The organism is Streptomyces sp. NPDC005799 (assembly GCF_040630525.1).
Lineage (GTDB): Bacteria > Actinomycetota > Actinomycetes > Streptomycetales > Streptomycetaceae > Streptomyces > Streptomyces griseorubiginosus_B.
In genome coordinates this window covers 1-56336 of record NZ_JBEXXQ010000059.1, presented here as the reverse complement: position 1 = coordinate 56336, position 56336 = coordinate 1, and the positions used below count along the sequence as shown (strand labels likewise).

Genomic DNA, 56336 nt, shown 5'->3' with positions numbered 1-56336 from the left:
GATAGGCGCGCAGTGCCGGGAGCAGATCGCCGCTGTTGCGGTCGTCGTGCTCGATGAGGCGGGTCAGTTGCCGTTCGGCGTACCGCTGAAGACGGGTGTCTTCCCGAAGGATGCCCAGCAACTCCGGCAGCCGGACGTCGGCGGGGACGTAGAACCACCGCTCGGGGGAGGCCGGTGTGATGGCCTCGGCCGTCTGCTCCGCCTCCTGCCACGACCGGGCGATCCCGCCGAGGTCGGTCACCCCGGGGCCGACGGCGACGACTGCCCGTGGTCCGAGCTCTTCCCGGGTCAGGCGGCCGATCTGCTCGGCGACCGGCTGCCAGGCGCTCGCCTGTGCCAGGGCCATGAGTACACCGATACGGCCCGGGGCCGTATCGCCGACCAGGGCGCGGACACCGGTGTGCGTCAGCGCCTTCGCGATCCGCTCGTCGAGGTGTTCCCCCTCGGTGCCGGTGTACGGGTGGCGGATGACCACGGCGAAGAGGCGGTGTCCGAGGGTGGGCAGTCCCAGTGCCTCGGCGCGGGCACGGGCGTCCGCGGGGGAGCGGAAACGCCGTTCGTACAGGTCCCGCAGTACGGAGCGGTGGGCTCGGCGCTCCCACCAGGCCTGCCCCGCCAGACGCGCCATGGTCAGCGCGATCGCCGCACGCTCCAGCACCAGGACGTGTTCCGGGTCGGGCTCGGCGCTCAGCCGGTCCTCCAGCAGGACCAGCCGCCCCCACGGGCCGTGGTGATCCTGCACCGGCGCGATCAGCCACCCCTCCGGGCCGCTCGGCGTGATCCTCTCCGGTGTCGGGGCGGCCCGCGAACGCCGCGACCAGGCCGACACCACCGGCTCGTACGGCCGGCCGAGCAGCTCGCACATCAGAACCCGGTGGGTGAGATCCTCCAGTACCACGGGGGCTCCGGTGAGCTCCGCGGTGGTGTGCACCAGTTCCTCGGGGTCCGCGCCCCGCAGCGTCAGAGCGGTGAAGATGTCCTGGATGTCCCGTCCGCGGCGCAGCAGGGCCCCCTGGGCGTCCAGGATGAGCGCGTGCACGGTCTGCGTGACGTCGATGAACCGGACGCCCCGGGCCAGCTCGACCAGCGGCACGTCACGAGCGCGGCACGCCGCCACCAGCTCCTGGGGCACCTTCTGGTACCGGTAACCGAGCTCCACGATCAGGCCGGCCGCGCCGACATCCGCGAGCTGGTCGACATAGCCGCGCAGCTCGGAGGCGTCCTCTGGATGCGGCACACCGGTCGTCAGGATCAGCTCGCCGCCCTCCAGGAAGTCCGCGGGGTTGAGCAGCTCGGTGACATGCACCCAGCGCACCGGGCTGTCCAGTTGCGACTCGCCGGCCAGCACGCGCGGCATCCCCTCGGCGAGCACGGGCAGGCCCAGTACCTCCTTAAGGGTAGGGAAGTGCCCGGTTGCATGGTGTCTGGGCGGCATAGGGGGTCTTTCATCCGAGGGAATCGGGCTCACCTTCGCACCGGCCACTCATCGTGACAAGAGGAGAGCCCTCATTTGTGCAGTCCGGCCGTCCGCAGTGACAGACCGTCTCGAGAAGGCCCCGAGTCGGAACACTGTGTGGGTTGACCTGCAGGTTCTGCCGGGCGGAAAGTGAACGCCATCCCCAGCAGGATCCGGACTGGAAAGGTCCGCACGGTGTTCCGCACCGTGCTGGGGCCCGATTGCCACCCGGACCACACCATCGAGAGGAGCGACTTCATGCGCATCCCGAAGCGCGTCGCCGTGATCGGTGCCGGCAGCATGGGCAGCCAGGCCATGTGGCGACTGGCCGCCCGCGGAGCCGAGGTCATCGGCTACGACCGTTACGCACCGGGGCACGACCGAGGCGCGGCCGGGGGCGAGAGCCGGATCTACCGAGCCGCCCACCTCGGCGAGCCCGCGTACATTCCGCTGCTGCGGCTGGCGGACCGGATGTGGGAGCAGCTCCAGGCGGAGACGGGCCGGTCGCTGCGACGCCGCAGCGGCAGCCTCGTGATGGGAGAGACCGCCTCTCCGTCCATGCGCCTCCTCCTGTCCACCAGCGCCGCGCACGGGCTGGATCACGAGGTCTTGGACCGGGAGGAACTCGGCCGCCGCTACCCGCAGCACCGGCTCCCGGGCGGACACACCGCTGTCCTCGACCGGTTGGGCGCCGTCATCAGGCCGGAGGCGTCGATCCAGGCCGCCGCCGCCCGTGCCGAGCACCTGGGCGCCCGGCTGCACCGCTACACCACGGTGCGCGAGGTCGTCCCCGCGGCGGGCGGCGGGGTGCAGATCGTCACCGACCTGGGCACGGACCACGTGGACGCCGCCGTGGTGACCGTGGGCCCCTGGATCAACACCCTGCTCGCGGGCCTCCCCCGGACCGTTGACGTCCGCCGGGTGCTCTGCTCCTGGCACCTGCCCACCCGCCACGACTGGTTCGCGGGCGGTGCCCCTTCCTTCGTGCGCGCCGCACCCCACGACTGCTTCGGAATCCCGTCGCCCGACGGCATCTCCGTCAAGCTCGGCCTCTCCTTCAAATACCATGCGCCGGTGCCCGAGCCCGATCGGCTCGACCGTACCGTCCGCCCCGAAGAACTCGGTGTCTTCCGCGAGCTCATCGGTGAACTCATGCCCGACCTGAACCCCGATCCCATCAGGACGTCGGCCTACATGGAGGGCTACACGGAGTCCGGAAACCCGATCGTCGGTCATCTCCCCGGCGAGGACGACATCATCGTCATGGCCGGGTTCTCCGGCAGCGGTTTCAAGTTCTCGCCCGCGATGGGAGAGATCGCCGCCGACCTGGCGCTCTACGGCACCACGGAGCACCCTGTCGACTTCCTTGCTCCGGCAGGAGTCGGCGCCGCCTGATCCCCGGCGATGGTCGACGTCATCGCCCCCCACTCCCCACTCCCGACATCTCTGTCATGAGCATGCCTAAAGAGGGTCCGCGCTGGCCCTGACCGGTCCCCCGACGCAAGAAAGTGGAGCACCTCCATGCCCATTCCCTCGTTCCAGTTCCGCCCGAAGTACGTCTCGTTCGACTGCTACGGCACGTTGATCGAGTGGCCGATGACCCCCATCACGCGTGAGCTCGTCGGCGACCAGATCCAGGCCGAGCACTGGGACCAGTTCGTCAAGGAGTTCCGCGGCTACCGCTACGACTCGGTCCTCGACAAGTACTACCCCTACGAGCAGACGCTGCAGGCCGCCTTCGAGCGGGTCTGCCGCAAGTGGAGCGTCACGGCGGCCCCGGACGCGGGCAAGCGGCTGGCCGACGGTGTGCGCAGCTGGGGGCCGCACGCGGACGTGCCGGAGCCGCTGAAGAAGATGGGTGAGCACTACAAGCTGGTGATCCTGTCCAACGCCGACGACTCCTTCCTCGCGGAAAGCGTGCCGCGGCTGGGCGCCGACTTCCACGCCGTCTTCACCGCCGAGCAGGCCGGCTACTACAAGCCCCGCTACGCCGCGTTCGAGTACATGCTCGACCAGCTCGACGCGTCCCCCGAGGACTTCGTGCACGTCTCCTCGCACACCCGCTACGACCTGATGCCGATGCACGACATGGGCTTCCGCAACCTCGTCCTGCTGGACCGCGGCTGCGACCCGGTCACCCACGGCTACGACTACGTGACCGTCAAGTCCCTGGACGAGCTCAACCAGATGCTGGGCATCTGACGCGCGACGCGCACCCGCCCCCCGTCCGATCCGCACGTCGTCCCCGCATCACGGATTCCCCGTATCCCCGTATCCCCGTATCCCCGTATCCCCGTATCCCCAGGATTCTCCAGGAGGCACCGCCATGGAAACCAACCGGACAGGCCGCAGAAACGTATTCCGCACCGCAGGCGCCGTGGCCGCCGCGATGCAGGTCAACAGACACCTGAGCATCCCGATCGTCACCACCGCCCTGGCCCTCGCGCTCGCCGCGTGCGGGGCAACTGGCACCGCACAGAACGCGGCGGCGAAGAGCACGACGCAGGGCGGGGGATCCGGCGCGTCGGCCGAGCACACCGACGACATCTCGGTGGGCGTGACGCCGGACCAGAACGCGGTGAAGCTGCTGCCCGCGGTGGTGAAGGCCAAGGGCACGCTCTCGGTGGCCATGGACCTGGCCTATCCGCCCACCACGTTCATGGCATCGGACAACAAGACCCCGATCGGGTTCAACCCGGACATGTCCCGGCTGATCGCCGCCAAGCTCGGCCTGAAACTCCAGATCAACAACGTCAAGTTCGACACCATCATCACCGGACTGCAGGCCGATCGGTACGACTTCACCGCCTCCACCATGGGTGCCACCAGCGACCGGCTGAAGGTGCTCGACATGGTCGACTACGTCAACTCCGGGACCGGCGTGTCCGTCCCTTACGGCAACCCGCAGAAGCTGGGCACCCACACACTGTGCGGGCACCGCGTCGCCGTCCCCTCCGGCAGCACCGCGGAGCTGCAGTGGCTGCCCCAGCTGTCCAAGCAGGACTGTACGAACAAGGGCAAGCCGGCCATCAAGTCGGTGAGCCTGCCCAGCGTGAACGACGCTCTGACCCAGCTGGTCTCCAAGCGGATCGACGCGGTGATGTACGACTTCATCTCGCTCGAGTGGGCGGCCGCGCAGCAGCCCAAGACGTTCGACGTCCTCAAGCCCCTGGTGGCCACCAAGCCCGCGACCGTCGCGTTGAAGAAGGACTCGCCGCTGACCCCCGCGGTGAAGGCTGCCATCCAGTCGATCATCGACGACCCCAAGTACACCCAGGCGCTGGACCGCTGGGGTCTCAAGGACCTCGGGATCAAGACCGCGGCCATGGCAGTCCCGCAGGACTGACATGTCCACGGATCTGATCGGTACGAAGACCAGGAGCCGACCGGTGTCACAACTGCTGGCCGAAGAAAAGAAGCGGATCACGCCGAAACGTCCGCGTGACTACGTCGCCTGGGCCGTCGCGATCGCGATCGTCGCCGGTCTGGTGTGGACCGCGGTGACGAACGAGAACTATCGCTGGTCGGTGGTGTTCAGCTACTTCACCACCGAGACCATCCTCAACGGCCTGCTGATCACGCTCCTTCTGACCGCGGCGAGCATGGCCCTGGGCACGCTGCTCGGGCTGGTGCTGGCGGTGATGCGCATGTCGCACCAGCGGCCCGTCTCCGGGCTCGCCCAGCTCTACATCACCTTCTTCCGCGGCACCCCGGTGCTCGTGCAGCTGGTCTTCTGGTTCAACATCGCGGCGCTGTACCCGCACCTCTCGATCGGCATCCCGTTCACCGACATCTCCACGCCGGTGAACGTGAACGCGATCATGACGCCGATGACCGCGGCCATCGTCGGGTTGACGCTCAACCAGGCCGCCTACATGTCCGAGATCATCCGCGGCGGGTTCGCCTCGGTCAGTCGGGGACAGCACGAGGCGGCGGAGTCCTTGGGCATGTCGGGGTTCACCAAGCTCCGGCACGTGATCATCCCGCAGACCATGCCGGCGGTCATCCCGGCCACCGGCAACCAGGTGATCGGCATGCTCAAGGAGACCTCGCTGGTGAGCGTGCTCGGCGTCGCCGATCTGCTGAACAGCGCACAGTCGATCTACGCCCGCAACTACCAGACGATCCCGCTGCTGATCGTGGCCAGCCTCTGGTATCTGATCATGACGCTGGTGCTGAGCGTGCCGCAGTCCATGATCGAGCGCCGTTTCTCCCGCTCGACCCGGGCACGGCTGACCCCGGCCGCCACGTCGGCCGAGCCGGGGGCGGGCCAGCCAGTTCCCACCACGAGGGAGTCCCTGCTGTGAACGCCGACGGAACGATCGTCGCACGCAAGCTGTGCAAGAGCTTCGGACGTCACCAGGTCCTGCGTGACATCGACCTGACCGTCGCGGCCGGGGAGATCTCCTGCATCATCGGGCCGAGCGGATCGGGGAAATCGACATTGCTGCGGTGCGTCAACGGTCTGGAGACCGTCGACCGCGGAGTCCTGCGGGTCAATGGAGAGGACTTCGGCTACGTCGAGAAGGACGACGCCTACCACGCCGTCCGCCCGCAGCGGCTGGCCGAGCAGCGTGCCCGCATCGGCATGGTGTTCCAGCAGTTCAACCTGTTCCCGAACATGACCGCCGAAAGCAATGTCATGTCCGGACCGGTGCTGGTGCAGAAGAAGGACCGCGCCACCTGCCGGGAGCAGGCACAGGAGCTGCTGGCCAAGGTCGGCCTCAAGGGCTGTGGCCACAAGTACCCCGCTCAACTCTCCGGCGGCCAGCAGCAGCGCGTGGCCATCGCCCGCGCGCTGGCGATGGAACCCACCATCATGCTGTTCGACGAACCCACCAGCGCGCTGGACCCCGAGCGCGTGGGTGAAGTACTCGCCGTCATGCGCGACCTCGCCGGCAACGGAATGACCATGCTGCTCGTCACCCACGAGATGGGCTTCGCCCGCGAGGTCGCCGACGAAGTGCTCTTCATGGACGAAGGCATCGCAGTCGAGCGCGGTGACGCCCGTGAAGTGCTGGCCAACCCCCGTGAGAAACGAACCCAGGCCTTCCTCGAAAGGGTGCTGTAGGCAGCGGCTCCGGCAGGTGGCAGCGGCTCCGGCAGCGAGGCTGGAGGAGACGCTGACCGACCGCGGTGGGCGTGACACCCGCGCCCTGCCGATGGTCTCCAACGCCCGCCGTTTCGACGTCGCCCCGACCGTCACAGCCGGTCAGCGCGGTCCTCATCGCCCTGGCGTCCTCGCCCTCAGAACTGACATCGCCGTCGGCGGGGCCCCCGGTGCTGCCCGGCCGCGCCTCCTTCGAAACTCCCCGCTAAGGACCCGAAATGAAGACGATTCCCTACTGGATAGAAACCGCCGGGGCGTTTCCCGACCGATCCGGTAAGCCGCTGACCGAGGACGCCGACCTGGTGGTTGTCGGCGCCGGCCTGACGGGTCTGTCCACCGCCCTGCACTCCGCCCGCAAGGGCGCCCGCGTCACCCTCGTCGAAAAGGGCCAGATCGGCTCCGGTGCCTCCGCCCGCAACGGCGGTATGGCCAACCTGGGCTTCACCATCGGCGTGGGCCAGGCCATCCGCCGGTACGGAATCGAACGGGCCCGCGAGATCTACAACTCCTACGGCGAGGCCGTGGACACCGTCGAGCGGCTCGTGAACGAGGAGTCCATCGACTGCCAGTTCCGCCGCGTCGGACGCCTGGGTGTCGCGTCTCGCCCCGCCCACTTCGAGAGCAAGAAGGCCCAACAACGTGACCTGGCCAAGTACTTCGGACACGAGACCACTCTGATCGGCAAGGCCGAGCTGCGGTCCGAGATCGGGTCCGACGCCTACCACGGCGGCCTGCTCGACCCGTTCAGCGCGGCCCTGCACGTCGGCCGCTTCGTGCGCGGTATGGCCGAGGCGTGCGAGCGCACAGGTGTCGAGATCCACGAGCGCAACGCGGCCATCGGCGTCCGGCGTACCGCCGCCGGCCGGTTCGAGGTCAGCACCGAGCGCGGTGTCATTCGTACCGGGCAGGTCATGATGGCCACCGACGCCTACACCGACAAGAACTTCCCGTGGCTGCGCCGACAGCAGGTCTGCGTGGGCAGCTTCATCATCGTCACCGAGCCGCTCGGCGAGGAGTTCGCCCGGGACATCATCCCCAAGGCCCGCCTCATCGTCGACTCCAACAAGGTCTGCCACTACTTCCGGCTCACCCCGGACAACCGGCTGCTGTTCGGCGGCCGCGCCCGTTTCGCCCCGTCCGACCCCACCTCGGACAAGAAGAGCGGGGCCGTCCTGTTCCGTGAGATGTGCGAGATCTTCCCCCAGCTCTCCCGCACGAGGATCGAGTACGTGTGGGGCGGCTCCGTCGGCTTCGCCATGGACCGCATCGTGCACGCCGGGCAGACCGAGGACGGCGTCCACTACTCCATGGGATACGCCGGCCACGGCGTGCAGATGGCCACCCACATGGGGCACGTCATGGCCGAGGTGATGGACGGCCACCCCGAGGTCAGCCCCGTCCGCGACATCGCCCCGCCTCGCATCCCCCTCTACAACGGCACTGCCTGGTTCCTGCCCTTCGCGGGCGCCTACTACAAGACGCTCGACCGCATCCGCTGACCGGTCGGCAGCCTCTCTACACCTATAAGGAGACACCCACGATGACTGTCGTCCGTGATGTTCCCAAGCAGCTGTTCATCGGCGGCGATTGGCAGGACGCGGAGTCCGGCCGGACCCTGTCCGTCGACAACCCGGCCACCGGCGAGGAACTGTGCCAGGTCGCCGACGCCTCACCCGACGACGGTCGGCGTGCGGTCGAGGCGGCGGTCGCCGCGCAGGCCGCCTGGGCCGCCACCCCGCCGCGCGTGCGCAGCGAGATCCTGCGCCGCGCCTACGACATCATCATCGCGCGCACTGAGGACCTCGCGCTGCTGATGACCCTGGAGATGGGCAAGCCCCTGGCCGAGGCGCGTGCCGAGGTCGCCTACGGCGCGGAGTTCTTCCGCTGGTTCTCCGAGGAAGCCGTGCGCATCGACGGCGGCATGATGACCGCCCCCGACGGCAGGAACCGTCTGCTGGTCACCCGTCAGCCCGTCGGCCCCTGCCTGCTCATCACCCCCTGGAACTTCCCCCTGGCGATGGGCACCCGCAAGATCGGCCCCGCCGTCGCCGCAGGCTGCACCATCGTCCTCAAACCCGCCCCCCAGACCCCCCTGACCACCCTCGCACTGGCGGAGATCCTCACTGAAGCGGGCCTGCCGGCCGGGGTGCTGAACATCGTCACCACCTCCGACGCCGCCGGCGTCGTCGAACCCCTCCTTCGCGGTGGGAAGATCCGCAAGCTCTCCTTCACCGGCTCCACCCAGGTCGGGCGGATCCTGCTGGCCCAGTGCGCCGACACTGTCATCCGCACCTCCATGGAACTGGGCGGCAACGCACCCCTCATCGTCTTCGACGACGCCGACCTCGACGTGGCCGTCGAGGGCACCATGGTCGCCAAGATGCGCAACATGGGCGAGTCCTGCTGCGCGGCCAACCGCATCTTCGTCCAGACTTCCGTCGCCGAGGAGTTCGCCTCCCGCCTCGCAGCCCGCATGGCCGCCCTCACCGTCGGACCCGGCACCGAACCCGGCACCGACGTCGGCCCCCTCATTGACCTCGCCGGCCGCAGCAAGGCGCACGACCTGGTGCGGGACGCCGTCAAGCGCGGTGCCACCGCTCTGACCGGCGGTGAACTCCCCGAGGGACCGGGCTGCTTCTACCCGCCCACCGTCCTCACCGGTATCGCCCCCGACTCCGCGATCATCGACACCGAGATCTTCGGCCCCGTCGCCGCGATCCGCGCCTTCGAGACTGAGGACGAGGCCGTCGCCGCCGCCAACGACACCGAATTCGGTCTGGCCGCCTACCTGTTCACCCAGAACCTCGACCGTGCCCTGCGTGTCGCGGAACGCCTCGAAAGCGGCATGATCGGCATCAACACCGGACTGGTCTCCAACCCCGCCGCGCCTTTCGGCGGCGTCAAGCAGTCCGGCCTGGGCCGCGAAGGCGGACGTATCGGCATCGACGAGTTCCTGGAGTACAAGTACATGGCCGTCCCCGTCGGAGCCTGACATGCGCGAGCGACTCGTCGTCCTCTACCGCGGCAACCGGCCCCCCGCCACCGACCGCATCGAGCGCCTCGCGGAAACCGTCTACGCGACCGAGGAGGAACTGCCCTACCTCCTAGCCGGCGCCGACGTCCTGCTGGCCTGGGTGACCATCACCCCGGCCATCCGGGAGGCGTGGCCCGACGATCCGCAGAAGGCGCCCCGCTGGGTCCACGCGTCCTCCGCAGGCGTGGACTCCTTCATGTTCCCCGCCCTGGTGGACGATCCGCAGGTTGTCCTGACCAACGCCCGCGGGGTCTACGAGCAGCCGACCGCCGAGTACGTCCTGGGCCTGATCCTCGCCCTTGCCAAGGACTTCCCCGGCACGTGGGAGCACCAGCGGCGCCGCGAGTGGCGTCCGCGCCCCAGTGACGGCATTACCGGACGCACCGTGCTGGTCTGGGGGACGGGGCCGATCGGCCGGGCCATCGCCCGGCTGCTGCGCGCCGTCGGAATGCGGGTGAGCGGCGCGGGCCGCAAGTCCCGCACGGACGACCCCGACTTCGGCACGGTCCACGGTGCGAGGACCCTGCGCCATGCGCTGACGGAAGCGGACTACGTCGTCCTGGCCGCACCCCTCACCGAGGACACCCGGGCCATGGTCGACGCCTCCGTGCTCGCCGCCATGAAGCCGGGGGCGCGGCTGATCAATGTAGGCCGGGGCGGACTCGTCGACGAGGAGGCGCTGGTCGACCACCTCGCCGCCGGACGGCTCGCCGGCGCGGCCCTGGACGTGTTCGCCCGGGAGCCGCTGCCTGCCGAATCGCCTCTGTGGAACATGCCCGGCGTGATGATCTCCCCGCACACGGCGGGCGAGACCACCAGCGAGCGGGAGGCGCTCGTGGAGGTGTTCCTCGACAACTTCGCCCGGCACATCGAAAGCCGGCCGCTGCGCAACGTGGTGGACAAGCGGCGCGGATACGTGGTCGACGACACGCGCCCAGCCTGAAGGCGAGCAGCACGCGCCTCTGCCGGTGACTCCTACCGGTCGGGGCGCGTGCTACTCGCTTTTCTTTCTCCGACTTGCGGCACCTGGCTGGACCCGGACGCCGAGCAGCATGGAGGGACCGGCCGGCAGCCGCCCGGTCCCATCGCCCCGTACCGCTTCGCTGAGCCGGGCTTATGAAACGGTCAGGTAGATCTTGCGCACGGTTTCGATGGTCTTCCAGACACCGACGTAGCCCGGCTTCATGACAAAGCTGTCGCCTGCCTTGTAGATCACCGGTTCGCCGCCTTCCGGCGTGAGTTCGATGACTCCGGAAAGGATGTGGCAGAACTCGAAGAGCTCGCCCTTGATCGAGTGCGTCTCGCCGGGCGTGGCTTCCCAGACGCCCGTTTTGATCGTCTCCCCGCGGGCGGCGTCCTGGGCCCAGGTCTTGTAAGTCGGGTTGCCGGAAATCAGGCGTTCCGGCAGCGGGCCGGACTCCTGGGGCGCGAAGGAGGGGGTGGGATCGATGGTCTTCAGGAGCGACATGTTCTTCCTCCAGTGGATGTGACGACGACGAAAATCGGAAGCGGACATAACGGGCGGCACCGGGCCGAGTTCGACCAGACTCATCACGCATCTCGGAGTGGGGCCTGACGGCTGCCGCCACGGGTGTTGACTCCGACATGAAGTGCCGGACGATCGGCATCGAAGGCGTTGAGGTGGTGCTGTCCGTCCTCCGCCGCCATGGTGGTGGTGAGGCGTGCCGATCACCGAAGGCGACCTGATGGGCGGCCTCGGCAAGCACCGGATCGACCGTGCCGGGCATGATGCTGGAACCGGCCTGCGCCGGCGGTGTGGAGCGTGCGACTGCCCCGGCCCATCGAGTATTTCTGACGCCCCGCACGGAGCCCACGCGTGATCTGTCCGTCGCGGTCACGATGTTCGGACGTTGTGTCAGTCGGGAGGCCAGAGGGGCATTCATGGCCCCGATCGGTCCAAGGGGAGCTGAAAGCTCAGCTGTATGCTCCCGCAACGTGCCCTCGTGACCCGTTCGGCTGCCAAGGCTCGGACGTCCGACATCCACGAGCGGATCGGTCGCCACGGGCGCATCCAGCGGCACGGACGGGTCTGCGAGCATCCGCCAGGGCGGTGGGGACTTCCCACGATCACGTGGCGGAAGTCTGCGCAGTGTCACCGCCGTGGGTATCGGCTCAGAACGACTTCTCCTTCGCCTTGCAGTAGGCGCGGCCGAACGGCAGGAACCGGGCGGGCGGCAGGACCTCGGTCCCGCGGTCCCGATGCCGTCACCGGGGATGAGGGTGATGCGGTGGTTCTGGGTTCGTCATGGGGCCGATTCCAGCAGCGGGCCGGGCAGCCAAGACGCAATGCCGATGTTCCTTATAAGGTCGCCCTATAAAGCGGCTTTACCGCGGTTCCGTCAGCTCCGTCCAGGAAGTGCATCGCCGCCGGGACATTGGGCCGCGGCGGCTGATCTGCCGGCCTGCCCCGTCGCTTCCACGGACGTTGGAGAGAGAGCCGCAAACTCGCACAGGCCCAGCACACGGCCTTCCGCCGCGTAGCCTGCGGGCAGGGCACCGGTCGGGGGCCGCGCCCGTCTGGCGCATCGTCGTGGCGGTGACGCACGTATGACGCATGAGGGGCTCCGGAAGGCTGGATTTCGCCCTCGAAATCACCTCTGACCTGCATGTTTCCTGGAATGGCTCAAACCGCACGCCTTTCCGATGACGCACCACGTGGAGTGCGTGGCGATTCTGGAGCCGGCTGCACAGGGCTCCTGAGTCGCGGTTTTGGCAAAGTGCGCGGACTACGGCGGGGCGCACCCGCAGGTGCGGCCCGCCGTAGGGGTCGGTCAGCGTATGGAGTTGGCGGCGGCGACGATGGCTCGGTCGACCGCTGCGGGGCTGATCGACGGAACGTCGTGGCCCGAGCGGGTGTAGGTGATGTGGGCGCCCACGCGCTTGGCCTCGAACTTCTGGGCGGCCGTCGGAACGGCGTGGTCCTCGGTCGAGATGACCGCCCACTTCGGCGTCTTCGCCGGCGGATCGACCGTGGCCTTGTCGGTGAACGCCGAGAGGGCGATGGGTTCCTGGGTCACCGAGGCGGTGCGGATGGCGGACGCCGACAGCCCGTTGCCGTACACGGTCCCGAACTTCTCGGGCTTGAGGTACACGTCGGTGTCACCGCCGGGCAGGGGGACGGTGCGGAAGTTCTCCGCAGTGAGTTGCGACCCGGGGAACTGTCCGATCAGGGCGCCGGCGGATTCTCCCGCCTTGGGGATGAGAGCGGCCACGTACACGAGGGCTTTGACGTTCGGTGTCTTCGCGGCGACCTGGCTGATGACCTCTCCCGCGTAGGAGTGGCCGACCAGCACCACGGGACCCTTGACGGTCTTGAGCTGTGCCTCGACATAGGCGCTGTCGAAGGGCAGGCCGCGCAGCGGGGTGTCGATCGCGTAGACCGGGTAGCCGTGGCCCCGCAGGTAGCCGATCTCGCTGTTCCAGCTGGAGGAGTCGGCGAACGCCCCGTGGACCAGGACCACCGTCGGCTTCGCGCGGTGCGCCGGCTGCGCGGTGACGGTGTGATCGATCGTCCCGGGCGTGACGGCGCTCGCGTTCGTCACGGCCAGTGAAGCCACGACTGCAGCACTCACCAGTCCGGCAGCCGCAAGTGCTCTGGTGCGGGCGGTGGATTTCATGTGTTGTTCTTCCTCTCGAGCCGTTCAGTCGAATCTCGCGACAACGACTCTGGCGGACATTTCTTTCGGTCCGCCAATGCCGATCCTGCTTCCCTCCATGCCGATCCGGAATGAGAAGGCGGACCATCATGGTTCGTCATGCCCGATCGGCATGACGGGTGAGGGAATCGGCATTGGCGTGTCGAGTGCGGGGCCGTGATGATCTGCGGAGACGGAACTCAGGACGCGAATTGAAGAGGTCTCAGAACATGCCGAGCACTCAATGGCGTGAGGTACTCCTGCCGGACGAGAGCACCCAGCATGCGGAGCAGATACACGTTTTCAGTGAACTGCAACGCAAGCGACTGAAAGAGCATGGGCACGGGCGAGCGCTGCACCGCAGTCAAGTGGCCGCTCTCAAGGCCGCGTTGGCGGTGGAGGAGGATCTTCCCGACTATGCGAGGCAAGGGATTTTCGCCTCTCCCGCGGTCTTTGACGCACATGTACGGCTGTCCAACGGAAACTTCTCCGTCGACCGGGCTCCTGACATCCGCGGGTTCGCGATCAAGGTGCTCGGGGCCTCCACGCCGACGTCCGCCGATGTCGAGCAGAACTTCACCTTTGTCAGTCAGGAGACCCTGCGGGTCAGCGGCAGCGCGGATGTCGTCGGAATCGTCGATCTCTCCACGAGTGGGCCGGGAGCCGCGCTCCGTAAGGCCGCGACCAATCCACGGCTCACCCGCAGCGCTTTCGCGAACGTCCGGGACATGGTGAAGCCGTTCAGCGGATTCGCCACGCACGACTTCTTCAGCATCATGCCCATCGCGTTCGGTGACTACGCGGCCCGGTTGAAGCTGTGCGCCGCCTCGACGACGATCAACAAGGAAGCCCGTAAGGACCTGGCCGCCGACATCTACGGGCGACTCGCGGACGACGATCTGGAGTTCCTTCTCCAGGCCCAGTTCTTCGAGGACGAGAGCCGTACGCCGATCGAGGACTCCTCGGTCCGCTGGGACGCGCCGTGGCTCACCGTGGCGCGGCTGCGTCTGCCTCGGCAGGCCCCGGACGACGAACTGGCCGAGACCGTCGAGAAGAGCAGCTTCAACCCCTGGATCGCGGCAACGGAGCATCGGCCCCTGGGAGAGTTGATGCGTGCCCGCCGGGCGGCCTACGCGCTGAGCTGGCGCAATCGGGACGGTGCTCCCTGACATTCTGTCCGGCTGTCCGGCTGTTCGATACCGAAGCCGTCCCGGTGTGCCGCGACGGGGTGTGGCTACGATTGGCCTCATGGATCTCGACTTACGCCGGGTGCGCTACTTCGTGGCCGTGGCCGAGGAGTGCAGCTTCGTGCGGGCTGCGAGCCGCCTCTACATGACCCAGCCGGCGCTCAGCCGTCAGATCCGGGCGTTGGAGGAGGACTTGGGCGTGGTCCTCTTCCTGCGGGACCGGCAGGGCACCGTACTGACGCGGGCGGGACACCAGTTGCTGGAGGACGCCCGGCCGATGCTGGCGATGTCACAGGCGGTGCAGCAGCGGGTGCGGACGGCGCACCGGGAGGTGAACCAGTTCACCATCGGCTTCATGCCGGGTGTCGTCGTCACCTCCATCGTGCGGGAGTTCGCCCGGATGGCGCCGCAGCTCGACATCGAGGTCGTGCACACGTCGATCACCGACCAGGTCGACTTCCTGATCGACGGGCGGGTCGACGTCTGCTACGTCCGACTGCCGTTGCCCGAGGGCATGTTCGAGGTGGTTCCGCTCTTTCCGGAGCCGCGCGTGGTGGCGTTGTCGAGTGACCATCCGCTCGCGGAACTCAAGGCGGTGCACGTCGAGGACCTGCGCGACATGGCCCTGCTGCAGGATCCGCGGGACGTGCCGGAATGGCGCGGTCGTGTCCCGCGCGATCCGGTGGCGTCGCCGGGGGACGGCGGGCGCTTCCCGGCGACGATCGAGGAATGCCTGGAGGCCGTGGCCTTCGGCTCCGGGTGCTATGTCATGCCGGCCGGCATGGCCGGCTTCTACCGTCGGGACGACGTCGTCTACCTGACGTTGGAGGGCGTTGCCCCGCGCATGGTCGCGCTGGCCTACTCCAAGCACCGGACCATGCCGGAGCTGCTCCAGTTCGCCGAGCTCTCGCGCCGCATGCTCGGCCCCGGCCCGGACTGACACCCGGGCCCCGACCCGATCACCGAGCAGACGGAATGCGCGCGGGCCGCAAGGACGGGTCGGTGTCACATGGGTGTCCTTGGCGGTGTCTTCATGGCGAACGGCCGACAGGGCCATGGACGAGGAGGACACCGTGACGTTGCGTGTGCCGAAGGCGGAGCTCGCGCCGGAGCTCAGGGACGCTCTGGTCGAGCAGCTCGGGGCCGTGCCCGAGCCCGTGGAAGTGCTGTGGAACCACCCCGAACTCGCCGAGGCCAACCAGAAGTTCGCGGCCCGGGTAGCGGAGTGCGAGGCCGCCGACGCGAGCCTGAAGACGTTCGCGCACATGGCGGTGGCGGCCCAGGTCGGCTGCGGCTGGTGTCTGGACGTCAACTACTTCCACGCCCTGAACCAGAAGCTGGACCTCAACAAGGCGAGCCAGGTGCCGCGCTGGCGGGAGGCGGAGGTGTTCACGCCGCTGGAGCGGGACGTGCTGAAGTACGCCGAGGCGATGACGAACACGCCCCCGACCGTCACCGACGACCTGTCCGCGAGGCTGCTGGAGCGGCTCGGTCCGGCGGCGCTGGTCGAACTCACCGTGTTCATCGGCTTCGCCAACCTGGCGGCCAGGTGCAACCTCGCGCACGGCATCGCCTCGCAGGGCTACTCCGACGCCTGCGGGATCCCGCTCGCGAGCCGTCCGGGGAAGCCGGCCGCATGACCGAGGACGCCTTCGTCGCCCACCGCGGCCTGCTGTTCACCGTCGCCTACGAGATGCTCGGCTCGGCGGCCGACGCGGAGGACGTGCTGCAGGAGTCCTGGCTGCGCTGGGCCGACGTCGACCGGACGCGGGTGCGCGACCCGCGCGCCTATCTGGTGCGGACCGTGACCCGGCAGGCCCTCAACCGGCTGCGGTCGCTGGCGCGCAGCCGTGCGGAGTACGTCGGGGAGTGGCTGCCCGAACCCCTGCTGACCAGCCCGGACGTCGCCGAGGACGTAGAGCTCGCCGAGAGCGTGTCGATCGCGATGCTCACCGTGCTGGAGACGCTCGGGCCGACCGAGCGGGCGGTGTTCGTGCTGCGTGAGGTCTTCGAGCTGCCGTACGGCGAGATCGCGCAGGCGGTGGGGAAGTCCGCGGCGGCGGTGCGGCAGATCGCGCGCCGGGCCCGGGAGCACGTGGCCGCGCGGCGGCCGCGGACCCGGGTGAGCCCGGCGGAGCAGCGGGCCGTGGTCGAGCGGTTCCTGGCCGCCCTGCGCACCGGGCGTGTGCGGGAGCTCATGGAGGTCCTCGCGCCGGACGTGGTCCTGGTCGCCGACGGCGGCGGACTGGCCGGCGCCGCTCCGGCCCCCGTGCAGGGCGCCGAGCCGGTGGCACGGCTGCTCGCCCGCCCCGACCGGGTGGTGTCGGCGGTGTGGCTCAACGGCTCGCCCGCGGGCCGCGTCGAACTGGCCGGCCGGTCGGCCGCGGTGAGCCTGGTGGTGGAGAACGGGCGGATCACCCGGATCCACGCCGTGGCGAACCCGGAGAAGCTGACACGGCTCGACGAACCGGCCGAACTGGCCAGGTAGGTCCCCGCACGAACGGCCGGGCCGGCCCTGATGGGCCGGCCCGGGCGTCTGTGACCTACAGCGGGATCAGGCGATGTCGAAGCGGTCCGCGTTCGAGACCTTGACCCAGGCCGACACGAAGTCCTTCACGAACTTCTCCTTCGCGTCGTCGCTCGCGTAGACCTCGGCCAGCGCGCGCAGCTCGGAGTTCGAGCCGAAGACCAGGTCGGCGCGGCTGCCCGCCCACTTGAGCTCGCCCGTGACGTCGTCGCGGCCCTCGAAGGTGTTCTGGTCCTCCGAGGTCGCCCGCCAGGTGGTGCCCAGGTCGAGCAGGTTGACGAAGAAGTCGTTCGTCAGGGAACCCGGGGTCTGGGTGAGGACACCGAGCTGCGAGTTCTGGTAGTTGGCGCCCAGGACACGCAGACCGCCGACCAGGACGGTCATCTCGGGCGCGCTCAGGCCCAGCAGGTTCGCCTTGTCCAGCAGCAGGTACTCGGCCGGCAGCCGGTTGCCCTTGCCCAGGTAGTTGCGGAAGCCGTCCGCGGTGGGCTCCAGCGCCTCGAAGGACTCGGCGTCGGTGTGCTCCTCCGTGGCGTCCACCCGGCCCGGGGTGAAGGGCACCTCGATCTCGTGACCGCCGTCCTTGGCGGCCTTCTCGATCGCGGCGGCACCGCCGAGGACGATCAGGTCGGCCAGGGAGACCTTCTTCGCGCCGGAGTTCGCGTTGAACTCCTGCTGGACGCCCTCGAGGACGCGCAGCACCTGCGCCAGCTCGTCGGGCTCGTTGACCTCCCAGCCGGCCTGCGGCTGCAGACGGATCCGGGCGCCGTTGGCACCGCCGCGCTTGTCGCTGTTGCGGAAGGTGGAGGCGGAGGCCCACGCGGTGGACACCAGCTGCGCGACGGACAGACCCGAGTCGAGCAGCTTGGCCTTGAGGGCCGTGACGTCGGCGGCGTCGATGAGCTCGCCCTCGCGCTCCGGCAGCGGGTCCTGCCAGATCAGCGTCTCCGCCGGGACCTCCGGGCCGAGGTACAGCGACTTCGGGCCCATGTCACGGTGGGTCAGCTTGAACCAGGCGCGGGCGAAGGCGTCCGCGAACTGGTCGGGGTTTTCGTAGAAGCGGCGCGAGATCTGCTCGTAGACCGGGTCGAACCGCAGCGAGAGGTCGGTGGTGAGCATGGTGGGCAGGCGCTTCTTCGACGGGTCGTGCGCGTCGGGGATGATCGCCTCGGCGTCCTTCGCGACCCACTGCTTCGCACCGGCCGGGCTCTCGGTGAGCTCGTACTCGTACTCGAAGAGGTTCTTGAAGAAGCCGTTGCTCCACTGGGTCGGCGTGGCGGTCCAGGTGACCTCCAGGCCGGACGTGATCGCGTCGCCGCCCTTGCCGGTGCCGTAGGTGCTCTTCCAGCCCAGGCCCTGCTGCTCGATCGGCGCGGCCTCGGGGTCGGCGCCGACGTGGTCCGCCGGGCCGGCACCGTGGGTCTTGCCGAAGGTGTGGCCGCCGGCGATCAGGGCGACGGTCTCCTCGTCGTCCATCGCCATGCGGCGGAACGTCTCGCGGATGTCGCGGGCCGCGGCGACCGGGTCCGGGTTGCCGTTCGGGCCCTCGGGGTTGACGTAGATGAGGCCCATCTGGACCGCGCCGAGCGGGCTCTCCAGCTCACGGTCGCCGGTGTAGCGCTGGTCGTCCAGCCAGACCTTCTCGGGACCCCAGTACACGTCCTCCTCGGACTCCCAGACGTCCTCGCGGCCGCCGCCGAAGCCGAAGGTCTCGAAGCCCATGGACTCAAGAGCGACGTTGCCGGCGAGGATCATCAGGTCGGCCCAGGACAGGCTCTTGCCGTACTTCTTCTTCACCGGCCACAGCAGACGGCGCGCCTTGTCCAGGTTGCCGTTGTCCGGCCAGCTGTTGAGCGGGGCGAAGCGCTGCTGACCGGCGCCGGCGCCGCCGCGGCCGTCGCTGATGCGGTAGGTGCCCGCGCTGTGCCAGGCCATACGGATCATGAACGGGCCGTAGTGACCGAAGTCGGCCGGCCACCAGTCCTTGGAGTCCGTGAGCACCTCGGCGATGTCCTGCTTCACGGCCGCGAGGTCGAGGCCCTGGAACGCCTCGGCGTAGTCGAAGTCCTCACCGAGCGGGTTGGCCACCGCGGGGTTCTTGGCAAGGATCTTCAGGTTGAGCTTCTCCGGCCACCACTGGCGGTTTCCACCGCCCTGGGTGGGGTGCAGGGCGCGGTCGTGCGCCACCGGGCACTTCGCCTCTGCGGCGGGGGTGTTCTCAGACATGCGAATCCTTCCGGGTGTTCGGTGCTCAGGCCGTGCGTGCGGTGGAACAGTCGGGACACAGGCCCCAGTAGATGACCTCGGCCTCGTCGATCGCGAAACCGCGGTCGTCGGACGCGGTGAGGCAGGGTGCGTGACCCACCGCGCAGTCGACGTCGAAGACGGCGCCGCAGGACCGGCACACCAGGTGGTGGTGGTTGTCCCCGACCCTGCCCTCGAACCGTGCGGGGCTGCCCGGCGGTTCGATGCGGCGTACGAGGCCCGCCGTGGTGAGCGCGTTGAGGGCCTCGTACACGGCTTGCAGTGATATGTGGCCGACCCGGGTCCGCACGCCCGAGGCGATGGCCTCGGCGTCGAGATGGTCACCGTCCCGGACGGTCTCGAGCAGTGCGACGCGGGCGGCCGTCACCCGCAGGCCGGCACCGCGCAGCTCATCGGCGGTGGACGCTGGCTGGGGTGTGGTCATGGCGGCCAACCTACCCCCATAAACACGAACGTTTCAAGAAAACGAGGAGTACAAGTTTGGTGTCGCCCGGGTGACCTCCGGCTCCACGCGCCGGCCGTTCCCCGCACATCCCCGCAGTTCAAGGGGTTCGCGGCACTGTTCACGCCTGCGGGTGAATCCGTGAATGGATGTCCGGCCGCCACGGCGGCGGCCTGCGGCAGCGCGCGTCAGGGGTGACGCGCGCTGCCGCTGTGGCTCGTCGTGGGACATGTCCTGCTCGCCGCCGGCGGTCTGGCCTCCTGGACCGCATGCATGGCGGGCGGGGTGCGCGGCACGGCCTGGGCGGCCTGCGGCCAGAGCAGCGCGAGCAAGGCCAGGCCGCCGACGTACAGGGCGAGGGCGAGATAGCCGGTCCAGCGGGCGGTGATCCAGGCCGTGTGGACGGTCTCGGAGGGTTGCGGAACCGGCGGCGCCGAGGAGCCGGAGGGCTTCGCGGTCAGCGGGAAGGAGAGCGCCCCGGACGTGGAATGCCCGTCCTCCATGTCGAGAACCTGCCCATCCAGGACGAGGCGGTCCTGGCCTGAGGTCTTCGGGACGGTGACCTCAACGGCCTTGTCGCCGCCGCCGCGGATCACACCCAGCGGCCTCCCGGACGCCCTGATGTGGACGTCCGCCGGGTCGACCGGCTCGCTGAAGCGCAGCGTCACGGTCGCCGGGGTGCGGGCGAGCCGGGCGCCGTTGTCCGGGGTCGAGGACATGAGTTCCGTGTGCGCCGACGCGGGCGGCGCGGCGAGCAGCAGGGCGGCGAGGGCGGCCAGGACGGCGGTGAGCAGGGACGGGGCGCGGCGTCTCACGGCAGTACCCCCGGCAGCACCGAGGGCGAGGCGGCGACGCCGACGCAGAGGGAGGAGGACGGGGAGAGGGACGAAGCGGGGGACGGGGGACGCCGGGGCCGGGGCCGGGGCGAGCAGGCTGTCCAGCAGGCCCGTCACCGGGCTGACAACGCCGTTCAACAGCGGCTGGACCAGCCGGACTTCGCCTTCCCCGCAACTGTCCGGGGCTGAGGGGGAGGGGGTCGGTTTCGGGGAGGGCGAGGGCGCGGGAGAGGGCGACTCCTGTCCCGCGCCGCCGGTTCCGCCCGTACCGTGGCCGCTTTCCCCGCCGGAGGTTTGGTCGGCGACGGGAATTCCGGCGCCGCTGTCGCCCGCCGGATAATCGCCCGCCGAATCGAGCCCTAGGTGTGGGTGTGCAACTCGACGCAGCACGCGCCCGGTCGGGGTGTCAGTACCGCGGTGGTGTCGGTGTTGCCGGAGGCGGCCAGGCAGCCGGCGAGGAAGGCGTGGTTCATGCCGCAGATCAGGTCGGGGGCCTGGGCGGCGACCGGGTGGAACGGGCAGTTGTGCAGCACCGTGCGGCCGGAACCGGCGTCGGACGGCTCGAACCCGAGGGATTCCAGAATCGCCATGACGTCCCCGCCGGGGGTCTCCGCGCCCAGGGCCTCGCCCCGCTCCCGGGCGACCCGGAGCGACGACTCCCGGGCGCTCTCGCCGGGCCGCTGTGCCGTCAGTGCCTCGGTCAGCAGGGAGGCCAGCAGGTCGTGGCGGCGCGGGGGGAGGCTCAGGGAGAGGGTCTCGGGGCTGGGCTCGTACACCTTCGGGGCGCGGCCGACCCGGCGCGGGCCGTGGCCGCCGTGGCGCGCCTGCAGCAGGCCCGACGTGACCAGCTTGTCCAGGTGGAAGGCGGCCAGCTTGCGGGAGATCCCCACCGCCGCGGACGCCTCTTCCCTGGTCACCGGGCGTCTGGCCCGCCGAACGTAGTCGAGCAGCCGGCGCCGGGACTCGTCGCCGAGGACGGCGAGCGCGGCGGCCGTGGCATCGGGGTTCACCGCTTCACCGTAACTCCGTCGAGTGGACTTGCTTGACCTCCCGCCAAATAAGACCAACACTTGTTGGTGAAATACCTCATAGGCGAGGTGGGTCCATGACGGTCGACAGTGAGCTCGGGCAGGCGAAGCAGCCGGTCAGCGGTGCGTTGGCGGGGCCGTACGGGCACCCGTTCCATCCGATCCTGGTGACCGTGCCGATCGGGGCCTGGGTGTGCAGCCTGGTCTTCGACCTCGCCTCCAAGATCGTCGGGCGGCCGGGTTTCCTGACCCATGGATCGGCCTGGCTGATCGCGATCGGGGTGCTCGGGGCCCTGGTCGCGGCCTGCGTCGGCTTCCTCGACCTGTTCGCCATCCCCACCGGCACGCCCGCCTTTCGTACGGGCCTGGCGCACATGGGGCTGAACCTCGCCGTGACCGCCGCCTACGCGGCCGGTTTCCTCTGGCGCCAGAGCGACGGCTACGCGGGAGGGCAGAGTGTCGGCAACGGCCAGCTGACGCTCTCCGCCGTCGCTCTGGCCACCCTCGGCGTCTCCGGCTACCTCGGCGGCAAGCTCGCCTACCGGTACGGCGTCCGGGTGGCCGCCGAGTCCGTGCAGGCCGAGGGCTACCGCAGTAGCCGTACGACCCCCTGACCAGAACCGCCACCGGAGCCGGACGTGGACATCGCCGCCCTCGTCGCCTGGATCGTCACCGCCCTCGGCGGATTCGTCCTCCTCGGCCGCTGGATCTCCGGCGGCGGTCTGCGCCAGCAGCAGTCGAGGACGGCGCGCTTCCCCGCGCCGCGGCACACCATGTTCGCCCGCTGGATCCCCGTCTACCGCACGGCCCCGACGACCGTCGACGAGCCGACTTCCGCCGAACGCCACCTCCCCGCCCCCGTGGTGGCCGCCCACGGCCTCGTCGCCGCCGCGACCCTGGTCCTCGTACTGCTGGCGGCACTGGATATCGGCGGCAGCCAGAGCCCGCCGGCCGGTCAGCGGATCGGCTGACGGGGGGTGTGCTCCGTCTCGAAGGGAGGAGCGGTGGAGTTGGGCGGGGCCCGGGAGTGTCGGGGAGCCCGCGAGTCGGGCGGAGCACGAGGGCCGGGGCGGGGGCCGAGAGTGAGAAAGGGGACCGTGGATCCCGGCGGGGTCCCCTGCGCCGGGATCCGCAACGGGTGTGCAGCAAGGCCCGCTTGGCGCGATGCCGGAGACGGCCGAGTACATGCTGATCCGGGACGGGGCCGAGGCGTTGACGACGGCCGGGTGGCCGCGGCGGCACGGGTGTCGGTCGGCTCGCCGTACCCGTGCCTGCCCGACCGGGAAGGGATCGGAGCCCGGGAGCGGGGCGGAGCCCGCGTACGCGGTCCTCGCCTTCGGCGACTCGTCGTACGACGACTTCTGCGGCCACGGCCGCCGCCTGGACCAGCGTCTGGACGAGTTGGGCGCGCTGCGGCTCGCCTCGTGCACCGACTGCGAGCCGGACTACGAGGACGGTACGTGCGGGACGTGTACTGACTACGCTGGGTGCATGCGAGACCTGGCGGACACGGCACAACAGTGGGCGGCCGAAGGCCGTGCGGCGGTACTCGCGCGGCCCCTCACCGAGCGCGGGTTCGGGGCGCGGCAGCCGGCCGACGCGATGCTGATCGACGCGGACGGGCAGTGCCACGGGCGGCTGTACCGGGGCGCCTTCGACCAGCGGCTCGTCGCCGAGGCCTGTGCGGTGCCGCCCGGGCACACGGCGCGCGTGTGCGAGGTGGCCGTGCACCAGGAGGGCGTGGCCCGGGCGGGGCTGACCTGCGGGGGACAGGCCGAGATCCTGATGCAGCCGCTGGGCGCCGTACCGGCCCGGTGGTGGAAGCTGCTCGGGGCGGGGGCCGACGTCGCGCTCGTCACCTGGCTGGACGAGGGGCGGACGCACGCGGTCAGCACCGTGGTGACGCCGGACGAGGCCGTGGACGGGCCGGACGTGCCGCCGCAGGCCGCGGTGCAGGCGCGTTCCCTGCTCGCCCGCTACCGGGCCGGACGTGAGGTGCACGCGGCCGACGCCGGGCTCGTCCTCATCGAGACCTGCCCCTCCGTACCGCACCTCGTCGTCGTCGGCGGTGGCGAACTCGCCGAACTCCTGGTCGCCCAGGCGGCGTTGCTGGGCTGGCCGGCCACGGTGACGAGGTCCGCGCGGGACGCCGCCGAGCTGCTCGCCGAGCATCCGGCCGCCGCCTGTCTGGTCATGCTGAGCCATGAGCCCGACGTGGACGTCCCCATTCTGCGCACCGCCCTGACCTCGGGCATCCCGTACGTCGGCGCCCTCGGCTCCCGCCACACCCAGGCCCGCCGCGCCGCCGCCCTGCTGGAGACGGGCCTGACCGAAGCGGACCTGGCCCGCGTGCACGGCCCCATCGGCCTGGACATCGGCGCCCGTACCCCGGCGGAGACGGCACTGGCGATCTGCGCCGAGGTGCTGACGGCGTTGGACGGTCCGGAGTGAGCGCGACCAGGGGCCGGCGCGGACGTCGGCCCCTCCGGGCGCTCAGCCCTTGCCGAGGAGCTTGTTCATCTCGGTGATCTCGGCGGTCTGGCCCTTGACGATGTCGCCGGCCATGGACTTCGCCGGACCGTAGGAGCCCTTGGTCTGCTCCGTCCCGGCCATCTTCACGGCGCCCTCGTGGTGCTCGACCATCATGGTCAGGAACATGGTGTCGAAGTCCTTGCCGGACGCCTTCTCCAGCATGGTCATGTCCTTGGGATCCATCATCCCGGCCATGTCGGAGCCCGAGCCGTGGTCCATGCCGGGCATGGAGTCCATCGAGTCCATGGAGGCGCCGGAGGCGGGCACCTTCTCGTTCCAGGCCGTCAGCCAGCCGGACATGGTCTTGATCTCCGGGTCCTGCGCCTTCTCGATCCGCGCGGCGAGGTCCTTGACCTGGGCGGAGGAGGCCTTTCCGGCGGCGAGGCGGGCCATCTCCAGGGCCTGCTGGTGGTGCGGGATCATGCCCTGCGCGAAGGAGACGTCCTGGGCGTTGTGCGCGTCGGCGCCGGTGGACGACGAGGCGGACGCGGCCGCGTGGCCGCCGCTGTCGCTCCCGCTGTCATGGTCGTTGCCGCAGGCGGCGAGGGTGACGGCCGCGGTGAGGGCGGTCACCGCCAGGGCGGTACGGCGGACGAGGTACGTACGGGTGTTGCGCATGCTGGAACTCCTGCTGATGCGTGTCGCGCTGTCGCGCGTGAAGGGATCTGGACGTGCCGGAGCGCACCGCGGGCGCGGTGCAGCGTGGTGTCTAGATCCGCAGGAGTTGGAGTTCCGCCAGGGAGGGCGGGGCGCGGGCGCCGTCCGGGGCCGTGCCGGCGTACCGGCAGGGGATGTCGGCACGCGCGGGGACGGTCACCGGGTCGGGTGTCGGGGCCGGCAGGGTCGGTCCGCCGCTGACCGCCGCCGACGCGCAGGTCCGGTCGGCGTGCTGGAGGTGGCCGCCGCCGCAGTCGTCGCCCGAGCAGCCGCCGTGCGGGTCGGCCACCACTGACGTGTGCCCGGCGGCGGAGTGCGTCTCCATGCCACCGCCGGGAGCGAGGGCGTGCATGCCCAACAGCCCCGCCAGCAGCCCGAGCACAACAAGCGCCCGCCACCCCACGGAGGGTGGCGCACCGCGTTCCTGTGCACGAGCTGTCATGGCGCCTCATCGTACGCAGACGACCCGGCCGCCGTTCACCCCGGCCCGGCCGTCCAGGTGATCCGCGGCGGCACCACCCGCGCGCACACAGGCAGGCCCCGCTCGTCCGACAGCCCGAGCCTGCCCACCAGCAGTCCCTCGCGCACGGCGGTGTCCAGCACCTCGGCGGGCACGGCGTCCAGCATCAGCTTGGCCCGCCGGAACAGGGTGAACGCTCCCGAGCCGTCGCCCGTACCCCACGACAGATACACGAACCTGCCCCCGGAACGACCTTGTACATAAGGCCCTTTGACATCCGTACCGGCCGCCGAGGCCACCGCGGTGCACTCCAGCGTCCAGCTCACCGAGCCGGCGTCACCGGGCTGCACCCCGAGCAGTTCGGCGGGCCGGTCCCGACGCTGCACCGCGACACGCACGTCCGAGTACACCGTGTCGCCGCCCTCGGGACCGCAGGTGCGGCCGGGCAGGTCGAAGCCCTCGATGTGGATGCGCAGACCGGCCGCCATGCCGTCACCGCCCCGGTTCGTCAGCTGTGGAGGTCCAGTCTGCACCTGTGGACCGGGGGATCCAGCCGCCGGACCGCCCCCGCCGCATGGCAGGATCGGGCGCCATGACGGCGTCTGCTTCGGTACGCGCGCTGCGCGCGGCGGTGTTCGCCGCGCTGTGCGTGCTGCTCGCGGCCGGGGGACACGTCCTCGCGACCGGCATGGCGCCGCCGGTGTGGGTGCAGGCCGTCGGTTTCCTGCCCCTCTTCGGTGCCGGATGTCTGCTGGGCGGCCGGGAGCGGTCCCTGGCGGCCATCGGCGCCGGCACGCTCACCGCGCAGGGCGGACTGCACCTCGCCTTCGGCGCGCTGCTGCCGCACTCGACGATGCTCATGCACGGCATGCGCATGGACCACACCCACGCCGTGACCCCGCACGCCACCGCCGCGCACGTCGCCGCGGCCCTGGTGCTCACCTGGTGGCTCAGGCGCGGCGAGGCCGCCCTGTGGTCGCTGCTGCGCCGGGCCGCCGCCCTGGTGCCGGGCCTGCTGGCCTGGTGGCGGGTGAGCGGCGGGGCGCCGCTGGTGCCGGACGCGCGCGCCGCCGTACGACCGTGTGCCGGCGGTCCGCGGCCGCTGCGGCGGCTCCTGCTGCGACACGCGGTGCAGCGGCGTGGACCGCCGCCCGGGACTCCGTACCCCGAGCGACCCCAACACACCTTTCCTGTACGGAGATTCACTCACCCATGTCCCGAGTACGCATCACGCTGCGCCGCGCCGGCGCCGTCACCGCCCTGACCGCCGCGGGGCTCCTCGCCGCGGCCGGTGCCGCCTCCGCGCACGTCACCGTCCACCCCGAGAGCTACGCCAAGGGCGCCACGGACGGCCTGCTGACCTTCCGGGTCCCCAACGAGGAGGACACCGCGTCCACCGCCAAGGTGCAGGTCTTCCTGCCCACCGACCATCCCGTCCTGGGCGTCCTCGTCTCCCCGCAGGACGGCTGGACCCCCAAGGTCACCACCACCAAGCTGAAGACGCCGGTGAAGACCGACGACGGCACCATCACCGACGCCGTCTCGGAGATCACCTGGACCGGCGGGAAGATCGCTGCCGGCCAGTACGAGGACTTCAACGTCGCCTTCGGGCAACTGCCGGACAACACAGACCAGTTGACCTTCAAGGCGCTGCAGACGTACTCCGACGGCAAGACCGTCCGCTGGATCGAGGCGGCGGCCTCCGGCGACGAGGAGCCGGAGAACCCGGCGCCGGTGCTGAAGCTGACGGCCAACGGCACGGACGAGGGCGCGAGCAGCACGACGCCGCTGCCGGCCACCTCGAAGAGCTCCACCGGCACCAAGACGACGGCGTCGAGCAGTGACTCCACCGCACGCGGCCTGGGCATCGCCGGGCTGGTCGTCGGTGTACTGGGGCTCGGCGCGGCGGGGTTCGCGCTGGCCCGCGGCCGTAGCGGCGGAACGCCGGCCGAGTAGTGCACGCGAGGGGCGGGGGTCCAAAACCCCCGTCCCGTGCGCGGCTCTCAGCGGCGCAACCCGCGGACCAGCCCCGCCGCGAGGCCCGCGACGCCGGCTCCCGCACCGGCCAGCGCCAGCGCCCTGCCCACCCGCCCGGGCGCGGCCGGACGGACGTCCCGCCCCACTCCGTACGCGCTCCCGAACGCCCCGCCGGGCAGGGCGGACGCCAGCAACTCGGCGACATGAACCGCCTCATGGCCGCCGCTGTCGAGTTCGTGCACCTGCGTCCGGCAGCTGAAGCCGTCCGCGAGCACCACGGTCGACGCGTCCTCCTCCCGCAGCCGGGGCAGCAGCACCCGCTCGGCGCAGGCCTCGCTCACCTCCAGGTGCCCCCGCTCGAACCCGAAGTTGCCGGCCAGCCCGCAGCACCCCGACTCCAGCTGCTCCACGTCGACCCCGGCCCGCCGCAGCAGCTCCTGGTCGGCCTCCCAGCCCAGCACCGCGTGCTGATGGCAGTGCACCTGCGCCACCGCCCGCGCCGACCGGTCCGGCACATGCGGCGGCTCGTACCCGGGGGAGTGCCCGGTCAGCAGCTCGGCCAGCGTCACCGTCCGGTCGCTCAGCCGCCGTACGTCCCGGTCGCCGGGGAACAGCTCGCCCATGTCGGACCGGAACACGGTGGTACAGCTCGGCTCCAGCCCGACCACCAGCCCGCCCGCCCGGACATGTCCGGCCAGATGCCGCACGGTGCGGCTCAACACTCGCTCGGCGATGTCGAGTTGGCCGGTGGAGATCCAGGTCAGCCCGCAGCACAGCGGTTCCTTCGGCAGCTCGACCCGCCAGCCCGCGCGCTCCAGCAGTTCCACGGCGGCCTGACCGATGTGCGGGTGGAAGAAGTTGGTGAAGGTGTCCGGCCAGAGCATCACGCTGCCGCGCGTCCCGTCGCCGTACGTCTCCCGGCGGCCCGCGAACCACTGCTGCAGGGTCCGTCCCGCGAACAGCGGAAGTTCGCGGTCCTCGACCCCGGCGAGCGCGACGGCCGCCTTCGACAGCGGAGGGGTGTGGGTGAGGGCGTTGACGACCGGTCCGAGCCGGGTGCGGCCCACGACCTGGGCGAGGGCCGGCAGCCAGCCCATGGACAGGTCGGAGCGCGGCCGCCGCCAGGGCCGGCCCTCGTAGTGGTGGGAGAGGAACTCCGCCTTGTAGGTGGCCATGTCGACATCGGCCGGGCAGTCCTTCTTGCAGCCCTTGCAGGCCAGGCACAGATCGAGCGCGTCATGTACCGCCTCCGACCGCCAGCCGTCCCGCAGCGTGCTGTCGCCGTGCCCGTCGAGCATCTCGAACAGCAGCCGCGCCCGTCCACGCGTGGAGTGCTCCTCCTCCCGGGTGACCTGGTAGGAGGGACACATCACCGACCCGCCCTTGTTGCTCAGCTGCCGGCACTTGCCCACGCCCACGCACCGGTTGGCGGCCTCGGCGAAGGAGTTGCCGTCGTCGGGGAAGCGGAAGTGCAGCTCGCGCGGGTCGTACGGGGCCCAGTGACCGCCCAGACGCAAATTCTCGTCGAGCTTGTACGGCGCCACGACCTTCCCGGGGTTCATCCGGTCCAGCGGGTCGAAGACGGCCTTCAACTGCCCGAAGGCGGTGACCAGTTCGTCCCCGAACATGCGCGGCAGCAGCTCGCCCCGGCTCTGCCCGTCCCCGTGCTCACCGGAGAGCGAACCGCCGAACTCCACGACCAGGTCGGCCGCCCGCTCCATGAACCGGCGGTAGGCGGTCACCCCGTCCGCGGTGTACAGGTCGAAGGGGATACGGGTGTGCACACAACCCTGCCCGAAGTGCCCGTACAGACTGGGCCCGACGTCGCTGAGGTAGCCGAACTCGTCGAACAGGCGCCGCAGTCGGCGCAGGTAATCGCCGAGCCGGTCCGTCGGCACCGCGGAGTCCTCCCAGCCCTCGAAGGTGTCGGGGTGCTCGGGGACGTGCGCGGTGGCCCCCAGGCCGGCCTCGCGCACCTGCCACAACTGGTCCTCGTGCGTGGGGTCGTCGAGGAAGGCGACGTCTGCTTCGTGCTCGGACTCGTGCAGCCCGTCCAGCATCCGGTGCGCCCGCTCATCGGCCTCCGCATGGGTGTCGGCTCCGAACTGCACCATCAAGTAGGCGTTTCCCTCGGGGAGTTCGGCGAGGGCCTTCTGGTTGAGGCCCTTGATCCGCTCGTCCTTGATCAGCCGCGCGTCGACGCCCTCCAGCGCGATCGGCTCGTACGGCAGGATCGCCGGGACGGCGTCGGCGGCCACGGAGATCTCCGGGAAGCCGAGCACCACCAGCGTGCGTTCCCTCACCACGGGCACCAGTTCCAGCTCTGCCCTGAGGACGGTCACCAGCGTCGACTCGCTGCCGACGAGCAGACCGGCGACGTCGAAGCCGTACTCGGGCAGCAGCGAGTCCAGGTTGTAGCCGGAGACCCGGCGCGGAATGTCCGGGAAGCGCCGGCGGATCTCGTCGCCGTAGTGGTCGCGCAGCGCGCGCAGTCGCCGGTAGACCGCGGCCCGCAGATCGCCCTGCCGCTCGATCTCGGCGTACTCCTCGTCGCTGGTCTCGCCGCACCAGAAGCGGGTGCCGTCGTAGAGCAGCACCTCCAGACGGGCGATGTTGTCGACGACCTTGCCGTACGCCTGGGCGGTGGCGCCGCAGGAGTTGTTGCCGATCATGCCGCCGAGCGTGCAGTTGGCGTGGGTGGCGGGCTCGGGGCCGTAGCGCAGGCCGGTCGGGGCGAGTCGCCGGTTGAGCTCGTCGAGGACGATGCCGGGCTGGACGACACAGGTGCGGGCGTCCGTGTCGACGGACTCCAGACGGTTGCAGTACTTGGTCCAGTCGATCACCACGGCCGTGTTGGTGCACTGCCCGGCGAGGCTCGTGCCACCGCCGCGCGACAGCACGGGCGCGTCGTGCTCGCGCGCCACGGCCACCGCCTCGGCGGCCGCCTCGGGCGTACGGGGCACCACTACGCCGATCGGTGTCTGCCGGAAGTTGGAGGCGTCGGTGGAGTAGGCGGCCCGGCTGCCGGCGTCGAAGCGGACCTCTCCGTCGACCCGCTCTCGCAGCGCGGCCTCGAGCTTCGGCGCGTCGACCGGCGGTGCCGCACCTCCGCGACGGACGACAGGTTCGGGCAGGTCCAACGCGGCCATGGAGCCCTCCTTCGCTCGGCCCGGCGGCAGGTGACGGGACCGCCGGGTACCCCGGCGGTGGCGCGGTCACCCGCGTGCGGGACGGTCCGGAAGGCGCTTTTTACGGTGACTTGGGCTCCTCGGCGAGTTCCGGGATCAGCCCGCACATCGCGTCCCGCTGGTCCTGGCCCATGACATCGCTGAGGGCTCGGGCGACCGTCGAGGCGAGCACGCCGGAGGCATCCTCCAGCAGGCCGCGCGCCTTCTCGGTGAGGCCCACCTCGATGCCCCGCTTGTCACCGCAGACCGACTTGCGGGTGACCAGACCGGCGTGGTGGAGGCAGGCGATCTGGTAGGTGAGGCGGGTCTTGGGGCGGCCCAGGAGCTCCGCGACGCGGGTCATGCGCAGACCGGTCCGGGGGTGCTGGGCGAGCAGGCACAGGATCAGGAACTCGTCGTGGGAGACGTCGAGCCGGTCCTTCAGGACGGACCGCAGTTCCTGCTCCACCGCCCCCATGGCCGCCAGCATCACCATCCAGGCGCGCAGCTCCCTGGGCAGCAGTCCGCCGTCCTGCGCGGACGGACATTCGGGCAGGTCGGTGGAGTGCTCCTCGGGGTCGGCCATGCTGTCGAGTCTACCTGTTGTTCAATTTTGGACGGAATGGTTGTCCAGATTTGGATGATGGGCTAGCGTGCAGTCATCCAATTTTGAATCACATCAGTTGTGACTCAGCCCCCGCTCCCTGGAGAAGATCATGACCGTCGCCGTCGAAACCGGACTGTGGCAGCTGGACGCCGCCGCCTCCACCGTCGCCCTGCGCCACAAGACGATGTGGAACCTCGTCACCGTCAAGGGCACCTTCACCGGTGTCGGCGGCCAGGGCGAGGTGAAGGCCGACGGTTCCGCCACGGGCACCATCACCCTGGACGCCGCCTCCCTCGACACCAAGAACAAGAAGCGCGACGAGCACCTTCGCTCCGCCGACTTCTTCGATGTCGACAACCACCCGGAGATCACCTTCGCCGTCCGCAGCGCCGAGCTGCGCTCCGGCGACACGGTCGAGGTCACCGGTCAGCTGACCGTGCGCGGCATCAGCCGCCCGCAGACCGTCACCGCCCGCCTGGTCGGCAAGGACGCCGACGCGCTCACGCTGGACGCCGAGTTCACCGTGGACCGCGCCGAGTTCGGCCTGGGCTGGAACCAGATGGGCATGATCCGCGGCCTGACCACGGTCACCACCACGCTCCGCTTCGTGCGCGCCGGAGCCTGACGACTCCTCAGCCCTTCTTCCCGGCCCGCGTGTAGAAGCTCTTCGCCGCCAGCCGGACGTCCATGCTGGACAGCGTCTGCGGTGTGGGCGTGAAGACCCGCACACGCACCCGGGTGTGCCGCCCCGGCACGGTGAACTTCCCCTCGGGCGGGCGGAGTTCGTACTGTGTCGTGGCGTGCGCCGACAACGTGGTCGGCCCGCTCGCGATCGACCAGAACTGACGCATGCCCTGGCCGGTGGTCACCATGAAGTGCGGTGCGAGAGCGCTGTCGTCGGTGTTGGTGACCTGCAGCGACAGCCGGGTGACCACCGTCGCGGACGCCCGGCGCACCGAGGCGACCTCCATCCGCAGCGGCGGCTTCCCGGTGACCGCCACGACCGCGGACACCAGCGCCGGGGTGACGACCAGCGCAGCCGCCACGCCCAGCGCCGTACGCCGCCTCGGGCCGGTGAGCGGACGAGGACGCGGCTGCCAGGCGCCGGTGAACTCCGCCGCCGGCGCGGTGACGGCGGCCGCGAGCCACAGCGGCGTCATCATCAGGTAGTAGCCGTCCTGGGACCGGGTCGCCAGGAAGAACGCGCACCAGGGCAGCACCGTCGCCGCGGGCCCCAGCCGGCGCGGGAACAGCACCAGCAGCGCGAGCAGCCCGGCGGCCAGCAGCAGGCTCGCGTACCCGTACCAGTCGAGCCTGTCGCTGCCGTTCGTGAAGTACAGCGAGACGTCCACGAGCCCCTGCCCGTGCAGGGTCGCCCCCTGGATCAGCGGCAGCGCGATGCCCTTGATCCAGGTGCCGGGCTCGCTCACGGCGAAGTATGTGTTGATCAGCAGCCACACCAGCGCGGCGATGCCCGTGATCCGCAGCACCACCAGCGCCGCCGCGCGCCCGCCCAGCTCGCCCCGGCGCACCGCGTAGATCCCGGCCAGCAGGAACGGCGCGAGGAACCACGGCAGTTGCTGGGCCGCGCAGGCGGCACCCAGGCAGACGGCCCGGGCCACTCCGGGCATCCCGAGCCGGCCGCCCCGTCCGATCCGCGGCCAGCGCACCACCACCGGAATCAGCAGGGCCAGCGCGGTGATCGCCGGGTAGCCGAGGCGGCCGTAGTTCGGCAGCAGCCCGAAGCCGAGGCACACCATGGTCGCCGCCGGCCGCCACTGTGCGGGCAGCATCCGCCACAGGGCGATCGTGCCGAGGATCAGCGCGCCCGTGCTCAGCGCCGTCGCCGGGGCGCCGCCGTGGCCCAGGAACAGCAGGGGCGCGGTCAGCAGCGGGCTCAGCGGGGGATAGCCGTAGGTGAAGTCGTAGCCGCCGGTGACCGTCGGGGTGAGGGCGATGCCGTGGGTGAAGAGCCAGGGCCAGGGCTGTCCGTAGATCGGGTGCCCGGCGACCAGTTCCCTCGCGGCCTGCGTGGTCAGGACCGCCTCGTCGCTGCCGCCGTGGTCCATGACCCACGCGCACAGGGCGAGCGTCACCGCGGTCGCCAGCACCACCAGGTCCAGCCGGGCGAGCGAACGCGTCCGGCGCACGACGAGCGCCAGCACCCCGCAGACCAGGATCGACGCGTAGCAGGCCGATATCACCGCGGCCACGAGGGGGCGATGGCTCGCCGCCGACGTCCAGACGTTGCGGGTGCCGATGAAGAGACTGATGTCGGCGAGCAGGGTCAGGACCCGGTGCCACTGCGCGGGGGGTTCCGGTGCGGCGGACACCGCCGACTGCGTCCGCCGGCCGGGTGTCACCTGTCGTGTTTCTGCCAAGTGCACATCGGGGACGGTAGTGGCGCCGAGTGAGCGGTACGTGGCTGGACGTGAAGAGTCCGGTGTGAGGGGGGTAAGACCAGGTATGCCTGGCTCGATGTGACCCTTGTGACGGTCGCGGACCGTGTCGCTGTTCGGCCGAACGGGTGACTTGCCGTAAGAATTGGCCAGTGCAATCAGTGAAGGCGAGTCAGTTCGGGGGGAGCCGGTGAACAGTCACGACGTCACCGATGAGCAGTGGGAAGGGCTCGCCCAGGTGGTGCCGTTGCGGGGACGCGACGCCTGGCCGTCCTCGGTCGGGCACCGGGCGTTGCCCGACGCGGTGACGGAGACCCGGCGCCGCTTCGTCGTCCTGCGCGTCAACGTCTTCGCCGACGCCCGCGACGTCGCCGAGACCCTGATGGCCGGTGTGCCCGTCCTGCTCGACCTCAGCGGCGCCGAGAGCGAGGTCGCCAAGCGCGTCCTCGACTTCAGCACCGGAGTCGTCTTCGGCCTGGCCAGCAAGATGCACCGGGTCGACCGCAACGTCTTCCTGCTGACACCGTCGGGCACCGAGGTGACGGGCCTGATGGAGGGGGCGGGAGTGTCGGGCGGCTGAGCGCGCGGGGAGCTGTCGGACCGCCGGGCGGCTGAACGTGCAGGGGGCCCGTCGGACCCTCGGGGTCACATCGCTTCACGGCGGTCCCCCGATCGTGGGAAGCCCGTCACGGCGGAACGGTTCGCCGGTGGAGCGGAGTCCTACGGTCCGGACATGAGCGTGTCATCGCACCCACGGTCCACGACCACGGCTCCCGAACGCCCCACCGCGATCCGCCCCTGCGTCACCGAGCTGCGGCTGGCCGCGTTCGCCGGGCATCGGCGGGCGGGGTTCGGGCTCGGTCCGGTCACCTTGCTCGCCGGGTCCAGCGGGGCCGGGAAGACGACCGCGTTACGGGCGTACGAGGCGCTCGCCCGGCTCGGTGGCGGTGCCGCGGTCGACGAGGTCTTCCTCGACGCGAGTGCCTGCGTGCCCGACCGTGCCCGGCCCGACACCCAGCGCCGCCGGGGCTTCCGCATCGGCTGTACGGCCGACGGCCCCGAGGGGCCGGTCCGGCTCGACGTCGCCGTACAGGCCGAGCCCGAACTGCGCATCGTGGGCGAGCGGTTGACGTCCGGTGGCTTGGTGCTGCTGGAGACCGCGCTGCGCGATCCCGCCCGCCGCTGTGTGCAGGCCGCCTGGCACACGGCCGGTTCGGCGCCGGTGACCCGCGCCCCGCTGCCCGACGACCGGCTCGGCACGACGCTTCTTCCGCTGCGGGTGGCCGGCAAGACCGACGGACAGCGCCGGGTGCTCGCCGCCGCCGAACAGATGGTGGTCGCCCTCCGCTCCGTCTTCGCCTGCGACCCGCGCCCCGACCGCATGCGGTCCCCGGTGCCGATGGGCTCCGGCCGGCTCCTCGGCGGCTGCGACAACCTCGCCGACGTCCTGTGGCGCACCCGCACCGAGTGCGGCCGCCGCCACGCCCTGCTCGTCGCGGCGGCGGGCGCGGGGTGTGCCGGGCCGGTGACCGACATGCTCGCCGAACCGCTCGGCGACGGCACGGTCCGGGGCGTGCTGGACCGGGGCGACGGTTTCCGGACGCCCTTCGCCCGCCTGGGCGACGGTGAACTGCGGTACCTCGCCCACGCCCTGGTTCTGCTGACCGGCCCCGGCGTGCTGGAGGTGGACCCGGCCGGCGAGGTGCCCGCCGCGATGCAGACGCTCACCGTGCTCGCCGACGCCTTCGACCGGTCCCTGGACCCGCGCCAGCGACGCGAACTGACCGACCTCGCGGTGCGCATGGGCGCGCGCGGTCACATCCGCTTCGTGGCCGCGGTCGCCGACGCGTCCTGGGCGGAGGGGACGGACGGGGTCACAGTGGTACACCTGGATCCGTGAACGAACCTCTTGATGTGGCGAAACTGCAGCGCAGACTGGCCGAGTTCGCGGCGGCGCGGGGCTGGCAGCCGTACCACACCCCCAAGAACCTCGTCACCGCGCTCAGTGTCGAGGCCTCCGAACTGGTCGAGATCTTCCAGTGGTTGACGCCCGAGGAGTCCGCACGCGTGATGGACGACCCGGACACGGCGCACCGGGTGCGGGACGAAGTGGCCGACGTGCTCGCGTACTTGCTCCAGCTGTGCGAGGTCCTCGGCGTCGACCCGCTCGCCGCGCTGGACGCGAAGATCGACCGCAATGAGCGGAGGTTCCCGGCGCCGTAAGGAGCGGAGGTTTCAGGCGCCGTAAGGAGCCGTACGCTCCGTTTTCACTCTCCGAAGTCGAAATCTGCTTCGAAACCGATTCGTTGTCCACAGATTTCCGCCTTCCTCTGGCTTTTCGTCCCGGGCACCTTCACTCTGGGTAGTGGACAACGGAGTTCGGGCAGACGCGTGGGCAGCGCGTGGAGACGGACGGGGGCAGCGCATGGACGCTGTGCGGCTCATCGTGACGAGCAGGCGGGCGCTGGCGGTGGGCGGCGACGCGCCCGAGATCCTGACGGAGGTGTGGCAGGCGCAGGCCCTCGCCCAGGCGATAGGCAGCCGCCTCGCCGTCGCCGGACCACCCGAACTGCGGGGCGAGGCACTGGGGTTGACGGAGCTGGCGGGCCGCGGCTGCGGGGTGCTGGACGAGCCCCGGCTGGCGCCCGGGGACCTCCGCGCGGCCCAGCTGACCGAACTGGGCGACGCCCGCCAGGCCCTCAGCTACCTCGGCGGCTTGCTCGGCGAGGTGGGCATCGCCCTGGTGGGCCTGGCCTGCGCGGCGGACGACGAGGGTACCTACTGGCAGTGCATGGAGGCCATCGACGCCGCGGACGAGTCCAGGGACCGCGTCCGCGAGATGCTCCGCAAACTGACGGACGGGGAGCAACGACTGCCGGAGAGAGAAGCCGGCTAGGCCGGTTCGGGGGAGCGGTGCGCTGTGCGATGCCGAGCCCCTCACCGACCGAGCGGAGACGCGGGAGCGATCGGCTGCGCTGCAAGGAGGATCCGCCGGCCCGACCGGGCCCCACCACGGCGAGCGACACGAAACGCCGGGCCGCGCTTGACTGACGCCATGCGGGGGAGGGGCGGCGGTGACGCGGCTGCGGGGGCCTTCGAGGGAGAGGCGGTGAGGCGGCTGCGGGGGTACCGCGCGGCAGAGGAGGCGGCAAGGGGGTTACGGGGGAGAGGCGGTGACGCGCGGCGGCAAGGCACTGCGCGACAGTGGCGGCGCCAACGCGGCTGCAGGGGGCCGGCCGGGGCGACACGGCGCCGGTCATCGGCGCGGACAACCCCCGTGTACGGCGGCGACGCGATTTCACGCGACCAGGAATCGGTGCTCCGGGAGGGACCGATGGGATGGACCGGCACCGACAGGTGCAGGATGAACGCATGGACCTCCGTATCTTCACCGAGCCCCAGCAAGGGGCCGACTACGACACCCTGCTCGCCGTGGCGAAGGCCACCGAAGACCTAGGGTTCGACGCCTTCTTCCGCTCCGACCACTACCTGAAGATGGGCGACGTCGACGGTCTCCCCGGCCCCACCGACGCCTGGATCACCCTCGCCGGCCTGGCCCGCGAGACCCGCCGCATCCGCCTCGGCACCCTCATGACGGCCGGCACCTTCCGCCTCCCCGGCGTGCTCGCCATCCAGGTCGCCCAGGTCGACCAGATGTCCGGCGGCCGAGTCGAACTCGGCCTGGGCGCCGGCTGGTTCGAGGAGGAGCACAAGGCGTACGGCATCCCCTTCCCGAAGGAGAAGCTCGCCCGCCTGGAGGAGCAGCTCGAGATCGTCACCGGCCTGTGGCGCACCAAGCTCGGCGACACCTTCGACTTCCACGGCACCTACTACGACCTCACCGACTCGCCGGCCCTTCCCAAGCCCGCCCAGGAGAAGATCCCGGTGCTGATCGGCGGCCACGGCCCCACCCGCACCCCCCGCCTCGCCGCCCGCTTCGCCGACGAGTTCAACATGCCGTTCGCCTCCGTCGAGGACAGCGAGCGCCAGTTCGCCCGCGTCCGCACCGCCGCCGAGGAGGCCGGCCGCAAGGGCGACGACCTCGTCTACTCCAACGCCCTCGTCGTCTGTGTCGGCAAGGACGACCAGGAGGTCGCCCGGCGTGCCGCCGCCATCGGCCGCGAGGTCGACGAGCTCAAGGCCAACGGTCTGGCGGGCTCCCCGGCCGAGGTCGTCGACAAGATCGGCCGCTACGCCGAGGTCGGCGCCCGCCGCGTCTACCTCCAGATCCTCGACCTGCACGACCTGGACCACCTGGAGCTGATCTCCGCCCAGGTGCAGCCTCAGGTGACCCAGGAATGATCGACCCAGGAATAAACGAAGGCGCCGGTCGACCGCCTGTGCGAAGGTGAGACCGTCGTCCTGCCGAGCCCCCAGGATCACCCTTCCTGGGGGCTCTCGTGCGTACGGCACCCGAACCGTTCACCCGTCGGAGAGTCTCCGCATGTTCCTGACCATCACCACCACCGGCACTCCCGAACGCCCCGCGACCGACCTCGGCTACCTGCTGCACAAGCACCCCGACAGGGCGCAGGCGTTCTCCACCTCCTACGGCACGGCGCACGTCCTCTACCCCGAGGCCGATACGCAGCGCTGCACGGCGGCCCTGCTGCTCGAGGTGGACGCGGTGGCCCTGGTCCGGCGGGGCAAGGGCAGGGGACGCGGCGGTGCCCCCGACGCGGCCCTCGCGCAGTACGTCAACGACCGCCCCTACGCGGCCTCCTCACTGCTCGCCGTGGCGCTCAGCGGCGTTTTCTCCAGCGCGATGAAGGGCGCCTGCCACACCCGCCCCGAACTGCCGGACCAGGCACGGCCCCTGCGCATCGAGATACCCGCACTGCCCGCCCGCGGCGGCCCCGGTCTCGTACAGCGTCTCTTCGAGCCGCTGGGCTGGACCGTCACCGCCGAACCGGTCGCGCTGGACAGCGAGTTCCCCGAGTGGGGCGACTCGCGGTATGTGCGGCTCGTCCTGGAGTCCGAGGCGCTGACCCTCGCCGAGGCGCTGCGTCATCTCTATGTCCTGCTCCCCGTCCTCGACGACGCCAAGCACTACTGGGTGTCCGCGGACGAGGTCGACAAGCTGCTGCGGGCCGGTGAGGGCTGGCTGGCCGGGCACCCGGAGCAGAAGCTGATCACCAGCCGTTACCTGTCCCGCCGCTGGTCGCTGACCCGGCAGGCGATGGAGCGGCTGGAGCTGGTGCGGCTCGCGGAGGCCGACGACAGCGAGGTCGAGGACATCGACAACGCGGTCGAGGAGGAGACCGGGACGGAGGAGAAGCCGACGCCGCTCGCGGTGCGGCGCCGGGACGCGATCATCGAGGCGCTGCACACGTCCGGCGCCGCGCGCGTGCTCGATCTCGGCTGCGGACAGGGCCAGTTGGTGCAGGCGCTGCTCAAGGACGCGCGGTTCACCGAGATCGTCGGCGTCGATGTGTCGATACGCGCCCTGACCATTGCCTCCCGGCGGCTGAAGCTGGACCGCATGGGGGAGCGGCAGGCCTCGCGCGTCAAGCTCTTGCAGGGTTCGCTCGCGTACACCGACAACCGGCTCAAGGGGTACGACGCCGCCGTGCTCAGCGAGGTGATCGAGCACCTCGACCTGCCCCGGCTGCCCGCCCTGGAGTACGCGGTGTTCGGCGCGGCCCGTCCCCGCACGGTCCTGGTGACCACCCCGAACGTCGAGTACAACGTCCGCTGGGAGTCCCTCCCCGCGGGCCATGTGCGGCACGGCGACCACCGCTTCGAGTGGACCCGCGAGGAGTTCCGCGCCTGGGCGGGCGCGGTGGCCGAACGGCACGGCTACGACGTGGAGTTCGTGCCGGTCGGCCCGGACGACCCGGAGGTCGGGCCGCCCACCCAGATGGCCGTGTTCAGGATGACCACCGAGAAGGAGGCGAAGGCGGCATGACCGAGACAGCACCCGGCAGGGGACGGGTCCTCCCCGTCACCGACCTCTCCCTCGTCGTGCTCGTCGGCGCCTCCGGCTCCGGCAAGTCGACCTTCGCCCGCCGGCACTTCAAGCCGACCGAGGTGATCTCCTCCGACTTCTGCCGCGGCCTGGTCTCCGACGACGAGAACGACCAGAGCGCGACCAGGGACGCCTTCGACGTCCTGCACTACATCGCCGGCAAACGCCTGGCCGCCGGCCGCCGTACGGTCGTCGACGCGACCAGCGTGCAGCAGGACGCCCGGCGCCAGCTGATCGACCTGGCCAAGCAGCACGACGTACTGCCCATCGCCATCGTCCTGGACGTCCCGGAGGAGGTCTGCGCCGAGCGCAACGCGGCCCGCACCGACCGGGCCGACATGCCGCGCCGGGTCATTCAGCGTCACATCCGCGAACTGCGCCGCTCCGTACGGCACTTGGAGCGTGAGGGCTTCCGCAAGGTGCACGTCCTGCGCGGGGTGGAGGACGTCGAGAACGCCACCGTCGTCACCGAGAAGCGCTTCAACGACCTCACCCACCTCACCGGTCCGTTCGACATCATCGGCGACATCCACGGCTGTGCCTCCGAACTGGAGTCGCTGCTGGGCAAGTTGGGCTACACCGACGGCGTCCACCCGGAGGGCCGTACGGCCGTCTTCGTCGGCGACCTCGTCGACCGCGGCCCGGACAGCCCAGGCGTTCTGCGCCGTGTGATGGCGATGGTGAAGTCGGGCAACGCCCTGTGCGTGCCGGGCAACCACGAGAACAAGTACGGCCGTTACCTCAAGGGCCGCAAGGTCCAGCACACCCACGGCCTCGCCGAGACCGTCGGGCAGATGGCGGGCCAGAGCGAGGAGTTCGTCGCCGAGGTACGGGAGTTCATCGACTCCCTCGTCAGCCACTATGTCCTCGACGGTGGCCGGCTGGTGGTCTGCCACGCCGGTCTGCCCGAGAAGTACCACGGCCGCACCTCCGGCCGGGTCCGCTCGCACGCGCTGTACGGCGACACCACCGGCGAGACCGACGAGTTCGGGCTGCCCGTGCGCTACCCGTGGGCGGAGGACTACCGGGGCCGCGCGGCCGTCGTCTACGGTCACACCCCGGTCCCGGAGGCCACCTGGCTCAACAACACCATCTGCCTGGACACCGGCGCCGTCTTCGGCGGCAAGCTGACCGCGCTGCGCTGGCCGGAGCGCGAGCTGGTCGACGTACCGGCCGAGCGGGTCTGGTACGAGCCGGCCCGACCGCTGCGCACCGAGGCCCCCGGCGGGCACGACGGCCGGCCGCTGGACCTCAACGACGTGCACGGGCGCCGGATCGTGGAGACCCGGCACTCGGGGCGGGTCTCGGTCCGTGAGGAGAACGCGGCCGCGGCCCTGGAGGTCATGAGCCGGTTCGCGGTAGACCCGCGGCTGCTTCCGTACCTGCCGCCGACCATGGCGCCGACGGCGACTTCGCACGTCGAGGGCTACTTGGAGCACCCGGCCGAGGCGTTCGCGCAGTACGCGGGGGACGGGGTCGAGCGGGTCGTGTGCGAGGAGAAGCACATGGGCTCGCGGGCGGTGGCGCTGGTGTGCCGGGACGCGGAGGCGGCACGCAAGCGGTTCGGCGGTGGGGGCACCTCCCGCTCGAGCGAAGCCGAGAGTGGGAGAGGTCCGACGGGTTCGCTGTACACCCGTACCGGACGGCCCTTCTTCGACGACCAGTCGGTGACGGAGGAGATCCTCGGCCGGGTTCGCACGGCCGTCACCGCAGCCGGCCTCTGGAGCGAACTCGACACGGACTGGCTCCTGTTGGACGCCGAGCTGATGCCCTGGTCGCTGAAGGCCTCCGGACTGCTGCGCTCGCAGTACGCGGCCGTCGGTGCCGCGTCCGGCGCGGTGTTCCCGGGGGCGCTGGCCGCCCTGGAGGGCGCGGCGGCGCGGGGTGTGGAGGTGGCCGGCCTGCTGGACCGCCAGCGGGAACGCGCCTCGAACGCGGCCGCGTTCACGGAGGCGTACCGGCGCTACTGCTGGACCACCGACGGCCTGGACGGTGTACGGCTGGCCCCCTTCCAGATCCTCGCCGTCCAGGGCCGCAGCCTCGCCGCGCTCCCGCACGACGAGCAACTGGCCCTGCTGGACCGGCTGGTGGAGCACGACGGCTCCGGTCTGCTGCAGACCACCCGACGGCTCCACGTCGACACCGGTGACCCGGAGTCGGTACGGGCCGGTGTCGACTGGTGGCTGGAGATGACGGGCCGTGGCGGCGAGGGCATGGTCGTCAAGCCGCTCGGCGCCCTGGTGCGCAGCAGCGAGGGCCGGCTGGTGCAGCCCGGCATCAAGTGCCGGGGCCGCGAGTACCTGCGGATCATCTACGGCCCGGAGTACACGCGCCCCGACAACCTGGCCCGTCTGCGCACCCGTTTCCTCAACCACAAGCGGTCGCTGGCGATCCGCGAGTACGCCCTGGGTCTGGAGGCCCTGGACCGCCTCGCGGAGGGCGAGCCGCTGTGGCGGGTGCACGAGGCGGTGTTCGGGGTGCTGGCCCTGGAGTCGGAGCCGGTGGACCCGCGGCTGTGAGTGCGGCCGGCTCCGGCATCCCGCGGATGGGGTGCCGGAGCCGGACCGGTCCTAGCCGACCAGCCGCAGCCGCTCCGCGCACACCCCCACCCGCACCGACTGCCCCCACGTCAGTTCCAGGGCGTCCGTCTCCATCCCGTCCCCGAAGGCGATCAGGCGTTCGGACTCGACGGTGAGATGGAGGCGGGCGGTGCTGGAGAGGGTGCCGGCGACGAGGGTCGTGCCGGTGGCGGGGGAGGGCCAGGCCTCGCGGACGAACCACAGCAGGCGGTCCTCGGTGGGGCGGGGCAGTTCCAGCGCGGCTCCCCGCTCCTGCCACACCGAGCGGAGCCAGCCCGTCGCCCCGGTCCCCGTCCCCACCAGCACCCCGGACGAAGCCTGGGCCTCGACGACACCCCCGTCGTTCTCGAGGCCCAGGCGGTATCTGGCCGTCTGGTGTCCGGCGGCGCCCAGGTAGATCTCGTTCAGCGCGACCAGGCGCTGTGTGTCGTCGGCGACCGCCTCGACCATCGTCAGCTCGTCGACGCCGGTGCCGGACGCGTGCGCGGCGGGCAGCAGGGCGGCCGCGTCGGTGGGCCGGTGCCGTACCAGCACGCCCGGGTTGCGCCCGGGGTCGGCGTCGATGCCGATCACCGGCTGTCCGGCGAGGTACTTGGCGGCGTTCGCCACCAGTCCGTCCTGGCCGACGACCACCACGACGTCCTCCGGCCCGAACAGGAAGCGGTCCAGGTCGGCCCGCTCCACCCTGCTCTGACGCCAGGTCAGCGGGATCGCCGCGGTGACGTCGGCCAGCGCCCGGCGGGTGCGGCGGTGCCGTTCGGCGACCTCCTCGATGTCCCGGCCCCGGGAGGAGAGGAAGAAGGCGGCCTGCCCGTGGGTGCCGTGGTGGGCCACCAACTCCTCGTACTCCGTGGTGCGATGGACGAGGACGACGCGCGGCGCGAGGCTCACACCGGGCCCCCGTGGGCCAGCCTGGCCAGCAACCCCGTCAGCACGTCCGGCGTGATCGTCACGCTGTCGATGTTCGGCAGGTTCTCCGCGAGCCGTGTCCCGGTGAGGGCGTGCAGGGTCGCGAGGTCCACCTCACCGTGCACCCGCAGCCAGGCGGCCTGGGCCTGTGCCCGGGACTCACCGACCTCGCGCGCTCCCTCGGCCTCCGCGCGGGCCAGCCGCAGGGACCGGACCGCCTCCGCCTCCGCGAGCCGCTCGGTCCGCCGCGCCTCGGCGTCCGCCAGCCGCACGGACCGCTCGGCCTCCGCCTCCGCCAGCTTCACCGTGCGCGCCGCCTCGGCCTGGGCCCGTACCGAGTCCGCCGCCGCGTGCTCCTCCGCCTCCCGCCGGGCGTTCGTGCCGCGCTGCTCGACCAACTGCTCCTCGCGGCGGGCGAGTTCGATCTGGCTGGCCAGTTCGTTCTCGGCGATCGCCCGCTCCCGCTCGACGGCAACCGCTCGCCGCTCGTACGTCGCCCGGTCCGCCTCCTGCTGGATCTGCTCGCGGGCGGGGGTGCGCAGCGCCCGCTCCACCTCCGGCTCCGGACGCAGCGCGACGACGCGCACGGCGACCACCTCGACGCCGGTCGCCGGGAGACGGGGTTCGGCCGTGAGGCCCGCCGCGACCCGCTCCCGCACCGCCGTCACCCCGTCGACCAGCGCCGACGACAGTGACGTACGGGCGAGGACGTCCAACGCGTGCTGCTGTGCCGTCTCGGTCAGGAGGGTGCCGAGCTGCTCCAGCGGTGTCCCGCGCCACACGCCCGTGTCGGGGTCGACCGAGAAGTCCAGTCGGGCCGCGGCGAGCGCCGGGTCGCTGATCCGGTAGGTCACCGTCGCCTGCACCGCGACGTCCTGGAAGTCGGACGTACGGGCATGGAAGGTCATCGCCAACTCCCGGTCGTCGACCGGCACTTCGGACAGGGCCGCGGTCAGCGCGCGGAACCAGAAGCTGAGCCCCGGCCCGTCGTGCAGCAGCTTGCCGCCCCGGTGGTGCCGGATGTGCGCCGTCGGCGCGCCCCGGAGATGGCGCCAGCCCAGGCGCCGAGTGATGTCGGCCATCGGACCCCCTTCTTTTCGTCTCTTAGACGATAATCCTGGGGACCGCTTATCGTCAAGAGGACGAGAACAAGTAACCGAAGAAACCGCCGAGCCACGGGTCAAGAGGCCGCTCGATGGTCAGGATGGAGGCATGGGATTCCATGTCGACTCCGAGGCCGGGCGGCTGCGCCGCGTCATCCTGCACCGGCCGGATCTGGAGCTCAAAAGGCTCACCCCCAGCAACAAGGACGCCCTTCTCTTCGACGACGTGCTGTGGGTGCGCCGGGCGCGCGCCGAACACGACGGCTTCGCCGACGTGCTGCGCGACCGCGGGGTCACCGTCCATCTCTTCGGCGACCTGCTCACCGAGGCCCTGCAGGTCCCGGCGGCCCGCACCCTCGTCCTGGACCGGGTCTTCGACGAGAAGGAGTACGGCGTCCTCGCCACCGACCACCTCAGGGCCGCCTTCGAGACCCTCCCCGCGCCGGAGCTCGCCGCGGCGCTGGTCGGCGGCATGACCAAGCGCGAGTTCCTGGACGCGCACCCGGAGCCGACCTCGGTCCGCTTCCATGTCATGGACCTCGACGAGTTCCTGCTGGCGCCGCTGCCCAACCACCTCTTCACCCGCGACACCTCCGCCTGGATCTACGACGGCGTCGCCGTCAACGCCATGCGCTGGCCCGCCCGGCAGCGCGAGACCGTCCACTTCGAGGCGATCTACCGCCACCACCCCCTCTTCTGTGACGAAACGTTCCGCGTCTGGTCCGAGGGGCAGTCCGACTACCCGTCCACCATCGAGGGCGGGGACGTCCTGGTGATCGGCAACGGCGCCGTCCTGATCGGCATGAGCGAGCGGACCACCCCGCAGGCCGTGGAGATGCTCGCGCACAAGCTGTTCGCGGCCGGCTCCGCGCAGACGATCGTGGCCCTCGACATGCCGAAGCGGCGCGCCTTCATGCACCTCGACACCGTGATGACGATGGTCGACGGCGACACCTTCACCCAGTACGCGGGCCTCGGCATGCTCCGCTCGTACACCATCGAACCGGGCGTCGGCGAGAAGGAGCTCAAGGTCACCGACCATCCGCCGGAGCACATGCACCGCGCGATCGCCGCCGCCCTGGGCCTCAGTGAGATCCGCGTGCTGACCGCCACCCAGGACGTGCACGCCGCCGAGCGCGAGCAGTGGGACGACGGCTGCAACGTCCTCGCCGTCGAGCCCGGTGTCGTCGTCGCCTACGAGCGCAACGCCACCACCAACACCCATCTGCGCAAGCAGGGCATCGAGGTCATCGAGATCCCGGGCAGCGAGCTCGGCCGGGGCCGGGGCGGGCCGCGCTGTATGAGCTGTCCGGTCGAACGGGCGGCCGTATGAGCGCACACGCATGTGCATATAAATGCTAAACCTCGTATAGACTTCCAGGGTCCGTTGTTCCCGTATCTCTGGAGCGCCCCATGGCGACCGTCCCGACCGCCCTCGCCGGGCGCCACTTCCTCAAGGAGCTCGACTTCACGAGGGAGGAGTTCCTCGGCCTGATCGAGCTGGCCGCCGAGCTGAAGGCCGCGAAGAAGGCCGGGACCGAGCAGCGGTACCTGAGCGGCAGGAACATCGCGCTGATCTTCGAGAAGACCTCGACGCGCACCCGCTGCGCGTTCGAGGTCGCCGCCGCCGACCAGGGTGCCTCGACCACCTACCTCGACCCCTCCGGCTCGCAGATCGGGCACAAGGAGTCGGTCAAGGACACCGCGCGCGTACTCGGCCGGATGTACGACGGGATCGAGTACCGCGGCGACAGCCAGCAGAAGGTCGAGGAACTCGCCGCCCACGCCGGTGTCCCCGTCTTCAACGGCCTCACCGACGACTGGCACCCCACCCAGATGCTGGCGGACGTGCTGACCATGACCGAGCACACAGCCAAGCCGGTCGAGCGGATCTCCTTCGCCTACCTCGGCGACGCCCGCTTCAACATGGGCAACTCCTACCTGGTCACCGGCGCCCTGCTCGGCATGGACGTCCGGATCGTGGCCCCGAAGGCGTACTGGCCGGCCCAGGAGATCGTCGACCGCGCGCACGAGCTGGCTGAGACCAGTGGGGCCCGGATCACGCTCACCGAGTCCGTGGGCGAAGGCGTGCTGGGCGCCGACTTCGTCGCCACCGACGTCTGGGTCTCCATGGGCGAGCCCAAGGAGGTCTGGGACGAGCGGATCACCGCCCTCGGCCCCTACGCGGTGACCATGGACGTCCTGCGCGCCACCGGCAACCCGGACGTCCGGTTCCTGCACTGCCTCCCGGCCTTCCACGACCTCGGCACCAAGGTCGGCCGGGAGATACACGAGACCCACGGCCTCGATTCGCTGGAGGTCACGGACGAGGTGTTCGAGTCCCCCTTCTCGGTCGTCTTCGACGAGGCGGAGAACCGTCTGCACACCATCAAGGCGATCCTGGTGGCCACGCTGGCCTGAGGGCGGTCAGACCGGGCGCCGCTGCGGGGGCACCGACGGCAGCCGGAACCACACGGCCTTCCCGGAGTCCGTCGGGCGGTGTCCGCAGGACGAGCTGAGCGCGCGGATCAGCAGCAGCCCGCGCCCGTGTTCCTGCCAGGGGTCGGGCTCGTCCCCGTTCGGCCTGGTCAGATCACCCGGCGGCGCCGGGTCCGGGTCGTGCACCTCGACCTGGCAGCCGCCCGGCAGCAGCTCCACCACGAGCTCTATGGGGGAGTCCCCGGCGGTGTGCTCCACCGCGTTCGCGACCAGTTCCGCCGTCAGCAGCTCCGCCGTGTCGCTGTCGGCCCCGTGCTCCAGCTCGGCCAGCGCCGTGCGCACCAGGGCGCGGGCCACGGGCACGGCCGCGGCGGAGTGCGGCAGCGCGATGCGCCAGGAGGCGGCGGAGGCCGATGGGGGTTCGTGCAAGGCGGATCCGTTCATGAGCAGGCTGTCCTGCTTTCAACCTGATGAATGGTACGGCGCCGCCCGTCAGAGACGTCCGGCGGGCACCGCGGGGGACCTTCGGCCCCGTTGACGGGCGGCTTACCCCTGGAAACGGCTTGCCTCGCGCGGGTGCTCCTCCTGTTACCGCTCTATTGACGAGCGGTGACATGTCTATATTGCGTCCGTGACGACAGTCACGAATGAGTGATAACTTCGAGATGTGTCCGCGCCACCGTCCGAGGAGGCCGCACCGCATGAGTCCCTTCACCGGCTCCGCCGCCCGCACCGCCGACTGGCGGCACCTGCGCGTCGAGCTCACCGACGGGGTCGCGACCGTCACCCTGGCCCGCCCCGAGAAACTCAACGCGCTCACCTTCGGCGCCTACGCCGACCTGCGCGATCTGCTCGCCGAGCTGTCCCGTGAGCGCTCCGTCCGCGCCCTGGTCCTGGCCGGGGAGGGCCGCGGCTTCTGCTCCGGCGGCGACGTCGACGACATCATCGGCGCCACGCTGTCCATGGACACGGCCCAACTGCTGGACTTCAACCGCATGACGGGCCAGGTCGTGCGGGCCGTACGGGAGTGCCCCTTCCCCGTGATCGCGGCGCTGCACGGAGTGGCGGCGGGCGCCGGCGCGGTCCTGGCCCTGGCGGCGGACTTCCGGGTGGCCGACCCCACCACCCGGTTCGCGTTCCTCTTCACCCGGGTCGGGCTGTCCGGCGGTGACATGGGGGCGGCCTATCTGCTGCCCAGGGTCGTCGGGCTCGGCCACGCGACCCGGCTGCTGATGCTGGGCGAGCAGGTACGGGCCCCGGAGGCCGAGCGCATCGGCCTGATCAGCGAACTGGTGGAAGAGGGTGCGGCGGACGAGGTGGCACAGTCCCTGGCCCGCCGACTGGCCGACGGCCCGGCCCTGGCACACGCCCAGACGAAGGCGCTCCTGACGGCCGAACTGGACATGCCCCTGGCGGCCTCGGTCGAGCTGGACGCCTCCACCCAGGCCCTGCTGATGAACGGCGAGGACTACGCGGAGTTCCATCAGGCATTCAAGGAGAAGCGCCCTCCCAAGTGGAAGGGGCGGTAGAGATGCCGGCCTCAGGGGCGCGGGGCGGCGCCGACATTGCGGCTACCGCCGCGTGGGCGCGACCAGCCCCCCAAAACCCGCAGTCGGCGATGAACCCACGCCACCCCCTCCGCGTGGCGATCATCGGTGGCGGCCCCGGTGGACTGTACGCCGCCACCCTGCTGAAACGGCTCGACCAGGCCCGCGAAGTGACCGTCTGGGAGCGCAACGCCCCCGACGACACCTTCGGCTTCGGAGTCGTCCTCTCCGACGAGACCCTCGGCGGCATCGAACACGCCGACCCCCCGGTCTACGCGGCCCTCCAACAACACTTCACCCGCTGGGACGACATAGACATCGTCCACCGCGGCAGCCGCCACACCTCCGGAGGACACGGCTTCGCCGCCCTCGGCCGGAAAGGCCTGCTGGAGATCCTGCACACCCGCTGCCGGAACCTCGGCGTGGACCTCCGCTTCCGCTCCGAGGCCCCCTACCCCGACTGGCTGTCCGGCACCCACGACCTCGTCGTCGCCGCCGACGGAGTCAACAGCACCACCCGCGAGACTTACGCCCATGTGTTCCGCCCCCGGGTGACCGGCCACCACTGCCGCTACATCTGGCTGGCCACCGACTTCCCCTTCGACGCCTTCCGCTTCGAGATCGCCGAGACCGAACACGGCGTGATGCAACTGCACGGCTACCCCTACTCCGGCGACGCCTCCACCGTGATCGTCGAGATGCACGAGAACGTCTGGCGCGCCGCCGGCTTCGAGGAACTCGACACGGCGGAATCCATCGACCGCTGCGCCAAGATCTTCGCGGAGGCGCTCCACGGTCGCCCCCTGCGCTCCAACAAGTCGGCCTGGACGACCTTCCGCACGGTCACCAACGAGCGCTGGTCCCACGGCAACGTCGTCCTGCTCGGCGACGCCGCCCACACCGCCCACTTCTCCATCGGCTCCGGCACCAAGCTCGCCGTCGAGGACGCCCTCGCCCTCGCCGCCTGCCTGGAGGAACAGCCTTCCCTCGACAAGGCGCTCACGGCCTACGAGGAGGAGCGCAGACCCGTTGTCGCCTCCACCCAGCGCGCCGCCCGCGCCAGCCTGGAGTGGTTCGAGAACCTCGGTCTCTACCTCGACCAGCCGCCCCGCCAGTTCGCCTTCAACCTCCTCACCCGCAGCCGCCGCGTCACCCATGACAACCTCCGGCTGCGCGACGCCCGGTTCACCGGCTCCGTGGAGGACGAGTTCGGCTGCCCGCCCGGCACCCCGCCGATGTTCACCCCGTTCCGACTGCGCGGACTGACCCTGCGCAACCGGGTCGTCGTCTCGCCCATGGACATGTACTCCGCGGTCGACGGAGTCCCCGGCGACTTCCACCTCGTCCACCTCGGCGCCCGCGCCCTCGGCGGCGCCGGGCTGGTGATGACCGAGATGGTGTGCGTCAGCGCGGAGGGCAGGATCACCCCCGGCTGCGCCGGCCTCTACACCGGCAAGCAGGCCGACTCCTGGCGGCGGATCACCGACTTCGTGCACACCCGGTCCCCCGGCACCGCGATCGGCGTGCAGCTCGGCCACTCCGGCCGCAAGGGCTCGACCAGGCTGATGTGGGAGGGCATGGACGAACCGCTGCCCGAGGGCAACTGGCCCCTCGTCGCCCCCTCCCCGCTGCCGTACAAGCCGGACAGCCAGACCCCGCGCGAACTGACCCGTGCTCAACTCACGGACATCCGCGAGCAGTTCACCTCCGCCGCCTGGCGCGCCGTGCGCGCCGGCTTCGACCTCCTCGAACTGCACTGCGCCCACGGCTACTTGCTCTCCGGCTTCCTCTCCCCGCTCACCAACCGCCGCACCGACGGCTACGGCGGCTCGCTGGAGAAACGACTCCGCTTCCCGCTGGAGGTCTTCGACGCGATCCGGGGCGTGTGGCCGGAGGAGAAGCCCATGACGGTCCGCATCTCCGCCACCGACTGGGCCGACGGCGGGACGACCGCCGAGGACGCCGTCGAGATCGCCCGCGCCTTCGCCGCTCACGGCGCCGACGCGATCGACGTGTCGACCGGCCAGGTCGTCGCCGAGGAGCGGCCGGAGTTCGGGCGGTCGTACCAGACGCCGTACGCGGACCGGATCCGGCGCGCCACCGGTGTCCCCGTGATCGCGGTCGGCGCGATCTCCTCCTGGGACGACGTCAACTCCCTGATCCTGGCCGGGCGTGCGGACCTGTGCGCCCTCGCCCGCCCGCACCTCTACGACCCGCACTGGACGCTGCACGCGGCCGCCGAGCAGGGCTACGACGGCCCGGGCGTCGTCTGGCCGGCCCCGTACCGAGCGGGCAGCCGCCGCCCCCGGACCGGCCGTACGGACGCCCCGAAACCCCGCCTCACTCTGGGGAGTTGACGCCGATCGCGCCGACGCCCGTGCGGTTCGTTCAGGGCTGCCCTCCGCCCGCGAACACCGCCCCCGCGTCCCTGAGCCGCTCGTGCAGCTCCCGGAAGACCGCGGCCGAGCGGACGCCCGGCCAGTCCTCGGGAAGGAGCCGGGCGGGCAGGCCGGGGTCGGTGTAGGGGAGGTGGCGCCAGTTGTCGAGGGTGAGGAGATAGTCGCGGTACGCCTCCTCGGGCGGGGTGTCCCCGCGCTCCCGCCAGGTGTGCAGCACGGGCGCGTGCCGGTCGAGGAACGCCTCGTGCTCCTTGGCGATCGCGGCCAGGTCCCACCAGCGGGCGACGGCCTCCACGGTCGCGGCGAAGCCCAGGTGCTCACCGCGGAAGAGGTCCACGTACGGGTCCAGGTGCAGCCGGCGCAATGTGTGCCGTGTCTCCTCGTGCAGCCGGGCCGGGGCGATCCACACACCCGGCGCCGCCGTGCCGAAGCCGAGCCCGGCCAGCCGTGAGCGCAGCACATGCCGCTTCTGCCGCTCCGACTCCGGCACCGAGAACACCGCGAGCACCCAGCCGTCGTCCTCGGGCGGCGCGGTGGCGTAGATGCGCCGGTCGCCGTCCTCAAGCAACTGCCGTGCGTCCGGCGAGAGTTCGTACCCCGCGGCGCCCTCGGCCGTACGGGCCGGCAGCAGCAGTCCGCGGCGTTTGAGACGGGACACCGAGGAGCGGACGGAGGGGGCGTCCACGCCGACCGCGGCCAGCAGCCGGATCAGCTCCGCGACGGGCACCGGGCCCGGCACGAAGCGGCCGTAGGCGCCGTAGAGCGTGACAATGAGAGACCGCGGTGCATGCTGGTCGGACACGTTGATCATCTTAGGTCTTCGTGATCACTGCTGGTCACCATCGGTGCGCAAACGGAACCTCTGGAGCTTCCCGGTCGCCGTGCGCGGCAGCGCCTCCGAGAAGACGATCTCGCGCGGGCACTTGTACGGCGCGAGTTCCGCCTTGACGAAGGCGCGCAGGGCCTCCGCGTCCCGTACGGCGCCCTCCTTGAGGACCACATGGGCCACGACCACCTGCCCGCGAGCCTCGTCGGGCCGCCCCACGACCGCCGCCTCCACCACGTCCGGGTGACGCAGCAACGCGTCCTCGACCTCCGGCCCCGCGATGTTGTACCCAGCCGAGATGATCATGTCGTCGGCCCGGGCGACGTAACGGAAGTAGCCGTCCGGCTGCCGGACATAGGTGTCGCCGGTGACGTTCCAGCCGTCACGCACGTAGTCGCGCTGGCGAGGATCGGCGAGGTAGCGGCAGCCGACCGGCCCGCGCACGGCCAGCAGTCCCGGCTCCCCGTCGGGAACGGGCCGGCCGTCCGCGTCCTGCACGCGCGCCTCCCAGCCCGGCACGGGCACCCCGGTCGTCCCGGGCCGGACGTCGTCGTCGGCCGCGGAGATGAAGATGTGCAGCAGCTCGGTGGCGCCGATGCCGTTGATGATCCGCAGCCCGGTCCGTTCGTACCAGGCCTGCCAGGTGGCCGCCGGGAGGTTCTCACCGGCGGAGACGCAGCGGCGCAGGGACGAGACGTCATAGGCGTCGAGGTCGTCCAGCATCGCGCGATAGGCGGTCGGGGCGGTGAACAGGACCGAGACGCGGTGGTCGGCGACGGCGGGCAGCAGCTGCTTGGGGTGCGCCTGTTCGAGCAGCAGCGCGCTCGCGCCCGCCCGCATCGGGAAGACGACCAGTCCGCCGAGGCCGAAGGTGAAGCCGAGCGGCGGGCTGCCCGTGAAGACGTCGTCGGCACGGGGCTTGAGCACCCGCTTCGAGAAGGTGTCCGCTATGGCGAGCACATCCCGGTGGAAGTGCATGCACCCTTTCGGGCGACCCGTGGTGCCCGAGGTGAACGCGATCAGCGCGACGTCGTCGGCCGCGGTGTCCACGGCCGGATAGGGGGCGCCGGGCGCCGGGCGGCGCAGGAGGTCGTCGGGGGCGTCGCCGCCGAAGGTGGTGATGCGCAGGCCGGGTATCTCGGCCTTGGCGAGGTCGTCGACGGAGCGGATGTCGCAGAGGGCGTGCCGGACCAGTGCCATGTCACATATCACGGCCAGCTCGTGCGGCCGCTGCTGCGCCAGCACGGTCACCGCCACCGCCCCGGCCTTCAGCACCGCCAGCCAGCACGCCGCGAGCCACGGGGTGGTCGGCCCGCGCAGCAGCACGCGATGGCCGGGTACGACCCCGAGCTCGTCGGTGAGGACGTGCGCCAGCCGGTCGACGCGGGCGCGCAGCTCGCCGTACGTCCAGGTGGGGCCGTCCGGCGTGTGGAACACCGGGCGCTCGTCGGACGGGCCGGCGAGGAGCTCGGCGGCGCAGTTCAGCCGATCGGGGTACCGCAGCCCCGGCAGCTCGAAACGGAGGTCGGGCCACTGGTCGGGGGGCGGGAGGTGGTCGCGCGCGAAGGTGTCGACGTGCGCCGAGACGATCATGGCGGTTCGCCCCCTTGCCTTGTGGGCCGCCGTTGGTGGGCGTCGTGGTGGGCTCGCGGCAACGAGCGTATCGCGTTGGTGACGGCAGTCAACAGAGCGCGATAACGTCGGGGGAGACGCGGCGGAGAGGAGACCGGCGATGCCCGCATTCTCACTCGAACCGGAACAGACCGCCTGGTGTGCGCGGCTGCGTGCGCTGGCGGCGGAGCGGCTGCGCCCGCTCGCCGAGAAGGGCGAGCCCGGCCACGTCAACCGCCCGCTGATCGAGGAACTGGGCCGACTCGGCCTGCTGGGCCGCCTGTTCACCTCCGGCGCGCTCGACCTGTGCCTGATGCGCGAGTCCCTCGCCTACTCCTGCACGGAGGCGGAGACGGCCCTCGCCCTGCAGGGCCTGGGCGCGCATCCCGTGCACGCCCACGGCAGCCCCGCCCAGCGGGAGAGCTGGCTGCCGAGGGTGAGCGAGGGCACCGCGGTGGCCGCGTTCGCGCTGAGCGAGCCGAACGCGGGCTCGGACGCGGCGGCACTGGCGCTGCGGGCGGACCCGGACGGAGCGGCCCGCTGGCGCCTGACCGGGGAGAAGTGCTGGATCTCCAACGCCCCCGAGGCCGACTTCTACACCGTCTTCGCGCGCACCACCCCCGGCGCCGGCGCCCGTGGGGTGACCGCCTTCCTGGTCCCCGCAGACCGCCCCGGACTCACCGGGACCGCGCTCGACATGCTCTCGCCGCACCCCATCGGCGCCCTCGACCTCGACGCCGTACCCGTGACCGCGGACGACGTGCTCGGCGAGGCCGACCGCGGCTTCCGCGTGGCGATGGGCACCCTCAACCTCTTCCGGCCCAGCGTCGGGGCCTTCGCCGTCGGCATGGCACAGGCCGCGCTGGACGCGACCCTCGCGCACACCGCCCGACGGGACGCCTTCGGCGGCAAGTTGCGGGATCTGCAGACCGTCGCGCACCAGGTCGCCGAACTGGCCCTGCGCACCGACGCGGCCCGCCTCATGGTGTACGCGGCGGCGACGGCGTACGACGAGGGTGCCCCGGACGTCCCCAAGCGCGCGGCGATGGCCAAGCTGCTGGCCACCGAGACCGCGCAGCAAGTCGTCGACACGGCCGTCCAGTTGCACGGCGCCCGGGCGCTGCGCCGCGGGCATCTGCTGGAGCACCTGTACCGCGAGGTGCGCGCCCCGCGTGTCTACGAGGGCGCGAGTGAGGTCCAACGCGGCATCATCGCCAAGGAGTTGTACAAGGAGCTGGACGCGGAGACGGAAACCCCGGAGGCAGGCCAGTGAGCACCGAGCGCGTCAACCCGCCCGAACTCTCCCCGCCCACCGGCTTCTCGCACGCGGTCGTCGCCACCGGCACCCGCGTGGTCTTCCTGGCCGGCCAGACCGCCCTGGACACCGAGGGCAAGGTCACCGGCGACACGCTCCCCGCCCAGTTCGAGAAGGCGCTCACCAATCTGCTGACCGCGCTCACCGCGGCCGGCGGCACCCCCGCGGACCTGGCCCGCGTCACCGTCTACGCCACGGACGTCGCCGCCTACCGCGTCCACGCCCCCGAACTCGGGCGGATCTGGCGGCGGTTGGCGGGACGGGACTACCCGGCGATGGCGGTCGTGGAGGTCGTGCGCCTCTGGGACGACCAGGCACAGGTGGAGCTCGACGGTTTCGCCGTGCTGCCCTGAGCGGAGTCGGTCAGGCGGCGACGGCCAGTCGCTCGGCGGGCAGCCGGTGCGGCGCGACGACGCGGCCGTCGGCGGTCAGCTCACCACTGTCGTCGAACACGATCCCGCCGTCGCACAGCAGCGCCCAGCCCTGCTCGGGGTGGGCGGCGACGATGTGCGGGGCGTGGCCGTCGGAGGCAGGGCACGAGGGCCGACGTGTACACATGGCGCACCTCCAGGTCGATCGGGACCCCTCGGTCCGGGTCCCTGTGAACAAGACCATGCTCCCCTCGCGAACTCATCGGAACGGCTGGACGAGAAGCGTGACAACACGCGGACAACACCCGGACGGTTCCACGACCGTCGATGCGGACTCGCCACCGAAGGGGTGACGGTCACGGCAACACACGCGCGCGCCCGGTACCAGTGGAAGCCCCGCGTTCAGGAGGTTCCCGATGCCCGCGCTCTCCCTGCGCCCCGCCCTCGCCCTCGCCGCCGCCGCGGCCGCGCTGCTCCCGCTCGCCGCCACCGCCGCACCGGCGAGCGCGGACCCGAACGAGACCGTGACCGTCGACCCGACCGGCACCATCGCCGCGGACGGCACCGTCACGCTCTCCGGCACCTACAGTTGTCTCGGCAACACCGGCCCGGTCTTCGTCAGCTCGTCCCTGATCCAGGGCTCCTCGACCGTCCGTCACGGCATCGGCGGCACCCGTGCCGTGTGCGACGGCATGACGCACGCCTGGGCGAACACCGGCAAGGTCTCCCCGGACCCCGTCCAGCCTGGCGCGGCCACCGTCGAGGCCACGGTCATGGAACTGCGCCCCATCGGCGGCCTGCCCCTGCCCCGCTTCCACGCCCTGCAGCGCCAGGACATCACCCTGACCCGGAGCTGACCGCCGCCCGCCGTGCCCGCGGGACCACGGACCGCGGGCACGACGCCCCTCCACACTCAACAGATGAGTTGCGTGCCGACAAGATAGTGTGTACAGAGCATGCAATCGGCGGGAGGGGAGTGGCGGCACATGGCGAAGCAGGCGTCCGCGCGGCCGGTGGTCAGCCGGCGCCGGGAGGTCGGTGACACCAGCGCGCGCTCGCTGCTGATGACCGTGCTCGGCGAGTTCGTCCTGCCGCGCGGCCGCCCCGTATGGACATCGGCGCTGGTCGAGACGCTGGCGTTGTTCGGCGTCGAGGAGAAGTCGGCCCGTCAGGCGCTGGCCCGCACGGCGGCCGAGGGCTGGCTGGCCTCGGAGCGGGTGGGCCGCCGGGTGCGCTGGGCGCTGACCCCGCCCGGACGGCGGCTGCTGACCGAGGGCGCGCAGCGCATCTACGACTTCGGCAGCGGCGAGCGGGCCTGGGACGGCACCTGGCTCGTCGTCCTCGTCTCGGTCCCCGAGACCAAGCGGGACCTGCGCCACCGCGTGCGCACCCGCCTCAGCTGGGCCGGCTTCGGCTCCCCGGAGCCGGGCGTGTGGATCACCCCGCACACCCACCGCGAGCCCGAGGCCCTCGCCGTCCTCAAGGAACTCCAGCTCGCCGACGGTGCCCTGTCCTTCACCGCCACCTACGGCGCCCTCGGCAGTGAGGCGGCCATGGTCGCCCGCGCCTGGGACCTGAGCGAGGTGGAGGAGCGGTACGAGGCGTTCATCGACGGGTTCACCGGCCTGCACCCGGCACCCGGTGACCCCACGCTGCACGCCCTGACCCTGCTCGTCCACGAGTGGCGCCGCTTCCCCTTCCTCGACCCGCGCCTCCCGCCCGAACTCCTCCCGCCCGGCTGGAGCGGCGCCAGGGCCACCGCCCTCTTCCACGACCGGCACGCCCACTGGACGACGGGGGCCCGACGGCGGTGGGAGGAACTGCAGGACTAGGGCCAATGCCGCTGCTTTAAGTGGTGGCCTTGGATTTTCGCTTGGTCGGGGCGGTCCTGGACGCGGGAACGATGGTGACCGCCTCGGCCGGTGCGGC

52 protein-coding genes (1 of these 52 running past the window's edge) are annotated in these 56336 nt (G+C 71.1%); 33 read left to right on the top strand and 19 right to left on the bottom strand.

Going from position 1 to position 56336, the window contains the following annotated elements:
• Window positions 1–1435: the 5' portion of a PucR family transcriptional regulator ligand-binding domain-containing protein gene (locus ABZ453_RS41035; RefSeq protein WP_359023541.1), read on the bottom strand. It extends 188 nt beyond the left edge of the window; 1435 of the gene's 1623 nt are visible here — the first part of the coding sequence; the start codon lies at window positions 1433–1435; its stop codon lies beyond the left edge, outside the window.
• 279 nt (window positions 1436–1714) lie between these two features.
• Between ABZ453_RS41035 and solA the strand changes: the two genes are divergently transcribed.
• From solA to ABZ453_RS40995, 8 genes are all read left to right on the top strand, one after another.
• Entirely contained in the window at window positions 1715–2851 is a 1137-nt protein-coding gene (gene solA / locus ABZ453_RS41030) for an N-methyl-L-tryptophan oxidase (protein WP_359023539.1), read from the top strand.
• Window positions 2852–2977: 126 nt separating this feature from the next.
• Window positions 2978–3658, top strand: coding sequence for a haloacid dehalogenase type II (locus ABZ453_RS41025; RefSeq protein WP_359023537.1), 681 nt, complete (start codon window positions 2978–2980; stop codon window positions 3656–3658).
• A gap of 124 nt (window positions 3659–3782) precedes the next feature.
• Window positions 3783–4802: an ABC transporter substrate-binding protein gene (locus tag ABZ453_RS41020; protein ID WP_359023535.1), complete on the top strand. Its 1020-nt coding sequence runs from the start codon at window positions 3783–3785 to the stop codon at window positions 4800–4802.
• A gap of 1 nt (window position 4803) precedes the next feature.
• The gene (locus ABZ453_RS41015) at window positions 4804–5763 is read left to right on the top strand and encodes an amino acid ABC transporter permease (protein WP_359023533.1); all 960 of its coding nucleotides are present in this window, start codon (window positions 4804–4806) and stop codon (window positions 5761–5763) included.
• Window positions 5760–6527, top strand: coding sequence for an amino acid ABC transporter ATP-binding protein (locus tag ABZ453_RS41010; protein ID WP_130438146.1), 768 nt, complete (start codon window positions 5760–5762; stop codon window positions 6525–6527). The genes ABZ453_RS41015 and ABZ453_RS41010 overlap by 4 nt, the downstream gene beginning before the upstream one ends.
• A gap of 257 nt (window positions 6528–6784) precedes the next feature.
• Complete coding sequence (locus ABZ453_RS41005) at window positions 6785–8065, top strand: FAD-binding oxidoreductase (protein WP_359023530.1); 1281 nt, start codon at window positions 6785–6787, stop codon at window positions 8063–8065.
• A gap of 41 nt (window positions 8066–8106) precedes the next feature.
• Complete coding sequence (locus ABZ453_RS41000; RefSeq protein ID WP_359023528.1) at window positions 8107–9558, top strand: NAD-dependent succinate-semialdehyde dehydrogenase; 1452 nt, start codon at window positions 8107–8109, stop codon at window positions 9556–9558.
• Between the two features lies 1 nt (window position 9559).
• Window positions 9560–10543 carry a D-2-hydroxyacid dehydrogenase gene (locus ABZ453_RS40995; RefSeq protein WP_359023526.1) on the top strand — a complete coding sequence of 328 codons (984 nt, stop codon included), beginning with the start codon at window positions 9560–9562 and terminating at the stop codon, window positions 10541–10543.
• A 171-nt stretch (window positions 10544–10714) separates the two neighbouring features.
• On the opposite strand, the gene ABZ453_RS40990 is transcribed toward ABZ453_RS40995, so the two are convergent.
• On the bottom strand, window positions 10715–11152 hold the full coding sequence (locus ABZ453_RS40990; RefSeq protein ID WP_359023524.1) for a cupin domain-containing protein: 438 nt from the start codon (window positions 11150–11152) through the stop codon (window positions 10715–10717).
• A gap of 1240 nt (window positions 11153–12392) precedes the next feature.
• A complete protein-coding gene (locus tag ABZ453_RS40985) occupies window positions 12393–13238 on the bottom strand; it encodes an alpha/beta hydrolase (protein ID WP_359023522.1) in 846 nt (281 codons plus the stop codon).
• 386 nt (window positions 13239–13624) lie between these two features.
• Between ABZ453_RS40985 and ABZ453_RS40980 the strand changes: the two genes are divergently transcribed.
• The 4 genes from ABZ453_RS40980 to ABZ453_RS40965 all read left to right on the top strand — a co-directional run bounded on the left by ABZ453_RS40980 (window position 13625) and on the right by ABZ453_RS40965 (window position 16931).
• Window positions 13625–14425, top strand: a complete 801-nt coding sequence (locus ABZ453_RS40980; RefSeq protein WP_359023520.1) for a hypothetical protein — start codon at window positions 13625–13627, stop codon at window positions 14423–14425.
• A 79-nt stretch (window positions 14426–14504) separates the two neighbouring features.
• A complete protein-coding gene (locus tag ABZ453_RS40975) occupies window positions 14505–15383 on the top strand; it encodes a LysR substrate-binding domain-containing protein (protein ID WP_359023518.1) in 879 nt (292 codons plus the stop codon).
• Between the two features lie 133 nt (window positions 15384–15516).
• Complete coding sequence (locus ABZ453_RS40970) at window positions 15517–16083, top strand: carboxymuconolactone decarboxylase family protein (protein ID WP_359023516.1); 567 nt, start codon at window positions 15517–15519, stop codon at window positions 16081–16083.
• A complete protein-coding gene (locus ABZ453_RS40965) occupies window positions 16080–16931 on the top strand; it encodes an RNA polymerase sigma-70 factor (protein WP_359023514.1) in 852 nt (283 codons plus the stop codon). The genes ABZ453_RS40970 and ABZ453_RS40965 overlap by 4 nt, the downstream gene beginning before the upstream one ends.
• A 66-nt stretch (window positions 16932–16997) precedes the next feature.
• Here the strand turns inward: ABZ453_RS40965 and katG are convergent, their stop codons facing one another.
• The 4 genes from katG to ABZ453_RS40945 form a co-directional block, all read right to left on the bottom strand.
• Window positions 16998–19196 carry a catalase/peroxidase HPI gene (gene katG / locus ABZ453_RS40960; protein WP_359023512.1) on the bottom strand — a complete coding sequence of 733 codons (2199 nt, stop codon included), beginning with the start codon at window positions 19194–19196 and terminating at the stop codon, window positions 16998–17000.
• 25 nt (window positions 19197–19221) lie between these two features.
• On the bottom strand, window positions 19222–19659 hold the full coding sequence (locus tag ABZ453_RS40955; RefSeq protein ID WP_359023510.1) for a Fur family transcriptional regulator: 438 nt from the start codon (window positions 19657–19659) through the stop codon (window positions 19222–19224).
• Window positions 19660–19865: 206 nt separating this feature from the next.
• On the bottom strand, window positions 19866–20492 hold the full coding sequence (locus ABZ453_RS40950; RefSeq protein ID WP_359023508.1) for a copper resistance CopC family protein: 627 nt from the start codon (window positions 20490–20492) through the stop codon (window positions 19866–19868).
• A 380-nt stretch (window positions 20493–20872) separates the two neighbouring features.
• Window positions 20873–21523, bottom strand: coding sequence for a helix-turn-helix domain-containing protein (locus tag ABZ453_RS40945; RefSeq protein ID WP_359023506.1), 651 nt, complete (start codon window positions 21521–21523; stop codon window positions 20873–20875).
• 95 nt (window positions 21524–21618) lie between these two features.
• Between ABZ453_RS40945 and ABZ453_RS40940 the strand changes: the two genes are divergently transcribed.
• From ABZ453_RS40940 to ABZ453_RS40930, 3 genes are all read left to right on the top strand, one after another.
• Window positions 21619–22155 (top strand): DUF2231 domain-containing protein, encoded by a 537-nt coding sequence (locus ABZ453_RS40940; protein ID WP_359023504.1) that lies wholly within the window; start codon window positions 21619–21621, stop codon window positions 22153–22155.
• Between the two features lie 24 nt (window positions 22156–22179).
• On the top strand, window positions 22180–22512 hold the full coding sequence (locus tag ABZ453_RS40935; RefSeq protein WP_359023502.1) for a hypothetical protein: 333 nt from the start codon (window positions 22180–22182) through the stop codon (window positions 22510–22512).
• Between the two features lie 193 nt (window positions 22513–22705).
• Window positions 22706–23992: an XdhC family protein gene (locus ABZ453_RS40930; protein WP_359023500.1), complete on the top strand. Its 1287-nt coding sequence runs from the start codon at window positions 22706–22708 to the stop codon at window positions 23990–23992.
• 42 nt (window positions 23993–24034) lie between these two features.
• Here ABZ453_RS40930 and ABZ453_RS40925 read toward each other — a convergent pair whose 3' ends face one another.
• The 3 genes from ABZ453_RS40925 to ABZ453_RS40915 form a co-directional block, all read right to left on the bottom strand.
• Window positions 24035–24691 (bottom strand): DUF305 domain-containing protein, encoded by a 657-nt coding sequence (locus ABZ453_RS40925; RefSeq protein ID WP_359023498.1) that lies wholly within the window; start codon window positions 24689–24691, stop codon window positions 24035–24037.
• Between the two features lie 91 nt (window positions 24692–24782).
• Window positions 24783–25172: a DUF6153 family protein gene (locus ABZ453_RS40920; protein ID WP_359023496.1), complete on the bottom strand. Its 390-nt coding sequence runs from the start codon at window positions 25170–25172 to the stop codon at window positions 24783–24785.
• Window positions 25173–25207: 35 nt separating this feature from the next.
• Window positions 25208–25678, bottom strand: a complete 471-nt coding sequence (locus ABZ453_RS40915; RefSeq protein WP_359023557.1) for a DUF5990 family protein — start codon at window positions 25676–25678, stop codon at window positions 25208–25210.
• 104 nt (window positions 25679–25782) lie between these two features.
• Here ABZ453_RS40915 and ABZ453_RS40910 point away from each other — a divergent pair, with 104 nt between their 5' ends.
• Together ABZ453_RS40910 and ABZ453_RS40905 are read left to right on the top strand one after the other, a co-directional pair.
• Entirely contained in the window at window positions 25783–26454 is a 672-nt protein-coding gene (locus ABZ453_RS40910; protein ID WP_359023494.1) for a hypothetical protein, read from the top strand.
• Window positions 26403–27146, top strand: a complete 744-nt coding sequence (locus tag ABZ453_RS40905) for a YcnI family protein (RefSeq protein WP_359023492.1) — start codon at window positions 26403–26405, stop codon at window positions 27144–27146. The genes ABZ453_RS40910 and ABZ453_RS40905 overlap by 52 nt, the downstream gene beginning before the upstream one ends.
• 47 nt (window positions 27147–27193) lie before the next feature.
• Here ABZ453_RS40905 and ABZ453_RS40900 read toward each other — a convergent pair whose 3' ends face one another.
• On the bottom strand, window positions 27194–30316 hold the full coding sequence (locus ABZ453_RS40900) for an FAD-binding and (Fe-S)-binding domain-containing protein (protein ID WP_359023490.1): 3123 nt from the start codon (window positions 30314–30316) through the stop codon (window positions 27194–27196).
• A 100-nt stretch (window positions 30317–30416) separates the two neighbouring features.
• On the bottom strand, window positions 30417–30920 hold the full coding sequence (locus ABZ453_RS40895; RefSeq protein ID WP_359023488.1) for a MarR family transcriptional regulator: 504 nt from the start codon (window positions 30918–30920) through the stop codon (window positions 30417–30419).
• Between the two features lie 130 nt (window positions 30921–31050).
• Here ABZ453_RS40895 and ABZ453_RS40890 point away from each other — a divergent pair, with 130 nt between their 5' ends.
• The gene (locus ABZ453_RS40890; protein ID WP_359023486.1) at window positions 31051–31566 is read left to right on the top strand and encodes a YceI family protein; all 516 of its coding nucleotides are present in this window, start codon (window positions 31051–31053) and stop codon (window positions 31564–31566) included.
• Between the two features lie 7 nt (window positions 31567–31573).
• Here ABZ453_RS40890 and ABZ453_RS40885 read toward each other — a convergent pair whose 3' ends face one another.
• Window positions 31574–33274, bottom strand: coding sequence for a hypothetical protein (locus tag ABZ453_RS40885; RefSeq protein WP_359023484.1), 1701 nt, complete (start codon window positions 33272–33274; stop codon window positions 31574–31576).
• A gap of 256 nt (window positions 33275–33530) precedes the next feature.
• Between ABZ453_RS40885 and ABZ453_RS40880 the strand changes: the two genes are divergently transcribed.
• The 7 genes from ABZ453_RS40880 (at window position 33531) to ABZ453_RS40850 (ending at window position 41827) form a co-directional block, all read left to right on the top strand.
• Window positions 33531–33920, top strand: coding sequence for a cell division protein SepF (locus ABZ453_RS40880; protein ID WP_133046090.1), 390 nt, complete (start codon window positions 33531–33533; stop codon window positions 33918–33920).
• A 153-nt stretch (window positions 33921–34073) separates the two neighbouring features.
• Window positions 34074–35240: an ATP-binding protein gene (locus ABZ453_RS40875; RefSeq protein WP_359023482.1), complete on the top strand. Its 1167-nt coding sequence runs from the start codon at window positions 34074–34076 to the stop codon at window positions 35238–35240.
• Entirely contained in the window at window positions 35237–35563 is a 327-nt protein-coding gene (locus tag ABZ453_RS40870; protein ID WP_359023480.1) for a nucleotide pyrophosphohydrolase, read from the top strand. Before ABZ453_RS40875 ends, ABZ453_RS40870 begins: the two co-directional genes overlap by 4 nt.
• A gap of 202 nt (window positions 35564–35765) precedes the next feature.
• Window positions 35766–36236 carry a DUF6099 family protein gene (locus tag ABZ453_RS40865; RefSeq protein ID WP_359023478.1) on the top strand — a complete coding sequence of 157 codons (471 nt, stop codon included), beginning with the start codon at window positions 35766–35768 and terminating at the stop codon, window positions 36234–36236.
• A gap of 476 nt (window positions 36237–36712) precedes the next feature.
• Window positions 36713–37642, top strand: a complete 930-nt coding sequence (locus ABZ453_RS40860) for an LLM class F420-dependent oxidoreductase (protein WP_359023476.1) — start codon at window positions 36713–36715, stop codon at window positions 37640–37642.
• Between the two features lie 142 nt (window positions 37643–37784).
• The gene (locus ABZ453_RS40855) at window positions 37785–39248 is read left to right on the top strand and encodes a 3' terminal RNA ribose 2'-O-methyltransferase Hen1 (protein WP_359023474.1); all 1464 of its coding nucleotides are present in this window, start codon (window positions 37785–37787) and stop codon (window positions 39246–39248) included.
• Window positions 39245–41827, top strand: a complete 2583-nt coding sequence (locus ABZ453_RS40850; RefSeq protein ID WP_359023472.1) for a polynucleotide kinase-phosphatase — start codon at window positions 39245–39247, stop codon at window positions 41825–41827. Before ABZ453_RS40855 ends, ABZ453_RS40850 begins: the two co-directional genes overlap by 4 nt.
• A 51-nt stretch (window positions 41828–41878) precedes the next feature.
• Here the strand turns inward: ABZ453_RS40850 and ABZ453_RS40845 are convergent, their stop codons facing one another.
• Window positions 41879–42778, bottom strand: a complete 900-nt coding sequence (locus ABZ453_RS40845) for a hypothetical protein (RefSeq protein WP_359023470.1) — start codon at window positions 42776–42778, stop codon at window positions 41879–41881.
• Window positions 42775–43878: an SPFH domain-containing protein gene (locus ABZ453_RS40840; RefSeq protein WP_359023468.1), complete on the bottom strand. Its 1104-nt coding sequence runs from the start codon at window positions 43876–43878 to the stop codon at window positions 42775–42777. Before ABZ453_RS40840 ends, ABZ453_RS40845 begins: the two co-directional genes overlap by 4 nt.
• A gap of 130 nt (window positions 43879–44008) precedes the next feature.
• Here ABZ453_RS40840 and ABZ453_RS40835 point away from each other — a divergent pair, with 130 nt between their 5' ends.
• Together ABZ453_RS40835 and argF are read left to right on the top strand one after the other, a co-directional pair.
• On the top strand, window positions 44009–45232 hold the full coding sequence (locus ABZ453_RS40835) for an arginine deiminase (protein ID WP_359023466.1): 1224 nt from the start codon (window positions 44009–44011) through the stop codon (window positions 45230–45232).
• An 80-nt stretch (window positions 45233–45312) separates the two neighbouring features.
• Window positions 45313–46320 (top strand): ornithine carbamoyltransferase, encoded by a 1008-nt coding sequence (gene argF, locus ABZ453_RS40830; RefSeq protein WP_359023464.1) that lies wholly within the window; start codon window positions 45313–45315, stop codon window positions 46318–46320.
• 6 nt (window positions 46321–46326) lie between these two features.
• Here the strand turns inward: argF and ABZ453_RS40825 are convergent, their stop codons facing one another.
• A complete protein-coding gene (locus tag ABZ453_RS40825; protein WP_359023462.1) occupies window positions 46327–46782 on the bottom strand; it encodes an ATP-binding protein in 456 nt (151 codons plus the stop codon).
• Window positions 46783–47039: 257 nt separating this feature from the next.
• Here ABZ453_RS40825 and ABZ453_RS40820 point away from each other — a divergent pair, with 257 nt between their 5' ends.
• A complete protein-coding gene (locus ABZ453_RS40820) occupies window positions 47040–47867 on the top strand; it encodes an enoyl-CoA hydratase family protein (RefSeq protein WP_359023460.1) in 828 nt (275 codons plus the stop codon).
• Between the two features lie 89 nt (window positions 47868–47956).
• Complete coding sequence (locus tag ABZ453_RS40815; RefSeq protein WP_359023458.1) at window positions 47957–50242, top strand: bifunctional salicylyl-CoA 5-hydroxylase/oxidoreductase; 2286 nt, start codon at window positions 47957–47959, stop codon at window positions 50240–50242.
• A gap of 31 nt (window positions 50243–50273) precedes the next feature.
• Here ABZ453_RS40815 and ABZ453_RS40810 read toward each other — a convergent pair whose 3' ends face one another.
• Window positions 50274–51095, bottom strand: coding sequence for a PaaX family transcriptional regulator C-terminal domain-containing protein (locus ABZ453_RS40810; RefSeq protein ID WP_359023456.1), 822 nt, complete (start codon window positions 51093–51095; stop codon window positions 50274–50276).
• A 15-nt stretch (window positions 51096–51110) separates the two neighbouring features.
• Window positions 51111–52703 (bottom strand): AMP-binding protein, encoded by a 1593-nt coding sequence (locus ABZ453_RS40805; RefSeq protein WP_359023454.1) that lies wholly within the window; start codon window positions 52701–52703, stop codon window positions 51111–51113.
• Window positions 52704–52842: 139 nt separating this feature from the next.
• Here ABZ453_RS40805 and ABZ453_RS40800 point away from each other — a divergent pair, with 139 nt between their 5' ends.
• Together ABZ453_RS40800 and ABZ453_RS40795 are read left to right on the top strand one after the other, a co-directional pair.
• Entirely contained in the window at window positions 52843–53994 is a 1152-nt protein-coding gene (locus ABZ453_RS40800; RefSeq protein ID WP_359023452.1) for an acyl-CoA dehydrogenase family protein, read from the top strand.
• Window positions 53991–54389 carry a RidA family protein gene (locus tag ABZ453_RS40795; RefSeq protein WP_359023450.1) on the top strand — a complete coding sequence of 133 codons (399 nt, stop codon included), beginning with the start codon at window positions 53991–53993 and terminating at the stop codon, window positions 54387–54389. Before ABZ453_RS40800 ends, ABZ453_RS40795 begins: the two co-directional genes overlap by 4 nt.
• 10 nt (window positions 54390–54399) lie before the next feature.
• Here ABZ453_RS40795 and ABZ453_RS40790 read toward each other — a convergent pair whose 3' ends face one another.
• A complete protein-coding gene (locus tag ABZ453_RS40790) occupies window positions 54400–54594 on the bottom strand; it encodes a DUF5999 family protein (protein WP_133046072.1) in 195 nt (64 codons plus the stop codon).
• 229 nt (window positions 54595–54823) lie between these two features.
• Here ABZ453_RS40790 and ABZ453_RS40785 point away from each other — a divergent pair, with 229 nt between their 5' ends.
• Window positions 54824–55264, top strand: a complete 441-nt coding sequence (locus tag ABZ453_RS40785; RefSeq protein ID WP_359023448.1) for a DUF6299 family protein — start codon at window positions 54824–54826, stop codon at window positions 55262–55264.
• A 129-nt stretch (window positions 55265–55393) separates the two neighbouring features.
• Window positions 55394–56239, top strand: coding sequence for a PaaX family transcriptional regulator C-terminal domain-containing protein (locus ABZ453_RS40780; protein WP_359023446.1), 846 nt, complete (start codon window positions 55394–55396; stop codon window positions 56237–56239).
• Window positions 56240–56336: the final 97 nt, after the last annotated feature.

What these genes read in the sequence shown, in the direction of transcription:
- ABZ453_RS40920 (WP_359023496.1), bottom strand. Translation starts at nt 25,172, where the DNA reads ATGACAGCTCGTGCACAGGAACGCGGTGCGCCACCCTCCGTGGGGTGG.
- ABZ453_RS40975 (WP_359023518.1), top strand. Translation starts at nt 14,505, where the DNA reads ATGGATCTCGACTTACGCCGGGTGCGCTACTTCGTGGCCGTGGCCGAG.
- ABZ453_RS40805 (WP_359023454.1), bottom strand. Translation starts at nt 52,703, where the DNA reads ATGATCGTCTCGGCGCACGTCGACACCTTCGCGCGCGACCACCTCCCG.
- ABZ453_RS40900 (WP_359023490.1), bottom strand. Translation starts at nt 30,316, where the DNA reads ATGGCCGCGTTGGACCTGCCCGAACCTGTCGTCCGTCGCGGAGGTGCG.
- ABZ453_RS40895 (WP_359023488.1), bottom strand. Translation starts at nt 30,920, where the DNA reads ATGGCCGACCCCGAGGAGCACTCCACCGACCTGCCCGAATGTCCGTCC.
- ABZ453_RS40890 (WP_359023486.1), top strand. Translation starts at nt 31,051, where the DNA reads ATGACCGTCGCCGTCGAAACCGGACTGTGGCAGCTGGACGCCGCCGCC.
- ABZ453_RS40780 (WP_359023446.1), top strand. Translation starts at nt 55,394, where the DNA reads ATGGCGAAGCAGGCGTCCGCGCGGCCGGTGGTCAGCCGGCGCCGGGAG.
- ABZ453_RS40790 (WP_133046072.1), bottom strand. Translation starts at nt 54,594, where the DNA reads ATGTGTACACGTCGGCCCTCGTGCCCTGCCTCCGACGGCCACGCCCCG.
- solA (WP_359023539.1), top strand. Translation starts at nt 1,715, where the DNA reads ATGCGCATCCCGAAGCGCGTCGCCGTGATCGGTGCCGGCAGCATGGGC.
- ABZ453_RS40850 (WP_359023472.1), top strand. Translation starts at nt 39,245, where the DNA reads ATGACCGAGACAGCACCCGGCAGGGGACGGGTCCTCCCCGTCACCGAC.
- ABZ453_RS40855 (WP_359023474.1), top strand. Translation starts at nt 37,785, where the DNA reads ATGTTCCTGACCATCACCACCACCGGCACTCCCGAACGCCCCGCGACC.
- ABZ453_RS41000 (WP_359023528.1), top strand. Translation starts at nt 8,107, where the DNA reads ATGACTGTCGTCCGTGATGTTCCCAAGCAGCTGTTCATCGGCGGCGAT.
- ABZ453_RS40800 (WP_359023452.1), top strand. Translation starts at nt 52,843, where the DNA reads ATGCCCGCATTCTCACTCGAACCGGAACAGACCGCCTGGTGTGCGCGG.
- ABZ453_RS40810 (WP_359023456.1), bottom strand. Translation starts at nt 51,095, where the DNA reads ATGATCAACGTGTCCGACCAGCATGCACCGCGGTCTCTCATTGTCACG.
- ABZ453_RS40840 (WP_359023468.1), bottom strand. Translation starts at nt 43,878, where the DNA reads ATGGCCGACATCACTCGGCGCCTGGGCTGGCGCCATCTCCGGGGCGCG.
- ABZ453_RS40930 (WP_359023500.1), top strand. Translation starts at nt 22,706, where the DNA reads ATGCCGGAGACGGCCGAGTACATGCTGATCCGGGACGGGGCCGAGGCG.
- ABZ453_RS40820 (WP_359023460.1), top strand. Translation starts at nt 47,040, where the DNA reads ATGAGTCCCTTCACCGGCTCCGCCGCCCGCACCGCCGACTGGCGGCAC.
- ABZ453_RS40835 (WP_359023466.1), top strand. Translation starts at nt 44,009, where the DNA reads ATGGGATTCCATGTCGACTCCGAGGCCGGGCGGCTGCGCCGCGTCATC.
- ABZ453_RS40915 (WP_359023557.1), bottom strand. Translation starts at nt 25,678, where the DNA reads ATGGCGGCCGGTCTGCGCATCCACATCGAGGGCTTCGACCTGCCCGGC.
- ABZ453_RS40940 (WP_359023504.1), top strand. Translation starts at nt 21,619, where the DNA reads ATGACGGTCGACAGTGAGCTCGGGCAGGCGAAGCAGCCGGTCAGCGGT.
- ABZ453_RS41005 (WP_359023530.1), top strand. Translation starts at nt 6,785, where the DNA reads ATGAAGACGATTCCCTACTGGATAGAAACCGCCGGGGCGTTTCCCGAC.
- ABZ453_RS40925 (WP_359023498.1), bottom strand. Translation starts at nt 24,691, where the DNA reads ATGCGCAACACCCGTACGTACCTCGTCCGCCGTACCGCCCTGGCGGTG.
- argF (WP_359023464.1), top strand. Translation starts at nt 45,313, where the DNA reads ATGGCGACCGTCCCGACCGCCCTCGCCGGGCGCCACTTCCTCAAGGAG.
- ABZ453_RS40905 (WP_359023492.1), top strand. Translation starts at nt 26,403, where the DNA reads ATGTCCCGAGTACGCATCACGCTGCGCCGCGCCGGCGCCGTCACCGCC.
- ABZ453_RS40990 (WP_359023524.1), bottom strand. Translation starts at nt 11,152, where the DNA reads ATGAGTCTGGTCGAACTCGGCCCGGTGCCGCCCGTTATGTCCGCTTCC.
- ABZ453_RS40955 (WP_359023510.1), bottom strand. Translation starts at nt 19,659, where the DNA reads ATGACCACACCCCAGCCAGCGTCCACCGCCGATGAGCTGCGCGGTGCC.
- ABZ453_RS40965 (WP_359023514.1), top strand. Translation starts at nt 16,080, where the DNA reads ATGACCGAGGACGCCTTCGTCGCCCACCGCGGCCTGCTGTTCACCGTC.
- ABZ453_RS40825 (WP_359023462.1), bottom strand. Translation starts at nt 46,782, where the DNA reads ATGAACGGATCCGCCTTGCACGAACCCCCATCGGCCTCCGCCGCCTCC.
- ABZ453_RS40875 (WP_359023482.1), top strand. Translation starts at nt 34,074, where the DNA reads ATGAGCGTGTCATCGCACCCACGGTCCACGACCACGGCTCCCGAACGC.
- ABZ453_RS41025 (WP_359023537.1), top strand. Translation starts at nt 2,978, where the DNA reads ATGCCCATTCCCTCGTTCCAGTTCCGCCCGAAGTACGTCTCGTTCGAC.
- ABZ453_RS40865 (WP_359023478.1), top strand. Translation starts at nt 35,766, where the DNA reads ATGGACGCTGTGCGGCTCATCGTGACGAGCAGGCGGGCGCTGGCGGTG.
- ABZ453_RS40860 (WP_359023476.1), top strand. Translation starts at nt 36,713, where the DNA reads ATGGACCTCCGTATCTTCACCGAGCCCCAGCAAGGGGCCGACTACGAC.
- ABZ453_RS40785 (WP_359023448.1), top strand. Translation starts at nt 54,824, where the DNA reads ATGCCCGCGCTCTCCCTGCGCCCCGCCCTCGCCCTCGCCGCCGCCGCG.
- ABZ453_RS41020 (WP_359023535.1), top strand. Translation starts at nt 3,783, where the DNA reads ATGGAAACCAACCGGACAGGCCGCAGAAACGTATTCCGCACCGCAGGC.
- ABZ453_RS40910 (WP_359023494.1), top strand. Translation starts at nt 25,783, where the DNA reads ATGACGGCGTCTGCTTCGGTACGCGCGCTGCGCGCGGCGGTGTTCGCC.
- ABZ453_RS41015 (WP_359023533.1), top strand. Translation starts at nt 4,804, where the DNA reads ATGTCCACGGATCTGATCGGTACGAAGACCAGGAGCCGACCGGTGTCA.
- ABZ453_RS40995 (WP_359023526.1), top strand. Translation starts at nt 9,560, where the DNA reads ATGCGCGAGCGACTCGTCGTCCTCTACCGCGGCAACCGGCCCCCCGCC.
- ABZ453_RS40815 (WP_359023458.1), top strand. Translation starts at nt 47,957, where the DNA reads ATGAACCCACGCCACCCCCTCCGCGTGGCGATCATCGGTGGCGGCCCC.
- ABZ453_RS40985 (WP_359023522.1), bottom strand. Translation starts at nt 13,238, where the DNA reads ATGAAATCCACCGCCCGCACCAGAGCACTTGCGGCTGCCGGACTGGTG.
- katG (WP_359023512.1), bottom strand. Translation starts at nt 19,196, where the DNA reads ATGTCTGAGAACACCCCCGCCGCAGAGGCGAAGTGCCCGGTGGCGCAC.